The following is a 57183-nucleotide window of genomic DNA, read 5'->3' on the forward strand; positions in this document are numbered from 1 at the left end:
AATCTGCAGTCGCTGATTGGCAAATGCCATCAAAGCGGTAAGAAGGTCCTCGTTCACCTTGAATTACTGGGCGGCTTTAAACCGGATCAGGCGGGGATCAATCTGCTGAAAAATTATTACAAGGTTGATGGTGTTATTTCTTCCAATCTCTCCGCGCTACGCTACGCCAAAAAAGAGGGATTGCTGACCGTATATCGGGTTTTACTTATCGATTCGCGATCGCTTGATCAGTCGCTCGATATTGTTAAACACAGTCCACCGGACGCAATTGAAATCTTACCTGCTGAATATGCCTGCCAGTGTCTGGAGTTGATTAGCCGAAATTTGAAAGGCTTTGATGTGGTATTCATCGCCGGAGGCTTTGTTAAGCGCAAATACCTTGTAGATAAAATATTCCATGCCGGATTTAAAGGGATAACCACCAGCGAGCCCGGCTTATGGTAACCAATAAGGAGTCCACGCGAATGAAAGATGAATACGTCATGGGCATCGACAATGGTGGAACCGTCACCAAGGCAGCCATCTATGACCGTAAAGGACAGGTGCTCGCCATCGCCTCAAAATCCACGCAGATGCTGACACCCCGGGAATTCCACACAGAGCGCAGTATCGATGAGCTGTGGGCCGCGAATGTCGAAGTGATTAAAAAAGCGATTGAGCAATCAGGTATCGACGCCAGCCAGATAAAAGGAGTGGCCGTCACCGGTCATGGTAACGGTCTGTATCTGGTCGACGAAGAAGGTCACCCGGTGCGTAACGGCATTATATCCACCGATAGCCGGGCAAAAGAGTACGTTGAGAGATGGCAACGCTCACCAGAATTCCTTACCGACATTTTGCCAAAAACGATGCAGTCCATCTGGGCCGGACAACCTGTCGCCCTGCTGGCATGGCTGAAGGATTTCGAGCCCGAGACGCTGCAAAAAGCGCGTTATATTTTTATGGTCAAGGACCTGATCCGTTTTTACCTGACCGGAGAGGCTTTTCTTGAGCTGACCGATATCTCAGGGACCAACCTGATCAACGTACGTGACTGCAAGTATGACGATGAACTACTGGCATGGTGGGAACTTGATGAACTGCGGGACAAATTGCCCCCCATCAAACGCTCAACAGAATGCTGCGGAAAAATCACTGACGACGTGGCCCGTCTGACCGGTTTATGCGCAGGTACGCCGGTTTCTGGCGGGGTGTTTGATATCTCGGCCTCTTCCATTGCCTCGGGGATTAACAGTCTCGATAAGATGGCGATCGTCACCGGCACCTGGAGCATAAACGAATACGTTACCGACCACCCGGTTATTGATAAAGATCTGTTTATGACCTCCATTTATCCCATTGAAGGTAAATGGCTCATCACCGAGGCCAGCCCCACCTCCGCGAGCAACCTGGAGTGGTTTATTAACAACTTTATGGAGAGCGATCGGAAAACCTCCGCCGAACAAGGATCGTCGGTCTATGACCTGTGTAATAAGCTGGTTTCATCAACGACGCCGGATGAAAGCCACCTGCTGTTCTTTCCGTTCGTGTTTGGCTCTAACACCATTCCCGATGCCTCGGCCGGCTTTATCGGTGTCAACAGCTTCCATAAAAAAGCCCATTTTCTGCGGGCGATTTATGAGGGCGTGGCCTTCAGCCATCTCTACCACACCGAGCGCTTACGCAATATTAACCCGAAGCTAAGCCACACTATTCGTATTGCTGGCGGCGTCACGAACTCCCCGGTCTGGCTGCAGATATTCGCCGATATCTTCCAGGCCACGCTGGAAATCGTTGACGTCAAAGAGCACGGGACCTTGGGTACCGCGATGACCGCCGCCGTTATGGTGGGCTGGTTTGCGGAGGTATTTGCTGCCTCAAACGATATGGTCCATGTCTCACGCACCGTCTCCCCTAATCCGGAAAACCACCGGGTCTACCAGACCAAATACCAGCTTTATAAAAACCTGTTATCAGAAATGCAGTCGCCGTGGAAAAGCTGCAGTAACTACATCGCGCACTAAGTGAGGAAAAAATGGATCTGAATTTAACGAATCGTACGGCCATCGTGACAGGCGGCGCAACCGGCCTGGGGAGAGAGTTTGTTCTTTCTCTCGCCAAAGAAGGCGTCAATATCTGCTTTACCTATATGCGTGAGGAAGAGCATCCCGAACGGCTGATCGAAACGGTGAAGACCAGCGCGAACGTAGAGATCATCGCGGTCAAAACCGATCTCTCTGACGAGCAGAGCCGGGAAAATCTGTTTGCCACCTGTATCGACAGACTGGGCAAAGCCGACATTCTGGTGAATAACGCCGGGATCTGGCTGAGCGGCTACGTCACCGAGATCAGCCCGCAGGACTGGGATCTGGTGATGAATGTCAATCTGAAAGCCATCTTCCATCTCAGCCAGCTGTTTGTAAATCACTGCCTGCAGCATGACCAGATGGGCAGCATTCTGAATATTACCTCGCAGGCTGCGTTCCACGGCTCCACGACAGGACATGCGCACTACGCGGCAAGTAAGGCCGGCCTGGTCGCCTTTGCTATCTCACTGGCGCGGGAAGTCGCCAAACAAAAAATCAATGTGAACAATATCGCCGTCGGGATCATGGATACTGCGATGATCCGTAAGAACATTGAGCAAAACCCTGACTCTTACGTCAGTCGTATTCCGGTGGGCCGCGTGGCCCAGCCGCAAGAAATTGCCGACATCGGTGTCTTCATGGTTTCTCCTAAGACCAGCTATATGACGGGAGCAACTCTGGACGTTACCGGCGGTATGTTGATGCGTTAATCTAGGGAGAATCATTATGAAATGTCTGGCAATTGCCGATCTGTTTATCAATGCAGCGATGATGGAATCAGGACTGAAAGCGCTCAGGGATAACGGGATTGAAGTAGAAGTACGCGAGTGGTCACATGACTCCGTTGAGAAACTTCAGGAAGATAATCTGCGGGTTGAACAGGAAGGAGCAGAAGCCGTGGCCTTACCGGAAGCGCTGCTTCAGGGAACGGATGATATTGACATCCTGATCACTCAGTTTGCCCCGGTCAATACTGCGGTGTTCGATAAACTACCAAAGCTGAAATATGTAGGCGTGCTCCGCGGTGGCGTGGAAAACGTGAATCTTCAGGTGGCGAACGCCCGGGGCGTTGAGGTGATGAACACCCCGGGGCGTAACGCTCGCAGCGTCGCCGAATTCACGGTCGGCATGATCCTGGCGGAAATGCGCAATATCGCCCGTTCACACGATGCCCTGCGTGACAAATACTGGCGTAAAGACAGTCCGAACCATCAGGCGATCCCGGAGCTTGGCGGAAAAGTCGTGGGGCTGGTTGGCCTCGGTCATATTGCCCAACTGGTCGCGGGATTTCTCAGCGGCTTTGGCACGGAGATTATCTTTTACGATAAGTACGTTGCAGGCCATGAACGTTATGAGAAAGTCGATTCTCTGGACGAACTGGTACAACGCGCCGACGTTATCTCGTTACATGCTCGCCTGACGCCGGAAACCGAAAATCTGATTAACGCACACCATTTCGCGCTTATGAAGCGCAGTGCCATCATTGTTAACACGGCACGCTCCGGGTTAATCAATGAAAAAGAGATGATTGATGCGCTCAGATCCGGGCAAATCATGGGCGCCGCGCTTGATACCTTTGATGACGAGCCGCTTCCAGACGACAGTGCATTCTATACTCTGAATAACGTGACCATTACGCCGCATATTGCCGGGAGTACCATTGACGCATTCAGTAATTCGCCCAAACTCTTCGCTGAGATCCTTTTAAAGAAACTCAGTTAAATATTAAAAGAACCATTAAAGGTATTAACAGGGCCCAATGGGCACGGGTTTACTCGTGCCCAATTCGCCCGCCTTTTAAGGAATCATTATGGATATTATCAACAGCATTATTAGTCTGGGGGCATCAGTAATGATGCCAGTAATATTCTTTATTATCGCGCTTTGCTTTGGCGTTAAAATCGGTACGGCATTTAAAGCAGGGATGCTGGTAGGCATTGGTTTTGAAGGGGTGGGGCTGGTGATTGGCCTGCTGCTGACAAACCTGGGCCCGGCATCGCAGGCGATGGTTGAGCGTATCGGCCTGCAGTTAACGGTCGTTGATACCGGTTGGCCTACCGCATCGACCATTGGCTGGGGTTCGCCGCTGATGCTGCCCGTCGTGGTGGGCTTTATCGTCATCAACCTGGCCATGCTTCTGTTGAAATTAACCAAAACGGTGAATATCGATATTTTTAACTACTGGATTTTCCTGATCATGGGGTCTGTGGTCTATGCCGGAACGGGAAATTACTGGCTTTCGGTCGGTATTACATTCGCTATTTTTGTGTTGACGCTATTGGCGGCAGATTTAACGGCGCCGTATTTACAAAAAAACTATAATCTTAAAGGGATATCATTCCCCCATCTTACCTGTATAGCTTACGTGCCGTTTGGCATTGCCTGTAATTACATCATTGAAAAGACCCCGCTTATCAATAAAATCAATTTCGATCCGGAAAGTATTAATAAAAAATTCGGCGTTTTTGGCGAGCCTCTTACTCTGGGGTTCGTACTGGGACTGCTGTTGGCCTTCCTGGCGGGATATGACGTTTCCGCGGCCGTTTCACTGGCCATTAAGGTTTCAGCCGCCATGCTGCTGCTGCCTAAAATGATTGAAATTCTGGTGCAGGGATTGTTGATTGTCCGTGATGCCGCTGAAGCAAAACTGAAGGCTAAATTCCCGGGGCGCGATTTTTACATCGGGATGGATACGGCGTTACTGATCGGTGAACCTTCGGTACTGGCGACCGGTCTGCTGTTAATCCCTATGGCTGTGGTGCTGTCTATCATTCTGCCCGGCAACCGCGTACTGCCCTTTGTCGATCTGGCTTCCTTAATGTTCCTGCTGGCAATGGTCACGCCGTTCTGTAAACGAAATATGTTCCGCATGTTCATAACCGGAACCCTGATCGTGACCTGCATCCTGTATGTCGGGACGGACATTTCGCAAGAATACACTCAGGCGGCGGTGAACTCGCATATTCCGGTGCCGGAAGGGATGGCCGAGATCACCAATATCGTCGGCGGCGCCACGACGCCTGTCGGCTGGCTGGCCGTCAAATTTGGCGAGTTTTTTAGCGCCACACATTAGTACAAGACCACTCAAGTAAACAGAGGGCAAACTGCTGCCCTCTGCTTCTTCCTCTTATACTGTGCACTGAATAGCTGGCTCAGCTACGCCCCTGGTTTGAACATCTGACCAGCGCGTCCGCCCCCTGCGCGGCGAGGTGGCTCATTTCTTTTGTACCCCCTCCCGTTTTCAACCCAACCTGCTATGCTCCTTCTTTCCCTGTTCTCTGGAGATCCCGATGCTGACCATCTGGGGCCGAAAAACCTCCTCTAACGTGCAGGCGCTGATGTGGTGTGTTGGCGAGCTTGGGTTGGACTATCTCCGGTTCGACGTGGGGCATCGCTATGGCGGTACCGACAGCGAGGCGTTTTATCAGCTCAATCCCAATCGTACGGTACCAGTGCTGCAGGATGACGAAAATCCGCCGCTGTGGGAAACCGGCGCGATCCTTCGCTATTTAGCCAGTCGCTACGCCGACGACGCCTTCTGGCCGGGCGAACTGCTGGCTCGTACTGAGGTTGATCGCTGGGCCGAGTGGTCAAAGCAGAATATCGCCCTCGGCTTTACGACGCCGGTGTTCTGGCGCGTGGTGCGCACGCCTGCCGCCGAGCGGGATCCGCAGGCCATCGCCGCGGCGGTGACGGCCCTGGAGCAAAAGCTGGCGATTGCCGAGGCACGTCTCGCCGGGAGTCGCTATCTGGTGGGCGATACGTTCACCCTGGCCGATATCCAGTTTGGTCATGTGCTGTACCGCTACTTTGCAATCGATATCCCCCGTCGTCCCCTCCCCCACCTTGCGGCGTATTATGCACGGCTAACCTCACGGCCCGCCTTTCGCCAGCACGTCATGGTCAGCTACGACGAACTGAAGGTCTGAAGGTGGTCGGTAGCGCCTCCTGACGCTACCGACATACCGGTTAACGCGCCATCAGGACAAACACGCCCCAGCCGAGATATTCCCGGGTCCAGGTGACGTGGTGTAGCGGCGCAGTGGTCAACTGCTGGCGAACCTCCGGTGCGAAGTCATCGTGCGGATTGGCCTCCAGCCAGCGGCGCATTGTCAGCCATTTCGCCGCTTCATAACGATCCCAGCCCTCCTGGTCGGCCAGCACCATCTCCACCACGTCATAGCCCAGTTCGCCAAAGTGGGCGACCAGCGCCGGTAGCGTCAGGAAGTCATCGGGTGACTGCGCGCCGCAGGCAATCGCCTCTTCTGCCGTGGCCGGACGTTTGCGCCACCATGGCTCGCCGATAAGCAACATGCCGCCTGGGGTAAGGCTCTGCTTCAGCAGCTCGATTGTGCCTGCCACCCCGCCGCCGATCCACGTGGCCCCCACGCAGGCGGCAACATCGCACGGCTGGCTGGCGACATATCCGCTGGCATCCTGGTGCACAAAGGTTACCCGGTCGCTTACCCCGAGCTCCTCTGCCCGGGCGGCCGCCTGCTGACTGAACAGCAGGCTCATGTCTACGCCGGTGCCGACGATCTGATGATCGCGCGCCCAGCTACAGAGCATCTCGCCGGAGCCGCTGCCGAGGTCGAGAATGGTGGTGCCCGGCGCCATTCGCAGCGCCCGTCCCAGCGTGGCGTACTTTTCCGGGGTAAAAGGGTTATGGATACGGTGCTCGCTTTCACTGATGGTAAAAATGCGAGGGATATCGATCATGAGGTTTTCTCCTTGAGAGCCATACGCCCGGGCAGCGACCCTGCCCGGGTCGCTATTTCAGCGGTTGTCCGCTTGCGCGCGAACGTTATTCAAACCGGTCGTGTTGATCCGGTACGGCTGGCCGTTCACCGACTTAATCAGCTTTTTGGTTTTGAGCTTTTTGAAGACCGCAAGGGTGCAGTCGCTCAGCAACAGCCCTTCGCGGGTGTAACATTCAACGGCGGTAATGCGGCCGGAGGTATCGCGGACGTGCGCAATACGGCCACCTTTGGCGAGAACGTGTAAGGTCCGTTGTTCCTGACGGGATAAATTCATACTGAAACCTGTTCATTATCATGTGCGAAAACATGCCTACACCCGCAGGTGTGTGCGTAAGGTTTAAGCGCAGCGATAATCAGTCCGGCCTGGGCAGGTCGGGAAACTGATTATCTGATAATGACATTCTCCAGCATCGAAGCCTCAGTGAGCATTGAAAGGTATTTACCAGCTGAATATTAACACCTTCATCTGGTAAGGATATTGTGCAGATTAAAAACTGTGACCGGTATTACGATTTCCCTCGGCCCTATCCCCATTTTGCGCTATCCGCCACCCGCTCTGTTCCGCAACTTTCACCACCACCTTATCCCCCCTCCCGTATTGTTAAATAATTGTTGTCAGATCACAAAATGGAAACAAAAAGGCCATTTCGTACGCATTTTATAAAAATGTAGATATTTTTAATTTATGGCTACGAAATGAACATCACCCTGACCTTACAGCGAGGAACGATCCTGATGAACGCCCTGACCGCAGTAAAACCGACACCCGCGCCGGTAGCCCAGCAATACCCTGGCTTTTCTTTCACCCCTTCCGCCCAGTCGCCGCGCCTGCTGGAGCTCACCTTTTCCGCCGAAACGACCACGCAATTCCTGCAGCAGGTCGCGCAGTGGCCGGTGCAGGCGCTGGAGTACAAATCTTTCTTACGCTTCCAGGTCGGCAAGATCCTCGACGATCTGTGTGGCAATCAGCTGCAGCCGTTGCTGATCAAAACATTGCTCGATCGCGCGGAAGGCGCGCTGCTTATCAACGGCGAAGGGATCGATCACGTCAGCCAGGCCGAGGAGATGGTCAAGCTGGCCACCGCCGTCGCCCACCTGATTGGTCGTTCCAACTTCGACGCCATGAGCGGTCAGTATTACGCCCGCTTCGTGGTGAAAAATGTCGATAACTCAGACAGCTACCTGCGCCAACCGCACCGGGTGATGGAGCTGCACAACGACGGCACCTACGTCGAAGAGCAAACCGACTACGTATTAATGATGAAGATCGACGAGCAGAACATGCAGGGCGGCAATTCCCTGCTGCTGCATCTCGACGACTGGGAGCATCTCGACGAATTTTTCCGCGACCCGCTGGCTCGCCGCCCAATGCGCTGGGCCGCGCCGCCGAGCAAAAACGTCAGCAAGGATGTTTTCCACCCGGTGTTCGACGTCGATTCGCTGGGCCGCCCGGTAATGCGCTATATCGACCAGTTCGTCCAGCCGAAAGATTTCGAAGAAGGCACCTGGCTGAGCCGCCTCTCCGACGCGCTGGAGACCAGCAAAAACATCCTTTCCATACCGGTGCCGGTGGGCAAATTTCTGCTCATTAACAACCTGTTCTGGCTGCACGGCCGCGACCGCTTTACGCCGCACCCGGACCTGCGCCGCGAGCTGATGCGCCAGCGCGGCTACTTTGCGTATTCCACGAATCATTACCAGACTCATCAATAAGGGTTTTCAGGCGAAGGAATTGAGTGGATGTATGATTTCGTGATTATCGGCGGCGGCATCATCGGCATGTCGACCGCCATGCAGTTAATTGAGATTTACCCGGACGCCCGCATTGCGCTGCTGGAAAAAGAGGCCGGCCCGGCCTGCCATCAGACTGGCCACAACAGCGGCGTGATCCACGCCGGGGTGTATTACACGCCCGGCAGCCTCAAGGCGCAGTTTTGCCTCGCCGGCAACCGCGCCACCAAGGCCTTTTGCGAGCAGAACGGCATCCGCTATGACGTCTGCGGCAAAATGCTGGTCGCCACCTCACCGCTGGAGATGGAGCGGATGCGCGCCCTGTGGGATCGCACCGCCGCCAATGGCCTGCAGCGCGAGTGGCTAAGCGCCGGGGAGCTACGCGAGCGCGAACCGAACATTACCGGGCTCGGCGGGATCTTCGTCCCTTCCAGTGGCATCGTCAGCTACCGCGAAGTGGCGGCGGCAATGGCGAAGAACTTCGAAGCGAAAGGCGGAACGATCGTCTACAACGCCGAAGTCAGCGCCCTGAAAGAACATGCCAGCGGCGTGGTGATCCGCACCCGCCAGGGCGGAGAATATGAGGCCTCGACGCTGATCGCCTGTTCGGGCTTGATGGCCGATCGGCTGGTAAAAATGCTCGGCGTCGACCCCGGATTTATCATTTGTCCGTTCCGCGGCGAGTATTTCCAGCTGGCACCGCAGCACAACCAGATCGTCAACCATTTGATCTATCCGATCCCCGATCCGGCGATGCCGTTCCTCGGCGTCCACCTGACCCGCATGATCGACGGCAGCGTCACCGTCGGCCCCAACGCCGTGCTGGCTCTGAAGCGCGAAGGCTACCGCAAGCGCGATATCTCGCTGGCCGATACCCTGGAGATCCTCACCTCGCCCGGCATCCGCCGGGTACTGCAAAACAACCTGCGCTCCGGACTGGGCGAAATGAAGAATTCGCTGTGCAGAAGCGGCTATCTGCGGCTGGTGCAAAAATACTGCCCGAGCCTGACGCTGAGCGATTTACGCCCGTGGCCGGCCGGCGTGCGGGCGCAGGCCGTGTCGCCGCAGGGCAAGCTGATCGACGATTTTCTCTTCGTTACCACCGCGCGTTCGATACATACCTGCAATGCGCCATCGCCAGCGGCCACCTCCGCTATCCCGATCGGCGCGCATATCGTCAGCAAGGTGCAGAGCCTGCTGGCCAGCCAGAGCAATCCCGGACGCACGCTGCGTGCGGCACGTAGCGTGGAGACACTACACGCCGCTTTTACCCGTTAACCCCCCCTGAAGACAGGAAGCAATTATGCAACTCAACGATATGACACTGTTTCGCCAGCAGGCGCTGATCGATGGCCAGTGGCGCGATGCGCCCAACGGCGACGTGATTGCGGTCACCAACCCGGCCAACGGCGAGCAGCTCGGCAGCGTGCCGAAAATGGGCGCCGATGAAACCCGCGAAGCGATTGAAGCCGCCAATCGCGCCCTACCCGCCTGGCGCGCCCTGACCGCCAAAGAGCGGGCGAACATTCTGCGCCGCTGGTTCGATCTTATGATGGAGAATCAGGACGATCTCGCTCGCCTGATGACCCTCGAGCAGGGAAAACCGTTGGCGGAAGCCAAAGGCGAAATCAGCTACGCCGCCTCCTTTATTGAGTGGTTCGCCGAAGAAGGTAAGCGCATCTACGGCGACACCATTCCCGGCCACCAGGCCGACAAGCGCCTGCTGGTGATTAAGCAGCCCATCGGCGTTACCGCCGCCATCACGCCGTGGAACTTCCCGGCGGCGATGATCACCCGCAAAGCGGGCCCGGCGCTGGCCGCCGGCTGCACCATGGTCCTGAAACCGGCCAGCCAGACGCCGTTTTCCGCGCTGGCGCTGGCCGAACTGGCGAATCGCGCCGGGATCCCCGCCGGAGTGTTCAACGTGGTCACCGGCTCCGCCGGCGCGGTCGGCGGCGAACTGACCAGCAACCCGCTGGTGCGCAAGCTCTCCTTTACCGGCTCTACCGAGATTGGCCGCCAGCTGATGGAGCAGTGCGCGAAAGACATCAAAAAAGTCTCCCTGGAGCTGGGCGGCAACGCGCCGTTTATCGTCTTTGACGATGCCGACCTCGATAAAGCCGTCGAGGGGGCGCTGGCGTCGAAGTTCCGCAACGCCGGGCAGACCTGCGTCTGCGCCAACCGCCTGTACGTCCAGGACGGGGTGTATGACCGTTTCGCCGAGAAGCTGCAGCAGGCGGTGGAAAAACTGCGCATTGGCGACGGCCTGCAGGACGGCGTCACCACCGGCCCGCTGATCGACGAGAAAGCCGTGGCCAAAGTTGAAGAACACATTGCCGATGCCATCGCCAAAGGCGCGAAGGTGGTCACCGGCGGCAAACCGCACGCCCTGGGTGGCAACTTCTTCCAGCCGACCATCCTGGTCAACGTTCCCGACAGCGCCAAAGTGGCGAAAGAGGAGACCTTCGGCCCGCTGGCCCCGCTGTTCCGCTTTAAAGATGAAGCCGACGTCATTGCCCAGGCCAACGATACCGAGTTCGGTCTCGCCGCCTATTTCTACGCCCGCGATCTGAGCCGCGTCTTCCGCGTCGGCGAAGCGCTGGAGTACGGCATCATCGGCATCAATACCGGCATTATCTCCACCGAAGTCGCGCCGTTCGGCGGCGTTAAGGCCTCCGGCCTCGGCCGCGAAGGGTCGAAGTACGGCATCGAAGATTACTTAGAAATCAAATATATGTGCATTGGCCTTTAACAGGAGCGACGGATGAACAGCAATAAAGCAATGATGGCGCGTCGCAGCGACGCGGTCCCGCGCGGCGTCGGCCAGATCCACCCTATCTTCGCCGAACGCGCGGAGAACTGCCGGGTGTGGGACGTGGAAGGCCGGGAATATCTCGATTTTGCCGGCGGTATCGCGGTGCTCAATACCGGCCACCTGCATCCGCAGGTTGTCGCCGCCGTCGAAGACCAGCTGAAAAAGCTGTCGCATACCTGCTTCCAGGTGCTGGCCTATGAGCCTTATCTGGCGCTGTGCGAAAAGATGAATCAAAAGGTGCCCGGTGATTTCGCCAAGAAAACCCTGCTGGTCACCACCGGGTCGGAAGCGGTGGAGAACGCGGTGAAGATCGCCCGCGCGGCAACCGGGCGCAGCGGCGCTATCGCCTTCACCGGCGCCTATCACGGCCGCACCCATTACACCCTGTCGCTGACCGGCAAAGTGAATCCTTACTCCGCCGGTATGGGCTTAATGCCGGGCCATGTCTATCGCGCCCTCTACCCATGCGCGCTGCACGGCGTCAGTGATGACGAGGCGATCGCCAGCATCCATCGCATCTTCAAAAACGATGCCGCGCCGGAAGATATCGCCGCCATCATTATTGAGCCGGTGCAGGGTGAAGGCGGGTTCTATGCCGCCTCCCCGGCCTTTATGCAGCGCCTGCGCGCCCTGTGCGACGAGCACGGCATTATGCTCATCGCCGATGAGGTCCAGAGCGGCGCGGGCCGCACCGGTACCCTGTTCGCCATGGAGCAGATGGGCGTCGCGGCGGATATCACCACCTTCGCCAAATCCATCGCCGGCGGTTTCCCGCTGGCGGGCGTCACCGGCCGCGCGGAGGTGATGGACGCCATCGCCCCCGGCGGACTGGGCGGCACCTACGCCGGCAACCCCATCGCCTGCGCCGCCGCCCTGGCGGTATTACAGATTTTCGAGCAGGAGAATCTGCTGGAAAAAGCCAACCAGCTCGGCGACACCCTGCGCCAGGGCCTGCTGGCGATCGCTGAAGATCATCCGGAGATCGGCGACGTGCGCGGTCTGGGGGCGATGATCGCCATTGAGCTGTTTGAAGAGGGCGACCGCAGCAGGCCGAACGCCAGGCTGACGGCGGATATCGTCGCCCGCGCCCGCGACAAAGGCCTGATCCTGCTCTCCTGCGGGCCGTACTACAACGTGCTGCGCATCCTGGTGCCGCTGACCATCGAAGAGGCGCAGATCGAGCAGGGGCTCAAGATCATCGCCGACTGCTTTAGCGAGGCGAAACAGGCATAGAACAGAACACATGCGGAAGCGAAGTACGTTCGTAAGGGAATGAAGACGAGACCTGCAAAACAACAATAATACGCGTGCCCCGGCGCGGGAACGTCGGGGCGCTCTCCCAGGTGACACACTTCGAGAGGGTAAATGATGGGGCAACTGTCGCAATCACAGGATTTAGGGGCGGGGCTGAAGTCGCGCCACGTCACGATGTTATCTATCGCCGGGGTGATCGGCGCGAGTTTATTAGTCGGATCCAGCGTCGCCATTGCCGAGGCAGGCCCGGCGGTGCTGCTGGCCTATCTGTTTGCCGGGCTGCTGGTGGTGATGATTATGCGTATGCTGGCCGAAATGGCGGTCGCCACGCCGGATACCGGCTCCTTTTCCACCTACGCCGATAAAGCCATCGGCCGCTGGGCGGGGTATACCATCGGCTGGCTGTACTGGTGGTTCTGGGTCCTGGTTATTCCGCTGGAAGCCAATATCGCGGCGATTATTCTGCATTCGTGGGTGCCGGGCGTCCCGGTGTGGTTGTTCTCCCTGGTCATCACTCTCGCCCTCACCGGCAGTAACCTGCTGAGCGTCAAGAACTACGGCGAATTCGAGTTCTGGCTGGCGCTGTGCAAAGTGATCGCTATTCTGGCGTTTATCGTACTGGGCGCGGTCGCCATTACCGGCTTTTATCCCTATGCCGAAGTGAGCGGCATTTCGCGTCTGTGGGATCACGGCGGCTTTATGCCTAACGGCTTCGGCGCGGTGCTGAGCGCGATGCTGATCACCATGTTCTCGTTTATGGGCGCGGAGATCGTCACCATTGCCGCCGCCGAATCGGATACCCCGGATAAACATATCGTGCGCGCCACCAACTCGGTGATCTGGCGTATCTCTATTTTTTATCTGTGCTCGATCTTTATCGTCGTCGCCCTCATCCCATGGAATATGCCGGGGCTGAAGAGCATCGGCTCCTACCGCTCGGTGCTCGAGCTGCTGCATATTCCCTATGCCAAGCTGATTATGGACGGCGTGATCCTCCTGTCGGTCACCAGCTGTCTGAACTCGGCGCTGTATACCGCCTCGCGGATGCTCTACTCCCTGAGCCGTCGCGGCGATGCGCCGGCCATTATGGGCCGGACCAACCGCAGCAAAACGCCATACGTGGCGGTGCTGCTCTCTACCGGCGCGGCGTTCCTCACCGTAGTGGTGAACTACTATGCCCCCGCCAAGGTGTTTAAATTTCTCATCGACAGCTCCGGCGCCATCGCCCTGCTGGTCTATCTGGTGATTGCCGTTTCACAACTGCGGATGCGCAAAATCCTTCAGGCGCAAGGCGGCGAAATCCGTCTGAGAATGTGGCTCTATCCGTACCTGACCTGGCTGGTGATCGCCTTTATCACCTTCGTGCTGGTGGTGATGCTGTTCCGTCCGGCACAGCAGCTGGAGGTGATCTCTACCGGCCTGTTAGCTCTGGGAATTATTTGTACGGTACCGATTATGTCACGCTGGAAAAAGCTGGTATTGTGGCAAAAACTGCCGCTGCAAAATACGCGTTAACCCTGTTCCCGGCGCCCGCCGGGAAGAGTATTCAGGAGTAAGAACATGACCGCCATTCCCCAGGCGACGGCCATTGACGGGTACCGTTGGTTAAAAAACGACATCATCTGCGGGGTTTACCACCCCGATGAGAAGCTGCGGATGAGCCTGCTGACGTCGCGCTATGGCCTGGGGGTCGGTCCGCTGCGCGAGGCGCTTTCGCAACTGGTGGCCGAGCGGCTGGTAACGGTGGTCAATCAGAAAGGCTATCGGGTGGCGCCCATGTCGGAACAGGAGCTTCTCGATATCTTCGACGCGCGCGCCAACATGGAGGCCATGCTGGTGCGTCTCGCCATTGAACGCGGCGGCGACGAGTGGGAAGCCGAGCTGCTGGCCCGCGCCCATCTGCTCAACAAGCTGGAGTCGTGCGAAGCGAGTGAGCACCTACTCGATGAATGGGACCAGCGCCATCAGGCGTTTCACACCGCCATCGTCGCCGGCTGCGGTTCGCAGTATCTGCTGCAGATGCGCGAACGGCTGTTCGATCTGGCGGCGCGCTACCGCTTCATCTGGCTGCGCACCACCGTGCTGTCGGTGGAGATGCTGGAAGATAAGCATGTCCAGCATCAGACCCTGGTGGACGCTATTCTGGCGCGCGACGCCGAACAGGCCAGCGCGCTGATGCGTGAGCACTTACTGACTCCGATCCCGATTATTCAACAGGCGATGGCTGGCAAGCTGTCGCCGCAGGCAGGGTGAGTCAGATGGAGGGGTGGAAATTACGGGTATGGCGGCACGCATCTCCACGCCGCACGGGCGTGGAGAAATCGTATCCGTAGATCAATCAGGCTCGCAGGCGAACCGGCTCGCTGAAATCGTCGGCCGGTTCCAGCTTCAGATTAAAGGTGGTCAGCAGCGCTGCTGCGCGCTCGTGAAACTCGCGCAGCGTTTTTTCCAGCCTGTCGCTCACTTCCGGGTCGTCAATGTCGACCGCCTGCCATGATCCTTCCTTATTGAACAGGCCAAACTGGTAGCTATAGGTGAAACGTGACTCCTGTGCTTCCATTTCCATCCACCAGCCCCAGAATTCACGCTTCTCCGGTGCGGGCTTAACATTGACGCAAACTGCCAGGCAATCGAAAAAGAAACGGTTGTCATGGCACTGCTCTTCGCGAATGTAAGGCCCCAGCGCCGTGAATTTCTTGATCAACTTACTTTTCAGGTGTCCACTCGGTAACGTCATTGCGATCTCCTTTAGTGATGCAACTGTTTTACCAAACCAATAGAATTTAGCAATAAATTAACCAAATCTATGATTGATCCAGCGGGCGATCTGTCGCAATGCGTGATCAAAATTGCGATACACCGGGTTAAACGGGATCTCCAGCAGTTTGCCATCGGCAGATGACGAGGTGATTAACCGCGACTCCTCTTCGGGGCTGAACGGATCGTCCTTCCAGAAGCCGGAGAGCATCGGCGTCGGGCAACGGCGCCCCAGCAGTCCCTGGGTTTTTAACGAATAGCGGTTGAGCTCCACGCGTAGCGCTTCATCGGAGGCGTCATGCATGCCCAGCCGCGAAGCCAGCACGTCAAGATACATCTCCGGCACGCGCCCCTGATGCAGGGGATCCACCAGCAGACCATGAACGACCGGGCCCAGACAGGCTACAGCCTTCAGCCGCTGCGGCTCCAGATAGCCCAGACGCACCGCGATATTGGCGCCAAAGCGGAAGCCGAAAGCGGCGACCCGGGTATGGTCAATCCACGGCACATTTTCCAGATGGCGCAGCGCGTGCTGATGCAGCAGGCTGGTGTCCTGATTTAGCGTCCATTTTGACGAGAAGCCGATGGAGGGCATATCAATGGTCAGCATGGCAATGCCGAGCGGTGAGAAGTAGTTCTCATACAGGTTGTAATAATCGGTCTGCAGCGAGTCCAGCCCCCCGCACATCAGCACCGTCGGAAACGGCCCCTCGCCTTTCGGCATATGCAAAAACCCGGTTATCGGCGAGCCGCCAGGGATGGTGAACTCCAGCTCGCGCAGCGAGCCCGGCAGCCGCTGGGCGGCTTCTTCATACGCCCGGTTGGCTAAAGCCTGCGCCTGTTCCGCCAGCTCATCGCCTTTAATATGCGGATAAGCGGCAATGCTATACAGGTTCGAGGCATGCAGCCAGTGGCGGCCGCTCAGCAAAGGATCGGCTTCCTGCCCGGCCTTTTGCTGCCACTGCATGGCTTCTTTCGCCCACTCGAAGATCCAGTTGCCGCCGCGATAGCCGATGACGGTATCGAACAGCTCAGGATCGGTTCGTTCGGCCTCGCTCATCACAATGCGCGCTTGCACATCGAGGATCTCCTGCGGAGTTACGCCGCGCCAGATCCACATCAAACGGTTGATCAGACGGTACCAGTGATCGACGTGATTGCCGCTCAGCGCCGACTGCATCGCCTGGGGTTTTCCGGCAGAAAACCGACGCACCAGCGTAGAAGTTTCGGGATGTTTGAAGCGAGGTTTAAACAGCGTTTCGCTGAGGTTAGCCTGTGACATGTGCAGTCTCCGTCGTAGTGCCACTCCGGATATTGTAACCTGCTAAAGGATAAAAAAAACCACGCCCGGCAAGCCGGGCGTGGTAAATAGCACTGTCCTGAAGAATTAACGACCTGCGATAGGCGGTACAAACACCACGCCCATATCCCACGGCTGTTCAATCCAGGTATCCTGCGGAATATCCACAACGTAATCGTCCACCAGCGGGCGGCCTGCCGGCTTGGCGAAAATGGTGACAAAGTGCGCTTTGGGATACATTTCGCGGATCGCCACGGCGGTACCGCCGGTATCCACCAGATCGTCGATGACGATAAAGCCTTCGCCATCGCCTTCCGCACGTTTCAGCACTTTCAGCTCGCGCTGGTTATCATGGTCGTAGCTGGAGATGCATACGGTATCAACATGACGAATGCCCAGTTCACGCGCCAGTAAGGCTCCCGGTACCAGTCCGCCGCGGCTAACGGCAATAATGCCTTTCCATTGCTCAACCGGCAGCAGACGGCTGGCCAGTTTGCGGGCGTGAATCTGCAACATGTCCCAGGTGACGACGTATTTTTCGCTCATGTGAAGTGTCCCAGCCTGTGTAATACGGCTTAAATAATGTTCGAGGGGGAAAATGGTTGCGCGAGATTATAGAGATCTGACGCACTAAAAACCAGTGTTAAGCGGTTTGCGCAACGCTTTTTGCGTTGTTTACACTACCTGCGGCGGTGGAAAGTGGTATTCTCAACCCCATCGCGCAAGCCCGGGCTTGTTGTGTATTTTAACGCTAACCCTCGTCCTGCAACCGCTGTATGCAGGAGTCTGTAAGGAGACTTACCGTGTCTGAACTGTCTCAACTATCCCCGCAGCCGCTTTGGGATATTTTTGCCAAGATTTGCTCCATCCCGCACCCGTCCTATCACGAAGAACAGCTCGCCGAGCATATTATGGGTTGGGCAAAAGAAAAAGGCTTACATGCGGAACGCGACCAGGTTGGCAACATTCTGATTCGTAAAGGCGCGACTGCCGGTATGGAAAACCGTAAGCCGGTAGCGCTGCAGGCGCACCTCGATATGGTGCCGCAGAAAAATAACGACACCGTCCACGACTTCGTTAAAGATCCGATCCAGCCGTACATTGACGGCGAATGGGTGAAAGCGCGCGGCACCACGCTGGGCGCGGACAACGGTATCGGAATGGCGTCCGCACTGGCGGTACTGGCCGATGATAGCGTCGCTCACGGCCCGCTGGAAGTGCTGCTGACCATGACCGAAGAAGCCGGTATGGACGGCGCGTTCGGTCTGCAGGCCAACTGGCTACAGGCCGATATCCTGATCAACACCGACTCCGAAGAAGAAGGCGAAATCTATATGGGTTGCGCCGGCGGGATCGATTTCACCTCTAACCTGGCGCTGACCCGCGAAGCGATTCCCGCCGGGTTCCAGAGCTTTAAAGTCACCTTAAAAGGGCTGAAAGGCGGCCACTCCGGCGGTGATATCCACCTTGGTCTGGGTAATGCCAACAAGCTGCTGTCGCGCTTCCTCGCCGGCCACGCCGATGAGCTGGATCTGCGTCTGGTCGATTTCAACGGCGGCACGTTGCGCAACGCCATCCCGCGTGAAGCTTACGCTACTGTCGCCGTCGCCGCGGATAAAGCCGATGCGCTGAAAGCGCTGGTGAATACTTACCAGGCGCTGCTGAAAAACGAGCTGGAGGCCAAAGAGAAGAACCTGGTGGTGCTCGTGGAAGCGGTCGATAACGACAAAGCGGCGCTGACTCAGGCTTCCCGCGACACTTTCATCCGTCTGCTGAACGCCACGCCGAACGGGGTTATCCGCAACTCTGACGTGGCGAAAGGCGTAGTGGAAACTTCGCTGAACGTCGGCGTCGTCACCATGACCGATGACAACGTACAGATCCACTGCCTGATCCGCTCGCTGATCGACAGCGGCAAAGACTACGTGGTCAGCATGCTGGATTCTCTGGGTAAGCTGGCGGGGGCGAAAACCGAAGCCAAAGGCGCTTACCCTGGCTGGCAACCGGACGCCAATTCGCCGGTGATGCACCTGGTACGCGAGACTTACCAGCGTCTGTTCAACAAGACGCCGAACATCCAGATCATTCACGCCGGTCTGGAATGCGGTCTGTTCAAAAAACCGTATCCGGAGATGGACATGGTCTCCATCGGGCCAACCATTACCGGTCCGCACTCCCCGGATGAGCAGGTCCATATCGAGAGCGTCGGTCAATACTGGACGCTGCTGACCGAGCTGCTGAAAGCCATTCCGGCTAAATAAGCCCCACAACCGGCGGCGGCCCGCCGCCGGTTTTACCCCGCATCACCTTAGCGCCACGCGTTTTTCCATCCGGTAATTAATAAACCACTCCCCGCGCGCCGCCACCCGTTGCTCAGCCACCACCTTAAAACCATGAGCCGTAAAACAGGGCTTTGCGGTAATGCTGGCGTCCACCGTCAGGATTTGCGCTGGATACTGAACGCAGAGCGCCTCGATAAGCGCGCCGCCGATACCCTGGCGGGCACGATCCGGCGAGACGAACAGCAAATCGATATGCGTCCCGATGGCGGTGATAAAGCCAACCGGCTGGCTGTTGACCACGGCCACCAGGCCGATTGAGTCGGCCAGCTTTTGTCGCCAGCGCGTCTCATCCACCTGCGCCCAGGCCGCGATCTGCCCCGGGGTATAGTCCCGACTGGCGGTTTCCCGCACCGCGCGCAGAAAGATCTGGCAGAGCAGTGGCAAATCGCTGTCGCGGTAAGCACGAATATGCATGGCTAAATCCCTAATAAAAGCTGCCTTTCCAGCTGCGGATCGAGCAACGTCACGTGGAGCCCAACCAGGCGCACGCCCCGTCCGCCGCGGCGCTCATCCCAGGCTTTGTGCGCGGTGGCGATCAGATCCTCTTTGTTCAGCCGCGGCCAGACGTGCTCCTGGGTGGTCAGCTGGAAATCATTGAATTTCAGTTTAATGCCCTGGCGGGCGATCAGCAGATCAGGTTTGACCTTCGCCAGTCGCCTCTCCAGCTCGGGATAGAGGTTTTCGATAATCGCTTCGCACTCCGGCCATTCATGTATATCTTCCGCTAAGGTGCGCTCCACGCCCACCGATTTACGCTGCCGATCGTTATGAATTTCCCGCTCATCAATCCCGTGGCTGCGCTCCCACAGAATACGCCCGAATTTACCGAAGCGCTTAAGCAGCATGGCCAGATCGCTGTTCTGCACATCGCCACAGGTTCGCAGGCCCATATTTTCCAGCTTCGCTGCCGATACCTTCCCGACGCCGGGTATTTTCGCCAGCGGCAGCGCCCGCACAAACTCTGCCACCTGATGGGGAGCGATAACGAACTGGCCGTTGGGTTTATTCATATCTGAAGCGATTTTAGCGAGAAACTTCACCGGCGCCACCCCCGCCGAGGCGGTGAGGCGCAGCTCCCGTTCGATGGTCTGGCGGATCTCCTGGGCTATCAGGGTGGCTGACCCGTGACAATGCTCGCTGTCGCTGACGTCAAGATAGGCTTCATCCAGCGACAGCGGCTCAATGCGCGAGGTATAGCGGGAGAAAATTTCGCGGATATGGTTCGAGGCTTCTTTGTAGGCATCAAAGCGGCCAGGAAGCAGCGTGAGGTGCGGGCACAGCTTGAGCGCCGTCGCCGTCGGCATGGCGCTGCGCACGCCAAACTTACGCGCAGGATAGTTCGCGGTACTAATCACGCCACGTTGTACCCGACTGCCGCCTATCGCGAGGGGAATATCGCGCAACGCTGGGTTGTCGCGCATCTCCACCGCCGCAAAGAAACAGTCCATATCGACATGGATAATTTTACGCATCGTCAGACTCAACACTGTATACCCATACAGCATAGCAAAATCAGATGCGAATTTTATGCTTTTTTTATTTCATTGGCTAAAAAAGCGGTTAAAACATAAAACTGCAATAAATTATGTTTATTTTCATTGAGTTAAAAGATAAATCAGGAAGATGTAATCATGAAGAAAATACTTACCGCGCTTTGCCTGCTGGCCACCGCCGGCGCCTGGGCCGCTCCACAGCTGATAGCCCACCGCGGCGGCACCGGCGATGCGCCGGAAAATACCCTGCCGGCCATTAAGCTGGCGCTGGAGAATAACGCCGAAGCCATCTGGGTCACGGTGCAGTTAAGCCGCGACGGCGTACCGGTGCTCTACCGGTCAAGCGATCTTTCCGCATTGACCAATAGCGAGGGCAAAGTTTCCAGTTTGACCGCCGCCGAGCTGGCGAAAGTCGACGCCGGCTGGAAATGGGGGGATGACAGCCACCCGTGGCGCGGTAAGCAGGCCACCATTCCGACCTTGCAAAGCGTTTTACAGCAATGGCCGCACACTTTTTTCTATATCGATATCAAATCTCCGGATGCCGATCCCACCGTGATGGGCCAGCGCCTGCTTGAAGTGTTAAAAACCACCGATAGCCTCGATCGCGTGCGGGTCTATTCCACCGAAGACCGCTATATCGCCGCCCTGCCGCCAGCCATCCCTCGCTTTGTCACTCGCAGTGAAACCCGCACCAGGCTTGCCAATATTTCGCTCAGTCATCAGTGCCAGCCAGCGAGTCAACGCGATGGTGAGCAGTGGTATGGCCTGGAGCTGAAGCGCAAAGTCGAGGTGGTGGAGAAATTCACCCTTGGCGAAGGGATCTCCCCGGCGACGCTCACCTGGGATAAAGAGGCAATGGATTGCTTCCGCTCGCAGGATAAAGCGCACATTATCTTCTTCGGCATCAACAGTGCGGAAGACTACCGCACGGCGATAGAACTGGGCGCCGACGGGGTGATGGTGGATTCTCCGGCGCAGGCGAAAAGCTGGCAGTAAGGGAGTCAACGGCTAAAAAGGCCGCGAAAGCGGCCTCACATTGCTGGCATGTTGTTGCCGAGTGGCGGCTGGCGCCTTACCCGGCCTACAAAACCGAAGCAGCAGCCCCGGCCAGCGCAGCGCCGCCGGGCACGGAGCCGCTTTATGCCGGGTGGCGGCTGGCGCCTTACCCGGCCTACAAAACCGAAGCAGCAGCCCCGGCATGCGCAGCGCCGCCGGGCACGGAGCCGCTTTATGCCGGGTGGCGGCTGGCGCCTTACCCGGCCTACAAAACTGAAGCAGCAGGTCCGGCATGCGCAGCGCCGCCGGGCATTACAAAATACGCCGCTGCTGACGCTGCGCCTCGCGGGCGAGGCGCTTTTTACGCGCGTCGCACGGTTCCGGACAATCGCAGACTTTCTCCAGCCCCAGCGCGGAGATCCCACCGCAGCTGCCCTGGATGCTCTTGCGCTTCACCAGGTAGCCCAGCGACATGCCGAGGATCACCAGCGCAAAAATCACAAAGGTCGCGATAAATACCGTCAGCATCGTCAGCCTCCAAAGTCGTCGAGGAGAATATTCTCGTCCTCGACGCCCAGATCTTTGAGCATCTTAATTACCGCGGCGTTCATTACCGGCGGCCCACACATGTAAAACTCGCAGTCTTCCGGCGCCGGGTGATCGCGTAGATAGTTCTCGTACAGAACGTTATGGATAAAGCCGGTATGCCCGGTCCAGTTATCTTCCGGCAGCGGATCGGAGAGCGCGACGTGGAAGGTAAAGTTTGGATTGTCGCGCGCCAGCTGTTCAAACTCCTCATCGTAGAACATTTCGCGCAGCGAACGGGCGCCGTACCAGAAGCTGATTTTGCGCGTGCTGTGCAGGCGCTTGAGCTGGTCGAAAATATGCGAACGCATCGGCGCCATCCCGGCGCCGCCGCCGATAAACACCATCTCGGCGTCGGTTTCTTTAGCAAAGAACTCGCCAAACGGCCCGGAAATCGTCACCTTATCGCCCGGCTTCAGCGACCAGATATAGGATGACATGATCCCCGGCGGCGCATCCGGGACCTTCGGCGGCGGCGTCGCGATGCGCACGTTGAGCATAATGATGCCCTTCTCTTCCGGATAGTTAGCCATTGAGTAGGCGCGCAGGGTCGGCTCTTTCACCTCAGAGACATAGCGAAACAGGTTGAACTTATCCCAGTCTGAACGGTATTCATCGGGAACATCAAAATCTGCATAGGCCACTTTATGCGGCGGGCATTCAATCTGAATATAGCCCCCGGCGCGAAACGGCACCACCTCCCCCTCCGGGATCCGCAGCTTGAGCTCTTTAATGAAAGTGGCTTTGTTATCGTTAGAGATAACTTCACACTCCCATTTTTTGACGCCGAAAATCTCTTCCGGCAGTTCAATCTTCATGTTCTGCTTCACCGCCACCTGACAGGCCAGACGGCAACCGGCTTTGGCATCCCGCTTGGTAATATGCGAAAGCTCGGTCGGCAGGATATCCCCGCCGCCCTCTTTAACAGTTACCCGACACTGGCCGCAGGAGCCGCCGCCGCCGCAGGCGGAGGAGACGAAGATCCCGTTGCTGGACAGCGTGTTCAGCAGTTTGTCACCCGCCGGGGTGCGGATCTGTTTATCCGCTTCGTTATTGATCTCAATAACCACGTCGCCCGCGTTCACCAGCTTTGAGCGCGCTGCCAGGATAAGCCCCGACAGCACCAGCACAATCAGCGTGAACATCACGACGCCAAGAATAATTTCCATACTTATTCGCCCTTATAGCTGCACGCCGGAGAAGGACATAAAGCCCAGCGCCATTAGTCCGGTGGTGATAAAGGTGATCCCTAACCCGCGCAAACCGGCGGGCACGTTGGCGTACTTCATTTTTTCGCGGATCCCCGCCATCGCCACGATCGCCAGCATCCAGCCAATGCCGGAGCCGAAGCCGTAGACGATGGACTCCGGGAAGTTGTAATCGCGCTGCACCATGAACGACACGCCGCCGAAAATCGCACAGTTAACCGCAATCAGCGGCAGGAAGATGCCCAGCGCGTTGTACAGTGCCGGAAAATACTTATCGAGGATCATCTCGAGGATCTGCACCAGCGCGGCGATCACTCCGATAAAGGTGATGAAGTTAAGAAAGCTGAGATCCACCCCCTCAACCAGCGCGCTGTCGCGCAGCACCAGGTTATAGACCAGGTTATTGATTGGCACGGCAAGCCCCAGCACTACCGTCACCGCGACGCCGAGGCCGAAGGCGGTGGAGACCTTTTTCGACACCGCAAGAAAGGTGCACATCCCGAGGAAGAAGGCCAGCGCCATGTTCTCAACGAACACCGCGCGGACAAACAGGCTGATGTAATGAGCCATCACCGATTACTCCTTTTCCTGCTGCTCAGGCTTCCAGCTACGCAGGGCCCAGATCAGCAAACCGATAATGAAGAACGCGCTCGGCGCCAGCAGGAACAGGCCGTTCGGCTGATACCAGCCGCCGTTCTGCACCGTTTCCAGCACCGTGATACCGAACAGCTTGCCGCTACCGATAAGCTCGCGCAGGAAGCCGACGATAATCAGGATCGCGCCATAGCCGAGACCGTTGCCAATACCATCCATAAAGCTCGCCAGCGGCGGCGACTTCATGGCGTAGGCTTCGGCGCGGCCCATCACGATGCAGTTGGTGATGATAAGCCCGACGAATACCGACAGCTGTTTGGAGGTCTCATAGGCGAAAGCCCGCAGCAGCTGATCCACCACGATCACCAGCGAGGCGATGATCGCCATCTGCACGATGATGCGCACGCTATTGGGAATATGGTGGCGGATCATCGAGATAAACATGCTGGAGAACGCCGTCACCAGGGTCACCGCAATGGTCATCACGAAGGCGGTTTCCAGTTTGGTGGTTACCGCCAGTGCGGAGCAGACGCCCAGCACCTGCAGGGCGATGGGGTTATTGGCGATGAGCGGCCCCACCAGCACGCGCTTCACCTCTTTCATATCGCTCTGTTCAGCCATTATTCAGCTCTCCCTCACGAACCTTTTTCAGGAACGGACCAAAGCCCAGTTCGCCCATCCAGAAATCAAAGCTATGCTGCACGCCATTGGACGTCAGCGTGGCGCCGGATAAACCGTCAACCGCGTGGAGATCGCCCGCGCGCGCGCCGCCTTTCACCACCTTCAGCGCCGGCATACCGTTGTCATCCAGCACCTGCTTGCCGACAAACTGCTGGCGCCAGTTGGGGTTTTCCACCTCGCCGCCCAGCCCCGGCGTTTCGCCCTGATCGTAGTAAGTAATGCCTTTTACCGTGCGGCCATCGACGTCCAGCGCCACAAAGGCATACATCATCGACCACAGGCCGTTGCCATAAATGGGCAGCACCACCTGCTCAATCTTCTGCTGCGCGTCGCGCACCAGGTAAATTTCCGCCAGATTACTGCGTCGCTTTATACCAGCCGGATCCTGACTGGCATCCAGGGCCATACTCTGCTGCGGATCCTTCAGCGCCTGGGCCTGATTAAATTTACCCGGGTCTTTCTCCAGCAGTTCGCCGGTGGCCAGATTCACCAGTCGCGGGGTAATGCGCGCCGCGAAGGTGTCCGCTACCGCATCCGCATCCATACCGGGGTGCATCAGCCCTGACACTGCCAGGATATTGCGCTGCTTATCCAACGCCTGCTGCGCCTGCTGGCGGGATTTCAGCCCCACGGCCGAGCCCGCCACCACGATGGAGCAGACCAGACAAAGCACCAGCACCACCAGCAGCGTTTTGCCGATGCTATCGTTACTTTTCTTCTCAGCCACGCGACTTCCTCCGCTTAATATTGGCCTGCACCACCAGATAATCGAACAGCGGTGCGAAGAGGTTGGCGAAGAGGATCGCCAGCATCATCCCTTCCGGATAAGCCGGGTTCACCACGCGGATCAGCACGCACATCACGCCGATCAGCACGCCGTAACTCCATTTCCCTTTATCGGTAAACGAGGCGGATACCGGGTCCGTCGCCATAAACATCATCCCGAAGGCGAAACCGCCGAGCACCAGATGCCAGTACCATGGCATAGCGAACATCGGGTTGGTGTCGGAGCCGATAACGTTAAACAGGGTGGCGGTGGCGATCATGCCGATCATTACCCCGGCGACGATGCGCCAGGACGCGACGCGGCCAAAGAGGATGATCGCCCCGCCGATGAAGATCATCAGCGTTGACACTTCGCCTATTGAGCCGGGAATATTGCCGAGGAAGGCGTCCATCCAGCTCACCGGCACGCCAGTCGCCACGTTCACCAGCGCTTCACCGCCGCCGCTGGCCCACTGGGAGAGCGGCGTGGCGCCGGAGAAACCGTCCGCCGCGGTCCATACGAGGTCGCCGGAAATCTGCGCCGGATAGGCGAAGAACAGGAACGCGCGCCCCGCCAGCGCCGGGTTGAGGAAGTTGCGCCCGGTGCCGCCGAAAATCTCTTTGGCGATCACCACGCCGAAGGAGATCCCCAGCGCCGCCTGCCACAGCGGCAGCGTGGGCGGCACAATCAGCGCGAAGAGAATAGAGGTAACGAAAAAACCTTCGTTAATCTCATGCTTGCGCACAATCGCGAACAGCACCTCCCAGAAACCGCCGACGATAAAGACGGTGAGGTAGATAGGCAGGAAAAATACCGCGCCCAGGGTCATCATGCTCAGCCAGCCGGCGTCGGCACTGAAGCTCACCCCTAACCACTGGGCGACGCTGTAGTGCCAGTTGTTGGCGATCGCCTGCTGCAGCTGTTCGGCGCCGTATAGCTTGTGCAGCGCCGGAATGGTCTGCAGCCCAACGTTGTACATGCCCCAGAACATCGCCGGGAATACGGCAAACCACACGAGGATCATCATCCGCTTCAGGTCGATGGCGTCGCGCACGTGCGCCGCGCCGCGGGTTACCTGGCCCGGCGTGTAGAAGATGGTCGCCGCCGCCTCATACAGCGGGTAATATTTTTCCAGCTTGCCGCCATGCGTGAAATGCGGCTCAAGTTTCTCAATCAGGTGCTTTAAGCCCATCTCTTATCCTTCCTGCTCAATCCGGGTTAACACGCTGCGCAGCGCCGGGCCATATTCATACTTTCCAGGGCAAACATAGGTGCACAGCGCCAGATCTTCTTCATCCAGCTCCAGACAGCCCAGCGCCTGAGCGCTGTCGGTGTCTCCGGCCAGCAGATCGCGCAGCAGTATGGTCGGCAGGATATCCAGAGGCATCACCCGCTCGTAGTTGCCGATCGGCACCATCGCCCGCTCGCCGCCGTTGGTATCGGTGGAAAAATGAAAGCGCTTGCGCTTGAAGAAATGGCCCAGCGTGGTGCGGGTAATCGAGAATTTCTCTTTGCCCGGCATCACCCAGCCGAAGAGCTCTTTTTCCCGCCCTTCTTTGACCACGCTCACCTGCAGATGGAAGCGCCCCAGGAAGGCGTGAGGGCCATGGGCGCGGGCGCCGCTAAGCACCGAGCCGGAAATGACCCTGTTTTCCCCCTCCTGCAACTCACCTGCCAGCAGATCCTCCAGGCTGGCGCCGAGCGTCGTTTTGACCAGCCGCGGAGATGTTACCTGCGGGCCGCCGAGCGCAATTATCCGTTCGCAGTAGAGCTCCCCGTCGAGGAAAAGCTTACCAATGGCGATCGCGTCCTGATAATTGAGGTGCCAGACCTGCTTATTCAGGCTCACCGGCTCCAGAAAGTGAATATGCGTTCCCGGCAGCCCCGCCGGGTGCGGCCCGCTGAACTGATTGAAACAGACCTGGCCGAGAGGATGACCGCCCAGCTTGCCGCCGCTGGGCTGGCAGACGTGCACTTTCCCGTCGGTCAAGCGCGTGAGCACGGTAAGACCGGCGTCGAAGGCGGCACGTTCGGCCAGAATAATCGGCTGCGGCTCCGCCGCCAGCGGATTGGTGTCCATGGCGTTAACAAAGATAGCGGCGGGCGTGCTCCCCGGGAGCGGCGTTTTGCTGAACGGTCGGGTACGCAGCGCCGTCCATTGGCCCGACGCCAGCAGCTGCTGCTGTACGGTGTCGCGCGGCAGTTCGGCCAGCGCGTCCGCGGCGTAACGGGTAAACGCCACCGCGTCATTGCCCTCGATATCAATCACCACCGACTGCAACACGCGCCGTTCGCCGCGGTGGATCGCGCTGACGATCCCGCTCGCCGGGGCGGTAAAGCAGACGCCAGGGATCTTTTTATCTTCGAACAGGATCTGACCTTTTTTGACCCGATCGCCTTCTTTAACCGCCATCGCGGGGCGCATGCCAACGTACTCTTCGCCGAGTAGCGCGACGCGCTTCACCGCTGGCGCGGGAGAAATCTGCTGTAATGGCATGCCAGCTATGGGCAAATCCAGCCCTTTCGTGATTTTAATCATATCGTTAGCAGGTATCCGTAACCTCAACCCCGACGCAGGTCAGGGCCAGCTTATTGACAGAATGGCAGAGAAGAAAGGGCGAAACGGCGCCAGTAGCACTCAGGACGGAAGAGAAGCATCCTTTCTTACTCTGATGATGAACCGGCGCAAGTGTAACATTTCGTGAGCGGCGGCTGTAGCGCAAGGGGCGATAAGTGCTTCTAAAATGCGAGCTATTGCGCAAAGTTCTCACTGTGTTTTCGTCGCTGGCAGGGTATAAAGTGAGGCTGATTTGTAAACGCCGCCACGTCGCCCTTGCGAAAAAATGCCGTGATGCTAATGTGAGCGCTCTAAATCCAGAAAACTCTGATTTCGGGTCTCTCTTGCCGTCCTGGCAATGTGGCTATTTTGTTTTATCAAGGAACAAGCAGTATGCGCAAAATCGCATTATTTATTGCGATGCTTCTGTTGCCGTGCGTGTCATTTGCCGGGCTGCTCAGCAGCAACAGCCCGACAACGCCGGTAAGCAAAGAATATAAGCAGCAATTAATGGGTTCACCGGTTTACATTGAGATCTTTAAAGAAGAGCGCATGCTCGACCTTTACGTCAAAATGGGTGAGACCTACCAGCTCCTCGACAGCTACCGGATCTGCAACTACTCCGGTGGCCTCGGTCCGAAACAGCGCCAGGGCGATTTCAAGAGTCCGGAAGGGTTCTATAACGTCACCCGCAGCCAGCTCAAACCCGACAGCCGCTTCTATAAAGCGATTAACATCGGCTTCCCGAACGCCTACGATCGCGCCCATGGTTATGAAGGGAAATACCTGATGATCCACGGCGACTGCGTCTCAGTCGGCTGCTACGCCATGACCGACAGCGGTATCGATGAGATCTTCCAGTTCGTGACCGGCGCCTTAGTCTTCGGCCAGCCAAGCGTGCAGGTGAGTATCTATCCGTTCCGCATGACCAACGCCAACATGGAACGCCACAAATACTCCTACTACGCGGATTTCTGGAAACAGCTCAAGCCAGGCTATGACTATTTCCAGCAGACCCACAAACCGCCGGTCGTATCAGTGACCGACGGCCGCTATGTGGTGAGCAAGCCGCTCAGCCACGAGGTTGTCCAGCCGCAGCTGGCCTCAAACTACACGCTCCCCGAGACAAAATAACGCCCACTCGCCTGGCATGATCTTATGCCAGGTTTCATTGGCCGTCAGCGGCTGCGTGGCGATAACCGTGACCACATCGTTGGGTGTGGTCTCGCGTTGAAAGTCGATCTCCACATCCTGGTCCAGCAGTTTTGCCACGCCGAACGGCGCTCGCCGGGTGATCCAGTGCAGATTGGTCGAGCAGAACGCCATTACGTAGCGCCCGTCCGACAGCAGCATGTTGAACACCCCTTTCTCACGTAGTTCACCCGCGAGGGTGGCGATATACTTGAAAACGCCCAGCATATTGCCCGGCGTGCGCGGATAGCGCTCGGTTAAACGGTGCAGCAGCCAGCAAAACGCTTTTTCACTGTCGGTTTCACCTACCGGATGAAAATTACCGGTTTTCAGCGACTTATAGCCTTTTAGCTGCCCATTGTGCGCATAGGTCCAGTTGCGCCCCCACAGTTCGCGGGTGAAGGGATGGGTGTTCTCCAGGGCCACCCTCCCGCGGTTGGCCTGACGAATATGGGCGACGACGGAACAGGACTTAATGGGGTAATCCTGAACCAGTTTCGCGATCGGCGACTGAAAGCTCGGCTGGGGATCCTTGAATGTGCGACAGCCTTTACCTTCATAGAAGGTGATGCCCCAGCCGTCTTTATGCGGCCCCGTCCCGCCGCCGCGCTGCACCAGCCCGGTAAAGCTAAAACAGATATCGGTTGGCACATTGGCGCTCATCCCGAGCAGTTCGCACATAGATCACCTCACCCTCACAAATCACGACGGCGCCGGAGCGAGGCCACCGTCAACAGTACACACTCACCTGCCTGTTAGCCTTTCGCCATCTCTTTTTCGATCAGCATAATCAGAATGTGGATCACTTTGATATGGATCTCCTGGATGCGGTCGGCGTAGCCAAAGTGCGGCACGCGAATTTCCACATCAGCGCTACCGGCCATTTTACCGCCGTCTTTACCGGTCAGGGTGATCACTTTCATCCCCTGCGCCCGCGCGGCCTCAATGGCCTTAATCACGTTGCCGGAGTTGCCAGACGTGGAGATACCGAGCAGCACATCGCCTGCGCGGCCAACGGATTCAACGTAGCGGGAGAACACATACTCATAGCCAAAATCATTGCTCACGCAGGAGAGGTGGCTGACGTCGGAGATCGCGATGGCCGGGTAACCCGGGCGGTTTTCGCGATAACGTCCGGTCAGCTCTTCCGCAAAATGCATCGCATCGCAATGGGAACCGCCGTTACCGCAGGACAGCACTTTCCCACCCGCCTTAAAGCTATCCGCCAGCAGGACAGCGGCACGCTGGATAGCATGGATATTGGCTTCGTCCTGCAGAAAGTTAGCCAGCGTTTCCGCGGCTTCGTTCAGTTCGTTACGAATAAGATCCTGGTACATGAGGATAATCCTTCAGTATGAGTGGAATAACCCCGGCAGTGTACCGGATAGCCGTCGAAGCGAGAAGCAGCAGGCAGCGTTATCCCTCGCTCTTTTGATTTTATGTGCCGCTTTTGCATACAACAATGTGAGCAAGGTTGTAATTATTTTGTAAACACATTGCTAAATAAAAACGCATGCACTACAACCAATACATCACAAGTGGTCAGACCTCCTACAAGCTCAGGGAGCATTTCTCTATGATGATTTTGAGTATTGTTGCAACCGTCGTTTTACTCGGCGCGCTCTTCTATCACCGGGTCAGCCTGCTGCTCAGCAGCGTGATTTTGCTCGCCTGGACCGCGGCGCTCGGCGCGGCCGGAGTGTGGAATATCTGGCTGCTGCTGCCGCTGGCGATCATACTGTTGCCGTTTAACTTTGCGCCTATGCGTAAATCCATGATTTCCGCACCGGCGTTTCGCACATTCCGCAAGGTGATGCCGCCGATGTCGCGCACGGAAAAAGAAGCCATCGACGCCGGCACCACCTGGTGGGAAGGCGATCTGTTTCGCGGCAATCCTGACTGGCAAAAGTTACATAACTATCCGCAGCCGCGGCTGACCGCCGAAGAGCAAGCTTTCCTCGACGGCCCAGTTGAAGAAGCCTGCCGGATGGCTAACGACTTCGCCATCACCCACGAAATGGCCGATTTGCCGCCGGAGCTGTGGGCCTATCTGAAAGAGCACCGCTTCTTCGCGATGATCATTAAGAAAGAGTATGGCGGACTTGAGTTCTCCGCTTACGCTCAGGCACGAGTACTGCAGAAACTCTCTGGCGTCTCCGGCATCCTGGCGATCACCGTCGGCGTCCCGAACTCGCTGGGTCCGGGCGAACTGCTGCAGCATTACGGTACCGAAGAACAGAAGAATCATTATCTGCCGCGTCTGGCACGCGGCCTGGAAATCCCTTGCTTCGCTCTCACCAGCCCGGAAGCGGGCTCTGATGCCGGCGCCATCCCGGATACCGGCGTGGTGTGCATGGGCGACTGGCAGGGTCAACAGGTGCTGGGGATGCGCCTGACCTGGAACAAACGTTATATCACGCTGGCGCCTATCGCCACCGTGCTGGGGCTGGCTTTCAAACTCTCTGACCCGGATCGTTTGCTGGGCGGAGAAGAAGAGCTGGGTATCACCTGCGCGCTGATCCCCACCTCCACCCCGGGCGTGGAAATCGGCCGTCGCCACTTCCCGCTGAATGTGCCGTTCCAGAACGGTCCAACCCGCGGCAAAGATATCTTCGTGCCTATCGATTACATCATCGGCGGCCCAAGCATGGCCGGTCAGGGCTGGCGCATGTTGGTTGAATGTCTATCGGTCGGCCGCGGTATTACTCTGCCGTCCAACGCCACCGGTGGTCTGAAATCCGTTGCCATGGCGACTGGCGCTTACGCCCATATTCGCCGCCAGTTCAAAATCTCCATCGGCAAAATGGAAGGGATTGAAGAGGCGCTGGCGCGTATCGCCGGTAACGCCTATGTGATGGACGCTGCGGCGTCGCTGATCACCTACGGCATCATGCTCGGCGAGAAACCTGCAGTGCTGTCCGCTATCGTGAAATATCACTGCACCCACCGCGGCCAGCGCTCCATTATCGACGCGATGGATATTACCGGCGGGAAAGGCATTATGCTGGGCGAAGGCAACTTCCTCGCCCGGGCCTATCAGGGCGCGCCTATCGCCATCACCGTGGAAGGCGCAAACATTTTGACCCGCAGCATGATGATCTTCGGTCAGGGGGCGATTCGCTGCCATCCGTACGTACTGGAGGAGATGGCCGCCGCGCAGAATAATGACCTGAACGCCTATGACAAGCTGCTGTTCAAACATATCGGCCATGTCGGCAGTAATAAAGTGCGGAGTTTCTGGCTGGGCCTGACCGGCGGGCGCACCAGCAGCGCGCCGACTCGTGACGCCACCCGTCGCTACTATCAGCAAATGAATCGTCTGAGCGCCAACCTGGCACTGCTGTCAGACGTCTCAATGGCGGTGCTCGGCGGCAGCCTCAAGCGACGCGAACGTATCTCCGCCCGTCTGGGGGATGTGTTAAGCCAGCTGTACCTGGCCTCGGCGGTGCTGAAACGCTATGACGATGAAGGACGCAATGAAGCCGATCTGCCGCTGGTTCACTGGGGGGTACAGGACGCGCTGCACCAGGCCGAGCAAGCCATTGACGATCTGTTGGACAATTTCCCGAACCGTCTGGTGGCAGGCGTAATGCGCCTGGTCATCTTCCCGACCGGCCGTCATCATCATGCGCCATCGGATAGGCTGGACCACCAGGTCGCCAAAATTCTGCAGGTGCCCAGCGCCACGCGCTCCCGCATCGGCCGCGGTCAGTATCTGACGCCGAGCGAGCATAACCCGGTAGGCCTGCTGGAAGAGGCCCTGCTGGAAGTGATGGCGGCCGATCCTATCCACCAGCGGATCTGCAAAGAGTTGGGTAAAAATCTGCCGTTCACCCGTCTGGATGAGCTGGCCCACAACGCGCTGGCCAAAGGATTAATCAGTCAGGATGAGGCCGCCATTCTTACCCGTGCAGAGCATAGCCGTCTGCGCAGCATTAACGTCGACGACTTTGCGCCAGAGGAGCTGGCGACAAAGCCGGTAAAGCTGCCGGAAAAAGTTCGTAAAGTTGAAGCTGCATAATAAAACCACTACCACATCACACGCCGGGCGGGGAACTTTCCCCGCCTTTTTTTCGCCCTCTCCTCCCCTTTCGTTTCCATCAGTAGCATTTTTTTAACAAAATATTCCGCGGACCGCCGCGCGGCTGATATGGTGTTACAGTTAACCTAACCCCCTCATGAGAATGGAGTTGACCATTGTGCCTGGCCTGAAAATTTCGCTGTTGCAACAACCGCTGGTCTGGATGGACGGCCCTGCCAACCTGCGCCATTTTGATCGCCAACTGGAAGGAATCACCGGGCGCGATGTGATTGTTTTACCAGAGATGTTTACCACCGGCTTTGCCATGGAAGCGGCAAAACAGTCTTTACCCGAGGCCGACGTGGTGGAGTGGATGCATGCCCGGGCCGCGCAATCCCAGGCGCTGATTGCCGGCAGCGCTGCGCTGCAAACTGAACACGGCGCTGTTAACCGCTTCCTGCTGGTCGAGCCTGACGGTACGGTGCACCATTATGATAAACGGCACCTGTTCCGTATGGCCGATGAACATCATCACTATGAGGCCGGAAACCAGCGCGTGGTCTTTGAATGGCGTGGATGGCGGATCCTGCCGCTGGTCTGTTACGACCTGCGCTTTCCGGTATGGTCGCGTAATCAGAACGACTATGATTTGGCGCTGTATGTCGCCAACTGGCCGGCGCCGCGCTCGCTGCACTGGCAGTCGCTGCTGATCGCCCGCGCGATTGAAAACCAGGCCTATGTCGCCGGCTGTAACCGGGTTGGCACTGACGGCAACGGCCATCATTACCGCGGCGATAGTCGGATTATCAATCCCCAGGGGGAGATTATCGCCACCGCCGATCCGCATCAGGCCACTCGTCTTGATGCCGAGCTGTCGCTGAGCGCCCTTCAGGAATATCGTGAAAAATTCCCCGCCTGGCGCGATGCCGATCCTTTCACGATCGGCTAATCACCCTTCGGGAGCCGCTGCGCTCCCTTTTTATTCCACCACGATCCGCACAGCACAGTAGACCAATAACGCTGCCAGCATCCAGTTCAGTTGCCGCCCGTACAGCAAAAACAGGCGCTGAAACAGATGCCCCGCCAGCGCCCAGCACAGATTTCCCAGCGCGCCAATCGCCGCCAGCAGCAGACTCACGCTGATAAGCCAAACAGGCTCGCGAGTAACGGGCAGAACAAAGGTAGAAAGCGCGGTGATGCCATACAGAATAATTTTAACGTTGACGAACTGCAGCCCCAGACTTGCCCAAAAGCCTACCGGTTCTACACTCGGCATCCCTGTCGCCGGTTTGCTTTTGGCAATCTGCCAGGCCAGCCACAGGATGTACGCCGCGCCAATCCATCCCAATACCAGGGTAAAGCGTGAGTCGAGTTCAACCAGCGAAAAGGTTAAAGCCGCGCAAATCAACATAGTGATAATAAACCCGACGCTCATCCCGGCCAGCACCCGCAGGCTGCGGCGTAGACCATGGGAAGTGACGCTGCTCAGCGCCAGGATATTGTTGGGCCCGGGTGTCAGGGCGGTGATCAAAGTGTAAGTTAAAAAGGCGCTAATCAGGGTAGGTGTCACGGGTTTTCTCCTCTTGTCTGGCAGACACTACCCGAAGCTGATAATTTAAAAAAATGAATATTTTTTCATTCTCGCTTCGATAGTATCGATACAAAGAGGAAATATGGATCTGCGACGCTTCATCACCTTCAAAACTGTTGTCGAAGAAGGTTCCTTTCTGCGCGCAGCGCAGAAACTATGCTGCACTCAGTCCACCGTGACTTTTCATATCCAGCAGCTGGAGCAGGAGCTTGCCATCCCGCTGTTTGAGAAAATCGGCCGGCGGATGTGTCTCACCGCCGCCGGTAAGAAGGTCCTGCCGCATGTCTACGACCTGACTAAAGTGATGGCCTCGATTCGTCAGGCGGCACGCCAGGACGATGAGCCCGGCGGCGAACTTCGCGTCGCCACTGGCGAAACGCTGCTGGCGTATAAAATGCCGCGGGTGCTGCAGCGTTTTAAGCAACGCGCTCCGAAAGTGCGCCTGTCGCTGCAGTCGCTCAACTGCTACAGCATCCCCGATGCGCTGCTTGCCGACGAGGTCGATTTGGGGGTGTTTTACCGGGTGGGTAACGATGACGCGCTCACGATAATGGAGCTTGGCCAGCAGTCGCTGACGCTGGTCGCATCGGTCGAGCAGGCGCCGGTAGACTTCATGCGCCCGCGGCAGCATATCCCGCTGAGCTTTATCATCAACGAACCCCAGTGCGTGTTCCGGCAGATTTTTGAAAGCACCCTGCGCCAACGCGAAATTACTCTGGAGAACACCATTGAGCTGTGGAGTATTGAGAGTATCAAGCAGTGCGTGGCGGGAAATCTGGGAGTGAGTTTTCTGCCACGCTTTGCGGTGGAGGACGAGCTCAAGCGCGGGACGCTGGTTGAGCTGCCATTCAGCGAGACGCCGTTGACGATCCATGCGCTCTGCGCCCACCATGCCGGGAAGGCTATCAGTCCGGCGATGCGGGTATTTATGCAGTGCATGCAGGAGGAACAAGAGGTGCGCTGAAATTCGGCGACGAAAACGACGAAAGCCTGAATCATTGCTGACTCAGGCTTTCTGAATAGTGGCGGAACGGACGGGACTCGAACCCGCGACCCCCTGCGTGACAGGCAGGTATTCTAACCGACTGAACTACCGCTCCGCGTTGTTGTTCCGTTGGGAACGAGGCGAATATTACGGATTCCCCTCTACCCCGTCAACGCTTTTTCTACCATTTTGAATCGTTTGCTGCAAAAATCACCCAACCGCCTATTTTTAATTCATTTTAGTGGCTATCAGGCACGCCACAGGCAGCTTCCGCCTTTCTTTTGTACCAGGTCGAGGCGGGATTCATGGTTCGCCAGTTCTTCATCTGAGGCATAAACCACGCGTAACTGACTGCCGGCGCGGACGACGCGCTGAATTCCCATCTCTCCCGCCTGCTGCTGGCTTTCGCCTTCCATAGAGAACGCCATCGAAGTCTGGCCGCCGGTCATCATCAAATAGACATCGGCAAGGATCTGGGCATCGAGCAACGCCCCGTGCAGCGTACGCTTGCTGTTGTCTATTTCGTAACGCGAACATAGCGCATCGAGGCTGTTGCGCTTGCCTGGAAACATTTTCCGCGCCAGCGCCAAACTGTCGGTGATTTTACAAAAGGTCTCGGTTTTTCCGATGCCGCGGTTTAGCTTACTGAATTCATAATCCATAAAGCCGATATCGAACGAGGCGTTATGGATCACCAGCTCCGCGCCGCGGATGTAATCCATAAACTCATCAGCCACGTCGGCAAAGGTAGGTTTATCCAGCAGGAACTCATCGGCGATCCCGTGTACGCCGAATGCTTCAGGATCCACCAGCCGATCGGGCTTCAGATAGACGTGAAAATTGTTACCGGTCAGGCGGCGGTTGATCACCTCCACGGCGCCGATCTCAATGATCTTGTGTCCTTCGTAGTGTGCCCCGATCTGGTTCATACCGGTGGTTTCGGTATCGAGAACAATCTGGCGCGTAATTGCAGTGCTCATAGCGGTCATTTATGTCAGACTTATCGTTTACAAATCGATTTCAATTACAGGAAGTCTACCAGAGATGCTCAAACAGGTAGAAATTTTCACCGACGGCTCTTGCCTGGGTAATCCAGGACCTGGCGGCTACGGCGCCATCATGCGCTACCGCCAGCACGAAAAAACCTTCAGCGCTGGCTACCGTCTGACCACCAATAACCGCATGGAACTGATGGCGGCAATTGTTGCCCTGGAAGCGTTAAAAGAGCATTGCGAAGTGGTGCTCAGCACTGACAGCCAGTATGTTCGTCAGGGGATCACCCAGTGGATCCACAACTGGAAAAAGCGCGGCTGGAAAACGGCAGAGAAAAAGCCGGTGAAAAATGTCGACCTCTGGCAGCGGCTGGACGCCGCGCTTGGCCAGCATAAAATTAAATGGGAATGGGTAAAGGGCCATGCCGGCCATCCTGAAAATGAACGCTGCGACGAGCTGGCGCGCGCGGCGGCCTCCCACCCCACACTGGACGATGTCGGCTACCTGCCTGAGAGTTAATTCTGCCCTTTGCGCCACTGCCGGGTGGCGCCCACCGCCGGCCGCAGCTGAGTTTTCGCTTTGCCGGATTTCATCGGATTGAGCGTCAGCGGAATGGTCCGTTTGCGGGCGACAATCAATTGCAAACAGCCCAGCGCCGGCAGATGGGTGCTCAACAATTTGCCGCCATGGCGCGACCAGGGCAAAACCTGGTAACGTCCATAGTGCAGCACTTCAAAGTTGAGCAGCGCCAGCCAGTCCAGCTGGCGCATCAGCGTAAACATACGGCTATTATAAGGCGTTCCTTTGCGCAGGACCGGCACCAGCTTACGCAACCCCATCAGGCTGACCGGATTAAACCCGGTCAGGATCATCCAGCCATCATCGATCAGTACACGATCGGCTTCCCGCAGCAGACGATGCGGATCGCTACACCACGGCAGGGTGTGCGCCAGCAGGCAGGCGTCAACGGACTTTTCGGCAAAGGGTAAATGCAGCGGGTCAGCCCGGACCTGCATTGGATTTCCCGCCAGCGAGACATTCACCTGGTGCGAGATGGCGCAAGCTTCGGTATTGATTTCCGCGCTCAGATTGCCAATCTTAAGCAGATGAAAGCCATATAATTTAGCCAGCCACGGTTTTATCTGCTGCTCCAGCGTTTCGCGATAGTATTCGCCCCACGGCATACTGGACCAATGCTCAGGCGCTGTCACTGTGTGAGGTATCCTTGCCGGCTTCATTGCCACCTTCCGCTACGCTTTAGAGGTAATTTATGAATCTTATCAGTATTCCCGCGTTTCAGGACAACTACATCTGGGTTCTCAGTGAGAATAACGGCCGCTGCATCATCGTAGATCCAGGCGAAGCCGCGCCGGTTCTGGCGGCCATCAAGGAAAACCAGTGGCAGCCCGAGGCTATTTTATTGACCCATCATCATCAGGATCACGTCGGCGGCGTAAAACAATTACGTGAAAAATTCCCTTCTATAGTGGTTTACGGGCCGGCGGAAACCCAGGATAAAGGCGTCATTCAGGTGGTAGGCGATGGCGATCGGCTGTCAATTCTCGGGCACGATTTTTCCATTTTCTCTACGCCAGGTCACACATTAGGACATATCTGTTACTACAGCGAACCTTATCTGTTCTGTGGCGATACGATGTTTTCCGGCGGCTGCGGAAGGCTGTTCGAAGGTACAGCAGAGCAGATGTATCAATCATTTATGAAAATTAATGCCCTTCCTGAAGAAACCCTCATATGTTGCGCACATGAATATACGTTAGCGAATATGAAGTTTGCATTGAGTATCCTGCCAGATGATAGGGACATAAACGATTACTATCATAAAGTTAATGAGTTACGTGCAAAAAAACAAAAAACACTACCCGTAACTCTGAAAAATGAGCGGCGTATAAATTTATTTTTACGCGTAAATGATATTGATTTAATTGACAAAATTAACAAAGAAACAAATTTGCAACACTCTGTGGCGCGATTTGCATGGTTAAGGTCAAAGAAAGATGACTTCTGATATTTAATTCTTGTCATCGGCCAACTTCGCCGTTATCCTTGGTCGTCTTTTAAGCAACTATTGACACACACATGAAGGCACGAGCGATATTACTCGCCTCTGTCCTGCTGGTGGGGTGCCAGGCGTCTAAGCACGATGGCACCGTCGAACAGCGAGCACAGAGCCTTTCTGCGGCTGGTCAAGGGGAAGCAGGCAAGTTCACAAGTCAAGCGCGCTGGTTAGATGATGGAACCTTCTACGCGCAAGACCAGGATCTGTGGACTTCCATAGGCGACGAGCTAAAGATGGGAATACCGGATAATCCCCGGATTCGCGAACAGAAACAGAAGTACTTAAGAAATAAGAGCTATCTCCACGATGTAACTTTACGGGCAGAGCCGTATATGTACTGGATAGCCGGGCAGGTTAAGAAACGTAACATGCCAATGGAACTGGTATTACTACCCATAGTGGAGAGCGCTTTTGACCCACACGCGACGTCTGGCGCCAATGCCGCAGGCATTTGGCAGATCATTCCGAGCACAGGGCGCAATTATGGTTTAAAACAGACCCGCAGTTACGATGCGCGTCGTGATGTCGTCGCGTCTACTACCGCGGCGCTGGACATGATGCAACGTCTGAACAAAATGTTCGACGGCGACTGGTTGTTAACGGTCGCAGCCTATAACAGCGGCGAAGGCCGGGTCATGAAGGCAGTAAAAGCGAACCGTTCGCGTGGCAAACCCACCGATTTCTGGTCGCTGTCTCTGCCGCATGAAACGAAAATCTACGTCCCGAAAATGCTGGCATTGAGCGACATTCTCAAAAACAGCAAACGTTACGGCGTAAAGCTGCCTACGGCTGATGAAAGCCGTGCGCTGGCGCGCGTTCGCCTCGACAGTCCGGTTGATATTTCTCAGCTCGCGGACATGGCCGGTATGCCGGTCAGCAAGCTGAAGACGTTCAATGCGGGCGTAAAAGGGTCAACGCTGGGCGCGAGCGGGCCAAAGTACGTCATGGTGCCGCAGAAGCACGCCGCACAGCTGCGTGAATCGCTGGCCTCTGGCGACATTGCCGCCGTGCAGCCGACGCAGCTCGCGGACAATACGCCGCTGACCAGCCGTAGCTATAAGGTGCGTTCTGGCGACACCATTTCCGGGATAGCTTCCCGTCTTGGTGTGACGACCCGCGATCTGCAGCAGTGGAATAACCTGCGCGGCTCTGGATTAAAGGTTGGGCAGAATCTGGTTATTGGCGCAGGCAGCAGCGCCCAGCGTCTGGCGAACAACAGCGATAGCATCACCTATCGCGTTCGTAAAGGCGATTCGCTGTCGAGCATCGCCAAACGTCACGGCGTTAATATTCGCGACGTGATGCGCTGGAACAGCGATACCGACAACCTGCGCCCTGGCGATCAGCTAACGTTGTTTGTGAAAAACAGCGATCGACCAGAGTCCTGATACCTCTGGTTCGACAAAAAGGCACCGACTTCCCCGGTGCCTTTTTTATTGCCTAAATTAAACCGCTTTATGCGCTTCGAACAGAATGGTATCGCTGGTAAACGATCCGTCCTCCTGTAACTCGAAGTACGCTTTGACCTCCGCCGAAGCGCTCTGCTGATATAAGCGAATCGCCTCCACCAGCGGCTCAGGAGTGCGCATCCGCGCCACCCATGAACTGAACTCCAGCGGCAGGCGATCGGTCAACAACTGGTTAACCACCAGCCCCGCTTCAGTCGCCAGCGTCAACCACTCGCCGCTGGAATAATTACGCACATGCGAGGTGTCGCGCAGGGCTTCCACCGTCTGCAGCCAGACATCACGTACCGGATGACCCGGCGACATCACGTCCATCACGATAATCACCCCGCCCGGCTTGAGAACACGTTTCACCTCACGCAGCGCCTGGCCAACGTCATGCCAGTGGTGAGCAGAGTAGCGGCTAATCACCACATCAAAGCTGGCATCAGCGAACGGCAGCGTTTCGGCGTACCCCTGCTGGGTCACGATATTGCTAAAACCTTTCTCCTTTGCCGCGGCGGCAACGACCTCCAGCATCTGGCTCGATAAATCATAGGCGGTCACCTCGGCAACCTGTCCCGCCGCGGTAAAGCTGGCGTGCCCTGCCCCGCAGCCCATATCCAGCACTTTCGCCTGAGGAAAATCAGCCAGCCGTTCCGCCAGCCGCTGCAGATCGCGACCAGAGGCGTGTACGGCGCTGGTCAGATAGGCGCTGGCCTGGGAGCCGAACTGCTTTTCGACGTTGTCATGGTGAGAGCGTGTTGTCATGTTGTCTTGTCCTTACGGTTTTTTTTGAGTAATAAAAGGCAGCACCATGCATGCGCAGGCCTGCCCCATGGCAGGCCTGACCAACCTTAAATTAATCAGGCTTGCCGGGACTGAATTCGACTAGTAGCGGGTTGTGGTCGGAGGCGCGGGTCACCAGCACGGAAGCATCGTGCACGCTTAACCCACGGTAGAACACAAAATCGAGGGGACGACCAAACGCGCGGCGGCGCTGATCGTCTGAGAAACGAACTTCGCGTAACGACATCTCACGCGCAAAGCGGTACAGCGCATTCATCCGCGGCCGGCTCCAGGCATTGAAGTCGCCGGCCATGATCACCGGCCCGCTGTGATGGGCGATCTGATCGCCAATTGGCAGCAGCTGTTTGCTGTAGACGTCGACGCCAAGGCTAAAGTTGACGGCATGGATATTGACTACCATCAACAACCGCGCATCCGGCAGCGGATAAACGGTCACTAACGCCGATTTCGGCAATCGCAAAATAGGCTCGCGCTCGCGCAGCGGACAGCAATAGATGGGGTGCGCGGAGGCCAGCGTCATTACGCCGGAAGGATGCTGCGGCAATACCAGCGCCGGCACCTGATCGGCGGCCAGATAGTTTGAAGTCGCGAACCGGACCAGTTCTGGGGTGGTTTGCGCCTCCTGCAACAGGACCAAATGCGCATCTTTGCCGAAATTTTTGAGGACCGACTGCCACTCTGCGCGCTGCTGCTTGAAGATATTCCATACCAGCACGCGGATCTTCTCATCGCTGCTTAACGGCGTGCCGGCGGGATAAACCGGACTTACGCCCGCAAACGCCCCCGGAGGCAATATTCTCTCCGCAGGTTGTCCGGCGACATAGCGCATGGCGTAGGTGTTCTTTCGCAATTTGGGCATTAATCCTCGATAACAGAAACCAGCCCGACGACGACTGGTTATTCTGTTATAGGGATTTTCCCATACACTTTCAATGCAAATTGCGAGAAACCCTTAGCCTTCGGGAGAAAGCGCTGCCGAACGGCGTGGCAATTTATCTAAACGTCCGCTCAGGACCACCAACAGCAAAGCGACCAGCACAATCATCGCGCCAATCCACGGCGTCTGCGCCAGACCGTACCGCTCGACCGTCTGTCCGCCGACGATGGACCCCAGAGCAATGCCGACGTTAAAGGCGGCAATATTCAGGCCGGAAGCGACGTCGACGGCGCCAGGCGTGTACTGCTCTGCTTTTTGCACCACATACACCTGCAAACCCGGCACGTTGCCGAAGGCGAAGATGCCCATCACCAGTACCGTTGCCAGCGCGGCATAGTGAACGCTGGCGGTCAACTGGAAGACCAGCAGCAGCACCACCAGCGCGGCGAAGATAAACTTCAGCGCGGAGACGGCGCCATGCTTATCGGCCAGTTTGCCGCCCCACACGTTACCTATAGCCACCGAGACACCATAGCCCAGCAGGATCCAGCTCACCGCTGACGGACTGAAACCGGCCAGCTCCTGCATCATCGGCGCAAGGAAGGTAAAGGCGGTAAACACGCCGCCGTAGCCCAGCGCGGTAATGGTGTAGATCATCAGCAGGCGAGGATGAGTTAATACTTTCATCTGATCGCGCAGGCTGGCGCTGGCGCGGCCCGGAATATTATTCGGTACCAGAATCAGGCTGCTGATAAGGGCAATGACGCCCAGAATCGATACCGCGAGGAAGGTTTCCCGCCAGCCAAAATGCTGGCCGATGAAAGTCCCGAACGGTACCCCGGTTACCAGCGCGACCGTCAGGCCGCCGAACATAATGGCAATGGCCGAGGCCGCTTTCTCTTTTGCCACCAGGCTGGTAGCAATTGTCGAGCCAATAGAGAAGAACACGCCGTGTGCCAGGCCGGTCAGCAGTCGCGCCAGGATCAGCGTTTCATAGCCCGGGGCCTGCCAGGCCAGCACATTACCCGCCGTAAACAGGACCATCAACGCCAGCAGCAGCTGTTTACGCGGCATACGCCCGGTCAACGCCGTCAGTACCGGGGCGCCGATCGCCACGCCCAGCGCGTAGATAGAGACCAGCAGTCCCGCCGAAGGCAGGGAGATAGAGAGTTGCTGAGCAATGGTCGGGACCAGGCCGACAATCACAAATTCAGTGGTGCCAATTGCGAAGGCACCGATGGTTAAGGCAAATAGCGCCAGTGGCATAATTTACTCCGTAGCATCAGGATTAAGATGACACGTAGTATGAAGGGTTGTATAAATAACAAAAACTATCAAAGTATCAATAGAATTTTGCTATAGGTGCAATAATGAGAGCCACATCAGAGGAGATCGCCATCTTTGTGGCGGTGGTGGAAAGCGGGAGTTTCAGCCGGGCGGCCGAGCAGCTCGGACAGGCCAACTCCGCCGTCAGCCGGGCGGTCAAAAAGCTGGAATCAAAGCTAGGCGTAAGCCTGCTCAATCGGACCACCCGCCAGCTCAGCCTGACAGAAGAAGGCGAGCGCTATTTTCGCCGTATGCAGGTGGTCTTGCAGGAAATGGCGGCGGCAGAGAACGATCTGCTGGAGACGCGCACGACGCCGCGGGGCCTGCTGCGGGTAGATGCCGCGACGCCGGTGATGCTGCATTTTCTCATGCCGCTGGTGAAGCCATTTCGCGAGCGCTACCCGGAAATGACGCTGTCGCTCGTCTCGTCTGAGACGTTTATCAATCTGATTGAACGGAAAGTGGATGTGGCCATTCGGGCCGGGACCTTAACGGATTCCAGCCTGCGCGCCCGACCGCTGTTTACCAGCTATCGTAAGATCGTCGCCTCGCCCGACTATGTCGCGCGCTACGGTATGCCGCAGCATCCATCCGATCTGAAACAGCATCACTGCCTCGGCTTCACCGAGCCGGTATCGCTGAATACCTGGCCGGTCTCCTGTTGCGATGGCCAGCTGTTAGAGATCGAAGCGGCGGTGTCATCCAATAGCGGCGAAACGCTCAAGCAGCTGTGCCTGACCGGCAACGGTATTGCCTGCCTGTCGGATTACATGGTGGATAAAGAGATTGCCAGCGGAGAGTTTGTCGAGCTACTGGCGGATAAGCGCTTACCGGTGGAAATGCCTTTCAGTGCCGTCTATTACAGCGACCGGGCGGTCAGCACTCGCATCAGGGCATTTATTGATTTTCTGAGCGACCACGTAAAACAGCTCCCGAAGGAGCTGTCGTAATACCATCTCGGTCTGCAAGGCGAACGGCATACCGGTAGCGAGTGATTAATCCCACTGCGGCGCCAGACCTTCCGGGCTCACCAGCCGATCGTTGCAATCCAGCGCAGCGATCGCCTGTCGATCTTCATCATCCAACTGCAGATCCAGCGCCTTCAGGTTGCTGGCCAGGTTATCACGCTTCGTCGAGGACGGGATCACCGCGTACCCCTCGCCCATCGCCCATGCCAGGATAACCTGCGCCGGAGTCGCATTATGTTTCGCCGCGATACGGGCAATCACTTCATCTTTCAGCGCCTTACCATAAGCCAGCGTCATGTAAGAGGTGATGTGGATGCCGTGCTCACGTGCCCAGTCGACGACTTTACGGTTTTGCAGATACGGCGAGAGTTCAATCTGGTTGGTCGCAATGTTTTCAGCGCCAACGGCGGCAATCGCGCGCTCCATCAGTGGAATAGTGAAGTTGGAGATACCAATCTGACGGGTCAGACCCAGCTTCTTCGCTTCCATCAAGGCTGCCATAAACTCTTCAACGGCAACCGCATCGTTCGGTGCCGGCCAGTGGATGAGCGTCAGGTCAACATAGTCCGTGCGCAGCTTCTGCAGACTTTCTTGCAGGCTGGCGATGAGTTTGTCTTTGCTCAGGTTCTCGATCCAGATTTTGGTAGTGATGAACAGCTCATCACGCGGCACGCCGCTTTCGGCGATAGCCTGACCCACCGCGGCTTCGTTGTCATAGATTTGCGCGGTGTCGATAGCACGATAGCCCAGCTCCAGCGCGGTTTTTACGGATGCGATAACAACATCATCTTTCAGACGGAAGGTGCCAAGACCAAATGCAGGGATTGCCATGATTTTCCTCGTTATTTATTCATTTCGGTTAACGGATGAAATTATGGCTGATGGTGTGGAGGGGAAAAAGAGCGATTAATGCAGAGGATTTTTGCTGAATTAGCAATAATAGAGAACAGATCAAACAAAAAAGCCCTGAGCAAATGCTCAGGGCTCTTAATAAGTGGCGGAACGGACGGGACTCGAACCCGCGACCCCCTGCGTGACAGGCAGGTATTCTAACCGACTGAACTACCGCTCCACCGAATTTCTTCGCTTTATTACCACCGGTTGTCACCCCGGCTTACTGCAATTTGATGCCTGGCAGTTCCCTACTCTCACATGGGGAGACCCCACACTACCATCGGCGCTACGGCGTTTCACTTCTGAGTTCGGCATGGGGTCAGGTGGGACCACCGCGCTAGTGCCGCCAGGCAAATTCTGTTTTATCAACACGTTTCACCAACGTATCGATTAATCTGTATCAGAGCTGAAAATTCTCTCAAATCGCCAAAACATCTTCGGCGTTGTAAGGTTAAGCCTCACGGTTCATTAGTACCGGTTAGCTCAACGCATCGCTGCGCTTACACACCCGGCCTATCAACGTCATCGTCTTTAACGTTCCTTCAGGAGACTTAAAGTCTCAGGGAGAACTCATCTCGGGGCAAGTTTCGTGCTTAGATGCTTTCAGCACTTATCTCTTCCGCATTTAGCTACCGGGCAGTGCCATTGGCATGACAACCCGAACACCAGTGATGCGTCCACTCCGGTCCTCTCGTACTAGGAGCAGCCCCCCTCAATTCTCCAGCGCCCACGGCAGATAGGGACCGAACTGTCTCACGACGTTCTAAACCCAGCTCGCGTACCACTTTAAATGGCGAACAGCCATACCCTTGGGACCTACTTCAGCCCCAGGATGTGATGAGCCGACATCGAGGTGCCAAACACCGCCGTCGATATGAACTCTTGGGCGGTATCAGCCTGTTATCCCCGGAGTACCTTTTATCCGTTGAGCGATGGCCCTTCCATTCAGAACCACCGGATCACTATGACCTGCTTTCGCACCTGCTCGCGCCGTCACGCTCGCAGTCAAGCTAGCTTATGCCATTGCACTAACCTCCTGATGTCCGACCAGGATTAGCTAACCTTCGTGCTCCTCCGTTACGCTTTGGGAGGAGACCGCCCCAGTCAAACTACCCACCAGACACTGTCCGCAACCCCGGTCAGGGGCCAACGTTAGAACATCAAACATTAAAGGGTGGTATTTCAAGGTTGGCTCCACGCAGACTGGCGTCCACGCTTCAAAGCCTCCCACCTATCCTACACATCAAGGCTCAATGTTCAGTGTCAAGCTATAGTAAAGGTTCACGGGGTCTTTCCGTCTTGCCGCGGGTACACTGCATCTTCACAGCGAGTTCAATTTCACTGAGTCTCGGGTGGAGACAGCCTGGCCATCATTACGCCATTCGTGCAGGTCGGAACTTACCCGACAAGGAATTTCGCTACCTTAGGACCGTTATAGTTACGGCCGCCGTTTACCGGGGCTTCGATCAAGAGCTTCTCCTTACGGATAACCCCATCAATTAACCTTCCGGCACCGGGCAGGCGTCACACCGTATACGTCCACTTTCGTGTTTGCACAGTGCTGTGTTTTTAATAAACAGTTGCAGCCAGCTGGTATCTTCGACTGGTCTCAGCTCCATCCGCAGGGACTTCACCTACACACCAGCGTGCCTTCTCCCGAAGTTACGGCACCATTTTGCCTAGTTCCTTCACCCGAGTTCTCTCAAGCGCCTTGGTATTCTCTACCTGACCACCTGTGTCGGTTTGGGGTACGATTTAATGTTACCTGATGCTTAGAGGCTTTTCCTGGAAGCAGGGCATTTGTTACTTCAGCACCGTAGTGCCTCGTCATCACACCTCAGCCTTGATTATCCGGATTTGCCTGGACAATCAGCCTACATGCTTAAACCGGGACAACCGTCGCCCGGCTAACATAGCCTTCTCCGTCCCCCCTTCGCAGTAACACCAAGTACAGGAATATTAACCTGTTTCCCATCGACTACGCCTTTCGGCCTCGCCTTAGGGGTCGACTCACCCTGCCCCGATTAACGTTGGACAGGAACCCTTGGTCTTCCGGCGAGCGGGCTTTTCACCCGCTTTATCGTTACTTATGTCAGCATTCGCACTTCTGATACCTCCAGCATGCCTCACAGCACACCTTCGCAGGCTTACAGAACGCTCCCCTACCCAACAACACATAGTGTCGCTGCCGCAGCTTCGGTGCATGGTTTAGCCCCGTTACATCTTCCGCGCAGGCCGACTCGACCAGTGAGCTATTACGCTTTCTTTAAATGATGGCTGCTTCTAAGCCAACATCCTGGCTGTCTGTGCCTTCCCACATCGTTTCCCACTTAACCATGACTTTGGGACCTTAGCTGGCGGTCTGGGTTGTTTCCCTCTTCACGACGGACGTTAGCACCCGCCGTGTGTCTCCCGTGATAACATTCTTCGGTATTCGTAGTTTGCATCGGGTTGGTAAGTCGGGATGACCCCCTAGCCGAAACAGTGCTCTACCCCCGAAGATGAGTTCACGAGGCGCTACCTAAATAGCTTTCGGGGAGAACCAGCTATCTCCCGGTTTGATTGGCCTTTCACCCCCAGCCACAAGTCATCCGCTAATTTTTCAACATTAGTCGGTTCGGTCCTCCAGTTAGTGTTACCCAACCTTCAACCTGCCCATGGCTAGATCACCGGGTTTCGGGTCTATACCCTGCAACTTAACGCCCAGTTAAGACTCGGTTTCCCTGCGGCTCCCCTATACGGTTAACCTTGCTACAGAATATAAGTCGCTGACCCATTATACAAAAGGTACGCAGTCACACCCGAAGGTGCTCCCACTGCTTGTACGTACACGGTTTCAGGTTCTTTTTCACTCCCCTCGCCGGGGTTCTTTTCGCCTTTCCCTCACGGTACTGGTTCACTATCGGTCAGTCAGGAGTATTTAGCCTTGGAGGATGGTCCCCCCATATTCAGACAGGATACCACGTGTCCCGCCCTACTCTTCGAGTTCACAGCCTGTGCATTTTGGTGTACGGGACTATCACCCTGTACCGTCGGACTTTCCAGACCGTTCCACTAACACACAAGCTGATTCAGACTCTGGGCTGCTCCCCGTTCGCTCGCCGCTACTGGGGGAATCTCGGTTGATTTCTTTTCCTCGGGGTACTTAGATGTTTCAGTTCCCCCGGTTCGCCTCGTTAACCTATGTATTCAGTTAACGATAGTGCAACGAATTGCACTGGGTTTCCCCATTCGGACATCGCCGGTTATAACGGTTCATATCACCTTACCGACGCTTTTCGCAGATTAGCACGTCCTTCATCGCCTCTGACTGCCAGGGCATCCACCGTGTACGCTTAGTCGCTTAACCTCACAACCCGAAGATGTTTCGTAAAACATCATCGTGTCGCGAAAATTTGAGAGACTCGAACACACTTAAACAGTGTGTCGTTTCAATTTTCAGCTTGATCCAGATTTTTAAAGAGCAAAACTTCGCAGTGCACCTTTTCAGGTTCACTCTGAAGTTTTCTTGTGTTCGCAGTAAAGATGGTGGAGCTATGCGGGATCGAACCGCAGACCTCCTGCGTGCAAAGCAGGCGCTCTCCCAGCTGAGCTATAGCCCCATCGTTTGCAACCTCTTCAAATTTGCTTCGCAAATTTGGTAGGCCTGAGTGGACTTGAACCACCGACCTCACCCTTATCAGGGGTGCGCTCTAACCACCTGAGCTACAAGCCTGCAGAGATTACTTACTGCTCTATTTTCATCAGACAATCTGTGTGAGCACTGCAAAGGCAGGTTCTTTAAGGTAAGGAGGTGATCCAACCGCAGGTTCCCCTACGGTTACCTTGTTACGACTTCACCCCAGTCATGAATCACAAAGTGGTAAGCGCCCTCCCGAAGGTTAAGCTACCTACTTCTTTTGCAACCCACTCCCATGGTGTGACGGGCGGTGTGTACAAGGCCCGGGAACGTATTCACCGTAGCATTCTGATCTACGATTACTAGCGATTCCGACTTCATGGAGTCGAGTTGCAGACTCCAATCCGGACTACGACATACTTTATGAGGTCCGCTTGCTCTCGCGAGGTCGCTTCTCTTTGTATATGCCATTGTAGCACGTGTGTAGCCCTGGTCGTAAGGGCCATGATGACTTGACGTCATCCCCACCTTCCTCCAGTTTATCACTGGCAGTCTCCTTTGAGTTCCCGGCCGGACCGCTGGCAACAAAGGATAAGGGTTGCGCTCGTTGCGGGACTTAACCCAACATTTCACAACACGAGCTGACGACAGCCATGCAGCACCTGTCTCACAGTTCCCGAAGGCACCAATCCATCTCTGGAAAGTTCTGTGGATGTCAAGACCAGGTAAGGTTCTTCGCGTTGCATCGAATTAAACCACATGCTCCACCGCTTGTGCGGGCCCCCGTCAATTCATTTGAGTTTTAACCTTGCGGCCGTACTCCCCAGGCGGTCGATTTAACGCGTTAGCTCCGGAAGCCACGCCTCAAGGGCACAACCTCCAAATCGACATCGTTTACGGCGTGGACTACCAGGGTATCTAATCCTGTTTGCTCCCCACGCTTTCGCACCTGAGCGTCAGTCTTTGTCCAGGGGGCCGCCTTCGCCACCGGTATTCCTCCAGATCTCTACGCATTTCACCGCTACACCTGGAATTCTACCCCCCTCTACAAGACTCTAGCCTGCCAGTTTCGAATGCAGTTCCCAGGTTAAGCCCGGGGATTTCACATCCGACTTGACAGACCGCCTGCGTGCGCTTTACGCCCAGTAATTCCGATTAACGCTTGCACCCTCCGTATTACCGCGGCTGCTGGCACGGAGTTAGCCGGTGCTTCTTCTGCGGGTAACGTCAATCGATGAGGTTATTAACCTCACCGCCTTCCTCCCCGCTGAAAGTGCTTTACAACCCGAAGGCCTTCTTCACACACGCGGCATGGCTGCATCAGGCTTGCGCCCATTGTGCAATATTCCCCACTGCTGCCTCCCGTAGGAGTCTGGACCGTGTCTCAGTTCCAGTGTGGCTGGTCATCCTCTCAGACCAGCTAGGGATCGTCGCCTAGGTGAGCCGTTACCCCACCTACTAGCTAATCCCATCTGGGCACATCTGATGGCATGAGGCCCGAAGGTCCCCCACTTTGGTCTTGCGACGTTATGCGGTATTAGCTACCGTTTCCAGTAGTTATCCCCCTCCATCAGGCAGTTTCCCAGACATTACTCACCCGTCCGCCGCTCGTCACCCGAGAGCAAGCTCTCTGTGCTACCGCTCGACTTGCATGTGTTAGGCCTGCCGCCAGCGTTCAATCTGAGCCATGATCAAACTCTTCAATTTAAGTTTGATGCTCAAAGAATTAAACTTTGTAATGAATTACGTGTTCACTCTTGAGACTTGGTATTCATTTTTCGTCCTAGGACGTTAAGAATCCATGTCACTTTGAGTGCCCACACAGATTGTCTGATAAATTGTTAAAGAGCAGTTGCGACGCGCTTTAGCGCTCTGTCGCGAGGTGGCGTATATTACGCTTTCCTCTTTCAGAGTCAACCCGTTTTTCAGGATTTTTCTCTGCAACCGAACCGGCTGTTTGTGTGAAGTGATTCACATCTGCCGTGTCGATGGAGGCGCATTATAGGGAGCTCTCCGGGAATGACAAGCGGAAAAATACAATTTTATTTCAACCGCTCATCTTTTAAACGCAACGCTTATTTTTGCTGCTTTTTAATCGCCGCCGGCAGCTCTGCCAGGCTATTTAGCACCCAATCCGCCGCTTTTTCCGCTTCTTCAGTCAGGGGCTTACCGGTGCGCACCAGTACTTTAGTCCCGACATCCGCAGCCGCTGCCGCCTGCATATCTTCCAGTTTGTCCCCTACCATATAAGAAGCAGCCATATCGATATGCAGATAGTCGCGGGCGGAAATCAGCATCCCCGGATGCGGTTTACGACAATCACAGGTCTGGCGGTACTCCTCAACCGCACCCTGCGGGTGATGCGGGCAATAGTAGATACCGTCGAGGTCGACGCCGCGGTCTGCCAGAGACCAGTCCATCCATTCGGTCAGCGTTTCAAACTGGGCTTCGGTAAATTTACCGCGGGCAATACCGGACTGGTTAGTGACCAGCACCAGCGCGTAGCCCATCTCTTTTAGTTCGCGCATCGCGTCAATGACGCCATCGATAAATTCAAAATTGTCGATTTCGTGGACGTAGCCATGATCGACATTAATAGTGCCGTCACGGTCGAGAAAAATTGCGGGTACTGACTTTGCCACCGGTTTGCTCCTGAAAAAGACTAGTGCCGCTAGTATCGCATGTTTCCGCATGCAAGAAAGTGCTCATTATAAAGAGTCAGATTGATTTAGACGTCTGGATGCCTTAACATCCATTTCATTGCCAGGCATCGCCTGGATACGGCAGAAGAAAATGCCACGGCAAACGGCTAAACGATAATAAATAACTGATGATTAAACTTTCCAATATCACCAAAGTATTCCAGCAGGGGAATCGCAGCATTCAGGCGCTGAATAACGTCAGCCTGCATGTCCCTGCCGGACAGATTTACGGCGTCATCGGTGCCTCCGGCGCCGGTAAAAGTACGCTGATTCGCTGCGTGAACCTGCTGGAGCGCCCGACCGAGGGCAGCGTACAGGTTGACGGTCAGGAACTGACTGCCCTGTCGGAGAAAGAGCTAACCCGCGCTCGCCGTCAAATTGGCATGATTTTCCAGCATTTTAACCTGTTGGCCTCGCGGACCGTTTTCGGCAACGTGGCATTACCCCTGGAGCTGGATAACACGCCGCAGGCTGAAATCAAACGCCGTGTCACGGAGCTGCTGGATCTTGTCGGCCTGGGTGATAAGCACGACAGCTACCCGGCCAACCTCTCCGGCGGCCAGAAACAGCGCGTGGCGATTGCCCGCGCGCTGGCCAGCAATCCTAAAGTATTGCTGTGCGATGAAGCCACCAGCGCCCTGGATCCGGCCACTACCCGTTCCATTCTCGAACTGCTGAAAGACATTAACCGTCGCCTGGGACTGACCATCCTGTTGATCACCCATGAAATGGACGTGGTTAAACGTATCTGCGACTGCGTGGCGGTCATTAGTAATGGTCAACTGATCGAGCAGGACACCGTGAGCGAAGTCTTCTCCCATCCGAAGACGCCGCTGGCTCAGCAGTTTATTCAGTCCACTCTGCACCTCGATATTCCGGATGACTATCAGGCGCGCCTGAAACCTACCGCCACAGCGGATAGCGTACCGATGCTGCGCATGGAATTTACCGGCCACTCCGTCGATGCGCCGCTGCTCTCTGAAACCGCGCGTCGCTTCAACGTGAATAACAACATTATCAGCGCGCAGATGGATTATGCCGGCGGGGTGAAGTTCGGCATCATGCTCACCGAAATGCACGGTACACAGGAAGACACTCAGGCGGCCATCGCCTGGCTGCAGGAACATCATGTAAAAGTAGAGGTATTGGGTTATGTCTGAGGCAATGATGTGGCTGCTGTTGCGCGGCGTATGGGAAACGCTGGCAATGACTTTTGTCTCTGGCTTCTTCGGTTTTGTCCTCGGCCTGCCGGTGGGCGTGCTGCTGTACGTGACCCGTCCGGGGCAAATCGTCGCCAATGCCAAACTGTACCGCACGCTGTCGGCGCTGGTGAATATTTTCCGCTCCATCCCGTTCATTATCCTGCTGGTCTGGATGATTCCGTTTACCCGCGTGATCGTCGGTACCTCTATCGGCCTGCAGGCAGCGATTGTGCCATTAACAGTTGGCGCCGCGCCGTTTATCGCCCGCATGGTGGAGAACGCCCTGCTGGAAATCCCCACCGGCCTTATTGAAGCCTCCCGCGCGATGGGTGCCACGCCGCTGCAGATCGTGCGCAAAGTCCTGCTACCTGAAGCACTGCCGGGTCTAGTCAACGCCGCCACCATCACGCTCATCACGCTGGTGGGTTATTCCGCAATGGGCGGCGCGGTGGGCGCCGGTGGCCTGGGTCAGATTGGTTATCAGTATGGCTATATTGGATATAACGCCACCGTGATGAATACCGTACTGGTATTGCTGGTTGTTCTGGTTTATTTAATTCAATTCTCTGGCGATCGCATCGTCCGGGCTGTGACTCACAAATAACGTTATTGGCAGACAACACTCATTCTTACAGGAAGGAAATAACATGGCCTTTAATTTCAAAACTTTTGCGGCAGTCGGCGCGTTAATCGGTTCTCTGGCGCTGGTGGGTTGCGGTCAGGATGAAAAAGATCCGAATCATATTAAAGTCGGCGTTATCGTCGGGGCGGAACAGCAGGTCGCTGAAGTTGCGCAGAAAGTAGCAAAAGAGAAGTATGGCCTTGACGTAGAACTGGTGACCTTCAACGATTACGTTCTGCCGAACGAAGCGCTGAGCAAAGGCGATATCGACGTGAACGCCTTCCAGCATAAACCGTATCTCGATCAGCAGATTAAAGACCGCGGCTATAAGCTGGTGGCTGTCGGTAACACCTTCGTCTACCCGATCGCGGGTTATTCGAAGAAAATCAAATCGCTGGACGAACTGCAGCCGGGCTCGCAGATCGCCGTCCCTAACGATCCGACCAACCTCGGTCGTTCTCTGCTGCTGCTGCAGCAGGTAGGTCTGATTAAACTGAAAGACGGCGTGGGCCTGCTGCCGACCTCGCTGGACATCGTCGAGAACCCGAAAAACCTGAAGATTGTTGAACTGGAGGCGCCGCAGCTGCCGCGTTCCCTGGACGATGCGCAGATTGCGCTGGCCGTTATCAACACCACTTACGCCAGCCAGATTGGCCTGACCCCGGCGAAAGACGGCATCTTTGTTGAAGGTAAAGAGTCTCCTTACGTGAACCTGATTGTGGCGCGTGAAGACAATAAAGATGCTGAGAATGTGAAAAAATTCGTTCAGGCTTACCAGAGCGATGAAGTTTACGAAGCAGCAAACAAGATCTTTAACGGCGGTGCCGTGAAAGGCTGGTAATCTTTTCTCACCGTAATATCATTCAGGACGGGCTTCACGCCCGTCTTGTCATTTATGCAAGCACCTGATTCAATAACGCCCTGTTTTTTATTCATTGAGGAAATACTATGCGTGCTTTACCGATCTGTTTGTTAGCACTCATGTTAAGCGGTTGTTCCATGCTAAGCAGATCTCCCGTTGAGCCTGCTCAAAGCACTGCAACCCCGCCGGTTAAATCTGAGCCGAGCAAACCGCGCGCCACCCGCCCGGCCCCAGTACGTATTTACACCGATGCGTCAGAGCTGGTTGGTAAACCGTTCCGCGATCTGGGTGAAGTATCTGGCGAGTCCTGCCAGGCTTCGAATCAGGATTCTCCGCCGAATATCCCCACCGCGCGCAAGCGCCTGCAAATTAATGCCGCGCGTATGAAAGCTAATGCCGTCCTGCTTCACCGCTGCGAAGTGACCAGCGGTACGCCAGGCTGCTACCGTCAGGCCGTTTGCCTGGGTTCAGCGCTTAACGTCTCGGCGCAATGAGCGCATTTCAGTTCGCGCAAATAGGCGTCATCCGTTCGCCGTATAAAGAGAAGTTTGCCGTTCCTCGCCAGCCAGGCCTGGTGAAACACGGCGGCGGAGAACTCCATCTGGTCGCGCCCTATAACCAGGCCGACGCCGTGCGTGGCCTGGAGAGCTTCAGCCATCTGTGGATCCTGTTTGTGTTTCATCAGACAATGGAAGGCGGTTGGCGTCCGACGGTGCGACCTCCCCGACTGGGCGGCAATGCGCGGATGGGCGTCTTCGCCACCCGTTCAACGTTTCGCCCTAATCCCATCGGCATGTCGCTCGTTGAGCTCAAGGGCATTCGCTGTCAGAAAGATCAGGTAATACTGGAACTCGGCAGCCTCGATCTCGTCGACGGGACGCCGGTGGTTGATATCAAACCGTATCTTCCTTTCGCCGAAGCCCTGCCGGACGCCAGCGCCAGCTATGCACAGCAGGCGCCGCTGGCGGGTATGAACGTCAGCTTTACGCCGGAAATAGACGCACAGTTACTCACGCTGGAAAAACGCTACCCACATATCAAAGCGTTTATCCGCGAGGTGCTGGCGCAGGATCCGCGTCCGGCCTACCGAAAAGAGGAACAAGCGGGAAAAACGTATGCCGTCTGGCTGCTGGATTTCAACGTCCGCTGGCGGGTGACTGCCTCCGGTTTTGAAGTCTTTGCCCTCGAAGCGCGCTAATTTTATTTTCCTCTCTTTTGGCATCTTTGCCACACTGGTAAACTAAACCACTTTTTTTGTTTCAGGCTGGGCAACCAGCCTGTTCCGCTCGTTTAACTGGAACCGTTACAACATGCGTACTAGCCAATATCTGCTCTCCACTCTGAAGGAGACACCTGCCGACGCCGAGGTAATCAGCCATCAGCTGATGCTGCGCGCCGGGATGATCCGCAAGCTGGCCTCCGGGTTATACACCTGGCTGCCGACCGGCGTGCGCGTCCTGAAAAAAGTCGAAAACATCGTGCGTGAAGAAATGAACAACGCCGGTGCGATCGAGGTGTTAATGCCGGTCGTTCAGCCATCTGAACTGTGGCAGGAGAGCGGGCGCTGGGAGCAGTACGGCCCGGAACTGTTGCGCATTGCCGATCGCGGCGATCGTCCGTTCGTCCTCGGCCCAACCCACGAAGAGGTCATTACCGATCTGATCCGCAACGAGCTGAACTCCTATAAACAGCTGCCGCTGAACTTCTATCAGATCCAGACCAAATTCCGCGACGAAGTACGCCCGCGTTTCGGGGTGATGCGCTCCCGTGAATTCCTGATGAAAGATGCCTACTCTTTCCATACTTCGCAGGAATCGCTGCAGGAAACCTACGACGCGATGTATGCCGCTTACAGTAAAATCTTCAGCCGTATGGGGCTGGATTTCCGCGCGGTACAGGCTGACACCGGTTCTATCGGCGGCAGCGCCTCTCATGAATTCCAGGTGCTGGCGCAGAGCGGCGAAGACGATGTGATCTTCTCCGACAGCTCCGACTACGCGGCAAACATCGAGTTTGCGGAAGCCGTTGCGCCGAAAGAGCCGCGCGCAGCCGCCACCCAGGAGATGACCCTGGTCGATACGCCGAACGCCAAAACCATCGCTGAGCTGGTGGAGCAGTTCAACCTGCCGATCGAAAAAACCGTGAAAACTCTGCTGGTGAAAGCGGTTGAAGATAGCGCTTCCCCGCTGGTTGCCCTGCTGGTGCGCGGCGATCACGAGCTGAACGAAGTGAAAGCGGAAAAACTGCCGCAGGTCGCCAGCCCCCTGACCTTCGCCACCGAAGAAGAGATCCGCGCCCTGGTGAACGCCGGTCCGGGCTCCCTGGGCCCGGTGAACATGCCGGTTCCGGTGATTATCGACCGTACTGTAGCGGTGATGAGCGATTTCGCCGCTGGCGCCAATATCGATGGCAAACACTACTTCGGCATCAACTGGGACCGCGATGTCGCGACGCCGGAAGTGGCCGACATCCGTAACGTCGTCGCCGGCGACCCGAGCCCGGACGGTAAAGGTACCCTGCTTATTAAGCGCGGTATCGAAGTGGGTCATATCTTCCAGCTGGGGACGAAGTACTCCGAGGCGATGAAAGCCGCGGTCCAGGGCGAAGATGGGCGTAACCAGATCCTGACCATGGGCTGCTATGGTATCGGGGTGACTCGCGTGGTAGCGGCGGCGATTGAGCAGAACTTTGACGATCGCGGTATCGTCTGGCCGGATGCGATTGCGCCGTTCCAGGTGGCGATCCTGCCGATGAACATGCACAAGTCTTACCGTGTGCAGGAGCTGGCGGAGAAACTGTACGCCGAGCTGAGCGCCCAGGGTATTGAAGTGCTGATGGACGATCGTAAAGAGCGTCCGGGCGTGATGTTCGCCGATATGGAGCTGATCGGTATCCCGCACACCATCGTGCTGGGAGATCGTAACCTCGACAACGATGATATCGAATACAAGTATCGTCGCAACGGTGAGAAGCAGCTGATTAAGACCGGGGATATTGTGGAATATCTGGTTAAAGCGATAAAAGGCTAACACCCACCTCAGGGCCCTGAACGGATGTCAGGGCCTTTTTTTTTACAAGGACAGTACCAAT

General features: G+C 56.3%; 53 protein-coding genes, 4 tRNA genes and 3 rRNA genes (2 of these 60 cut by a window edge). 29 read left to right on the forward strand and 31 right to left on the reverse strand.

What is annotated here, in order from left to right; translation table 11 throughout:
• From KB892_RS20500 to KB892_RS20525, 6 genes are all read left to right on the forward strand, one after another.
• Positions 1-444, forward strand: partial view of a glycerol-3-phosphate responsive antiterminator gene (locus KB892_RS20500; RefSeq protein WP_002889866.1) — the 3' portion only. 108 nt of this gene lie to the left of the window's left edge; 444 of the gene's 552 nt are visible here — the last part of the coding sequence; its start codon lies beyond the left edge, outside the window; the stop codon is at positions 442-444.
• 20 nt (positions 445-464) lie between these two features.
• Entirely contained in the window at positions 465-2003 is a 1539-nt protein-coding gene (locus KB892_RS20505; protein WP_002889863.1) for an FGGY-family carbohydrate kinase, read from the forward strand.
• 11 nt (positions 2004-2014) lie between these two features.
• The gene (locus KB892_RS20510; RefSeq protein ID WP_002889859.1) at positions 2015-2776 is read left to right on the forward strand and encodes an SDR family NAD(P)-dependent oxidoreductase; all 762 of its coding nucleotides are present in this window, start codon (positions 2015-2017) and stop codon (positions 2774-2776) included.
• Between the two features lie 16 nt (positions 2777-2792).
• A complete protein-coding gene (locus tag KB892_RS20515) occupies positions 2793-3788 on the forward strand; it encodes a 2-hydroxyacid dehydrogenase (RefSeq protein ID WP_002889854.1) in 996 nt (331 codons plus the stop codon).
• Positions 3789-3876: 88 nt separating this feature from the next.
• Entirely contained in the window at positions 3877-5139 is a 1263-nt protein-coding gene (locus tag KB892_RS20520; RefSeq protein ID WP_002889852.1) for a PTS galactitol transporter subunit IIC, read from the forward strand.
• Positions 5140-5356: 217 nt separating this feature from the next.
• Entirely contained in the window at positions 5357-5995 is a 639-nt protein-coding gene (locus KB892_RS20525; RefSeq protein ID WP_002889850.1) for a glutathione S-transferase family protein, read from the forward strand.
• Positions 5996-6035: 40 nt separating this feature from the next.
• Here KB892_RS20525 and KB892_RS20530 read toward each other — a convergent pair whose 3' ends face one another.
• Together KB892_RS20530 and KB892_RS20535 are read right to left on the reverse strand one after the other, a co-directional pair.
• Positions 6036-6785 (reverse strand): SAM-dependent methyltransferase, encoded by a 750-nt coding sequence (locus tag KB892_RS20530; RefSeq protein WP_002889849.1) that lies wholly within the window; start codon positions 6783-6785, stop codon positions 6036-6038.
• 57 nt (positions 6786-6842) lie between these two features.
• Positions 6843-7100 carry a YjhX family toxin gene (locus KB892_RS20535; protein WP_002889848.1) on the reverse strand — a complete coding sequence of 86 codons (258 nt, stop codon included), beginning with the start codon at positions 7098-7100 and terminating at the stop codon, positions 6843-6845.
• A gap of 461 nt (positions 7101-7561) precedes the next feature.
• Between KB892_RS20535 and glaH the strand changes: the two genes are divergently transcribed.
• The 6 genes from glaH (at position 7562) to csiR (ending at position 14879) form a co-directional block, all read left to right on the forward strand.
• The gene (gene glaH / locus KB892_RS20540) at positions 7562-8539 is read left to right on the forward strand and encodes a glutarate dioxygenase GlaH (protein ID WP_002889847.1); all 978 of its coding nucleotides are present in this window, start codon (positions 7562-7564) and stop codon (positions 8537-8539) included.
• Between the two features lie 27 nt (positions 8540-8566).
• Positions 8567-9835 carry an L-2-hydroxyglutarate oxidase gene (lhgO, locus tag KB892_RS20545; protein ID WP_002889846.1) on the forward strand — a complete coding sequence of 423 codons (1269 nt, stop codon included), beginning with the start codon at positions 8567-8569 and terminating at the stop codon, positions 9833-9835.
• 25 nt (positions 9836-9860) lie between these two features.
• Positions 9861-11309, forward strand: coding sequence for an NADP-dependent succinate-semialdehyde dehydrogenase (gabD, locus tag KB892_RS20550; RefSeq protein WP_002889845.1), 1449 nt, complete (start codon positions 9861-9863; stop codon positions 11307-11309).
• Between the two features lie 12 nt (positions 11310-11321).
• On the forward strand, positions 11322-12605 hold the full coding sequence (gabT, locus tag KB892_RS20555) for a 4-aminobutyrate--2-oxoglutarate transaminase (RefSeq protein ID WP_004147193.1): 1284 nt from the start codon (positions 11322-11324) through the stop codon (positions 12603-12605).
• A gap of 135 nt (positions 12606-12740) precedes the next feature.
• Positions 12741-14141: a GABA permease gene (gabP, locus tag KB892_RS20560; RefSeq protein ID WP_062955115.1), complete on the forward strand. Its 1401-nt coding sequence runs from the start codon at positions 12741-12743 to the stop codon at positions 14139-14141.
• Between the two features lie 45 nt (positions 14142-14186).
• A complete protein-coding gene (gene csiR, locus KB892_RS20565) occupies positions 14187-14879 on the forward strand; it encodes a DNA-binding transcriptional regulator CsiR (protein ID WP_002889794.1) in 693 nt (230 codons plus the stop codon).
• An 85-nt stretch (positions 14880-14964) separates the two neighbouring features.
• Here csiR and crl read toward each other — a convergent pair whose 3' ends face one another.
• From crl to gpt, 3 genes are all read right to left on the reverse strand, one after another.
• Complete coding sequence (gene crl / locus KB892_RS20570; protein WP_002889793.1) at positions 14965-15363, reverse strand: sigma factor-binding protein Crl; 399 nt, start codon at positions 15361-15363, stop codon at positions 14965-14967.
• A 57-nt stretch (positions 15364-15420) separates the two neighbouring features.
• Positions 15421-16665 carry an esterase FrsA gene (gene frsA / locus KB892_RS20575; RefSeq protein ID WP_002889742.1) on the reverse strand — a complete coding sequence of 415 codons (1245 nt, stop codon included), beginning with the start codon at positions 16663-16665 and terminating at the stop codon, positions 15421-15423.
• A gap of 105 nt (positions 16666-16770) precedes the next feature.
• A complete protein-coding gene (gene gpt / locus KB892_RS20580; protein ID WP_002889733.1) occupies positions 16771-17229 on the reverse strand; it encodes a xanthine phosphoribosyltransferase in 459 nt (152 codons plus the stop codon).
• A gap of 257 nt (positions 17230-17486) precedes the next feature.
• On the opposite strand from gpt, the gene pepD reads away from it, so the two are divergent.
• Entirely contained in the window at positions 17487-18944 is a 1458-nt protein-coding gene (pepD, locus tag KB892_RS20585; RefSeq protein ID WP_004152033.1) for a cytosol nonspecific dipeptidase, read from the forward strand.
• Positions 18945-18986: 42 nt separating this feature from the next.
• On the opposite strand, the gene KB892_RS20590 is transcribed toward pepD, so the two are convergent.
• Both KB892_RS20590 and dinB read right to left on the reverse strand, forming a co-directional pair.
• Positions 18987-19439, reverse strand: coding sequence for a GNAT family N-acetyltransferase (locus tag KB892_RS20590; protein ID WP_002889727.1), 453 nt, complete (start codon positions 19437-19439; stop codon positions 18987-18989).
• 2 nt (positions 19440-19441) lie between these two features.
• Positions 19442-20497, reverse strand: a complete 1056-nt coding sequence (dinB, locus tag KB892_RS20595) for a DNA polymerase IV (protein ID WP_002889726.1) — start codon at positions 20495-20497, stop codon at positions 19442-19444.
• A gap of 159 nt (positions 20498-20656) precedes the next feature.
• Between dinB and KB892_RS20600 the strand changes: the two genes are divergently transcribed.
• Positions 20657-21517, forward strand: coding sequence for a glycerophosphodiester phosphodiesterase family protein (locus KB892_RS20600; RefSeq protein ID WP_002889724.1), 861 nt, complete (start codon positions 20657-20659; stop codon positions 21515-21517).
• Positions 21518-21829: 312 nt separating this feature from the next.
• Here the strand turns inward: KB892_RS20600 and nqrM are convergent, their stop codons facing one another.
• Genes nqrM through KB892_RS20635 form a run of 7 tightly spaced genes read right to left on the reverse strand, consistent with a single transcriptional unit; the run spans position 21830 to position 27890 of the window.
• The gene (gene nqrM / locus KB892_RS20605) at positions 21830-22045 is read right to left on the reverse strand and encodes a (Na+)-NQR maturation NqrM (RefSeq protein ID WP_002889722.1); all 216 of its coding nucleotides are present in this window, start codon (positions 22043-22045) and stop codon (positions 21830-21832) included.
• Between the two features lie 2 nt (positions 22046-22047).
• Complete coding sequence (gene nqrF / locus KB892_RS20610) at positions 22048-23271, reverse strand: NADH:ubiquinone reductase (Na(+)-transporting) subunit F (protein WP_002889720.1); 1224 nt, start codon at positions 23269-23271, stop codon at positions 22048-22050.
• Between the two features lie 12 nt (positions 23272-23283).
• A complete protein-coding gene (gene nqrE, locus KB892_RS20615) occupies positions 23284-23880 on the reverse strand; it encodes an NADH:ubiquinone reductase (Na(+)-transporting) subunit E (protein WP_002889718.1) in 597 nt (198 codons plus the stop codon).
• A gap of 6 nt (positions 23881-23886) precedes the next feature.
• Positions 23887-24525 carry an NADH:ubiquinone reductase (Na(+)-transporting) subunit D gene (locus KB892_RS20620; protein WP_002889716.1) on the reverse strand — a complete coding sequence of 213 codons (639 nt, stop codon included), beginning with the start codon at positions 24523-24525 and terminating at the stop codon, positions 23887-23889.
• Positions 24518-25312 (reverse strand): Na(+)-translocating NADH-quinone reductase subunit C, encoded by a 795-nt coding sequence (locus tag KB892_RS20625; RefSeq protein WP_002889705.1) that lies wholly within the window; start codon positions 25310-25312, stop codon positions 24518-24520. The genes KB892_RS20620 and KB892_RS20625 overlap by 8 nt, the downstream gene beginning before the upstream one ends.
• The gene (locus KB892_RS20630; RefSeq protein WP_002889703.1) at positions 25305-26543 is read right to left on the reverse strand and encodes an NADH:ubiquinone reductase (Na(+)-transporting) subunit B; all 1239 of its coding nucleotides are present in this window, start codon (positions 26541-26543) and stop codon (positions 25305-25307) included. The genes KB892_RS20625 and KB892_RS20630 overlap by 8 nt, the downstream gene beginning before the upstream one ends.
• 3 nt (positions 26544-26546) lie before the next feature.
• Positions 26547-27890, reverse strand: a complete 1344-nt coding sequence (locus KB892_RS20635) for a Na(+)-translocating NADH-quinone reductase subunit A (protein ID WP_002889702.1) — start codon at positions 27888-27890, stop codon at positions 26547-26549.
• Positions 27891-28301: 411 nt separating this feature from the next.
• Here KB892_RS20635 and dpaA point away from each other — a divergent pair, with 411 nt between their 5' ends.
• Entirely contained in the window at positions 28302-29042 is a 741-nt protein-coding gene (gene dpaA, locus KB892_RS20640; RefSeq protein WP_002889699.1) for a peptidoglycan meso-diaminopimelic acid protein amidase, read from the forward strand.
• On the opposite strand, the gene KB892_RS20645 is transcribed toward dpaA, so the two are convergent.
• Together KB892_RS20645 and lpcA are read right to left on the reverse strand one after the other, a co-directional pair.
• The gene (locus KB892_RS20645) at positions 29013-29780 is read right to left on the reverse strand and encodes a class II glutamine amidotransferase (RefSeq protein WP_002889696.1); all 768 of its coding nucleotides are present in this window, start codon (positions 29778-29780) and stop codon (positions 29013-29015) included. The two genes, dpaA and KB892_RS20645, sit on opposite strands and share 30 nt — an antisense overlap.
• A gap of 74 nt (positions 29781-29854) precedes the next feature.
• Positions 29855-30436, reverse strand: a complete 582-nt coding sequence (gene lpcA, locus KB892_RS20650) for a D-sedoheptulose 7-phosphate isomerase (protein WP_004145825.1) — start codon at positions 30434-30436, stop codon at positions 29855-29857.
• Between the two features lie 239 nt (positions 30437-30675).
• Between lpcA and fadE the strand changes: the two genes are divergently transcribed.
• Positions 30676-33120, forward strand: coding sequence for an acyl-CoA dehydrogenase FadE (gene fadE, locus KB892_RS20655; protein ID WP_002889690.1), 2445 nt, complete (start codon positions 30676-30678; stop codon positions 33118-33120).
• Positions 33121-33298: 178 nt separating this feature from the next.
• Positions 33299-34069, forward strand: a complete 771-nt coding sequence (locus tag KB892_RS20660; RefSeq protein WP_002889689.1) for an amidohydrolase — start codon at positions 33299-33301, stop codon at positions 34067-34069.
• A 30-nt stretch (positions 34070-34099) separates the two neighbouring features.
• On the opposite strand, the gene eamB is transcribed toward KB892_RS20660, so the two are convergent.
• On the reverse strand, positions 34100-34690 hold the full coding sequence (gene eamB / locus KB892_RS20665) for a cysteine/O-acetylserine transporter (protein WP_002889688.1): 591 nt from the start codon (positions 34688-34690) through the stop codon (positions 34100-34102).
• 103 nt (positions 34691-34793) lie between these two features.
• Between eamB and KB892_RS20670 the strand changes: the two genes are divergently transcribed.
• The gene (locus KB892_RS20670; RefSeq protein ID WP_062955116.1) at positions 34794-35675 is read left to right on the forward strand and encodes a LysR family transcriptional regulator; all 882 of its coding nucleotides are present in this window, start codon (positions 34794-34796) and stop codon (positions 35673-35675) included.
• 59 nt (positions 35676-35734) lie between these two features.
• On the opposite strand, the gene KB892_RS20675 is transcribed toward KB892_RS20670, so the two are convergent.
• Both KB892_RS20675 and dnaQ read right to left on the reverse strand, forming a co-directional pair.
• Positions 35735-35811: transfer RNA gene (locus KB892_RS20675), tRNA-Asp, on the reverse strand.
• A 133-nt stretch (positions 35812-35944) separates the two neighbouring features.
• Positions 35945-36676, reverse strand: a complete 732-nt coding sequence (gene dnaQ / locus KB892_RS20680; RefSeq protein WP_004152034.1) for a DNA polymerase III subunit epsilon — start codon at positions 36674-36676, stop codon at positions 35945-35947.
• Positions 36677-36740: 64 nt separating this feature from the next.
• On the opposite strand from dnaQ, the gene rnhA reads away from it, so the two are divergent.
• Positions 36741-37208, forward strand: coding sequence for a ribonuclease HI (gene rnhA, locus KB892_RS20685; RefSeq protein ID WP_002889686.1), 468 nt, complete (start codon positions 36741-36743; stop codon positions 37206-37208).
• On the opposite strand, the gene KB892_RS20690 is transcribed toward rnhA, so the two are convergent.
• Positions 37205-37927, reverse strand: a complete 723-nt coding sequence (locus tag KB892_RS20690) for a class I SAM-dependent methyltransferase (protein ID WP_062955117.1) — start codon at positions 37925-37927, stop codon at positions 37205-37207. The two genes, rnhA and KB892_RS20690, sit on opposite strands and share 4 nt — an antisense overlap.
• Before the next feature lie 32 nt (positions 37928-37959).
• On the opposite strand from KB892_RS20690, the gene gloB reads away from it, so the two are divergent.
• Positions 37960-38715: a hydroxyacylglutathione hydrolase gene (gene gloB / locus KB892_RS20695; RefSeq protein WP_004152035.1), complete on the forward strand. Its 756-nt coding sequence runs from the start codon at positions 37960-37962 to the stop codon at positions 38713-38715.
• 71 nt (positions 38716-38786) lie between these two features.
• Positions 38787-40154 (forward strand): murein transglycosylase D, encoded by a 1368-nt coding sequence (mltD, locus tag KB892_RS20700; RefSeq protein ID WP_002889632.1) that lies wholly within the window; start codon positions 38787-38789, stop codon positions 40152-40154.
• A gap of 57 nt (positions 40155-40211) precedes the next feature.
• On the opposite strand, the gene KB892_RS20705 is transcribed toward mltD, so the two are convergent.
• The 3 genes from KB892_RS20705 to KB892_RS20715 all read right to left on the reverse strand — a co-directional run bounded on the left by KB892_RS20705 (position 40212) and on the right by KB892_RS20715 (position 43164).
• Complete coding sequence (locus tag KB892_RS20705; protein ID WP_002889630.1) at positions 40212-40982, reverse strand: class I SAM-dependent methyltransferase; 771 nt, start codon at positions 40980-40982, stop codon at positions 40212-40214.
• 91 nt (positions 40983-41073) lie between these two features.
• A complete protein-coding gene (locus KB892_RS20710) occupies positions 41074-41871 on the reverse strand; it encodes an endonuclease/exonuclease/phosphatase family protein (RefSeq protein WP_002889629.1) in 798 nt (265 codons plus the stop codon).
• Between the two features lie 102 nt (positions 41872-41973).
• Positions 41974-43164, reverse strand: coding sequence for an MFS transporter (locus KB892_RS20715; RefSeq protein WP_002889624.1), 1191 nt, complete (start codon positions 43162-43164; stop codon positions 41974-41976).
• 104 nt (positions 43165-43268) lie between these two features.
• Here KB892_RS20715 and yafC point away from each other — a divergent pair, with 104 nt between their 5' ends.
• Complete coding sequence (yafC, locus tag KB892_RS20720; RefSeq protein ID WP_002889616.1) at positions 43269-44174, forward strand: DNA-binding transcriptional regulator YafC; 906 nt, start codon at positions 43269-43271, stop codon at positions 44172-44174.
• 45 nt (positions 44175-44219) lie between these two features.
• Here yafC and dkgB read toward each other — a convergent pair whose 3' ends face one another.
• The 8 genes from dkgB to gmhB form a co-directional block, all read right to left on the reverse strand.
• Positions 44220-45023, reverse strand: coding sequence for a 2,5-didehydrogluconate reductase DkgB (gene dkgB, locus KB892_RS20725; RefSeq protein WP_002889598.1), 804 nt, complete (start codon positions 45021-45023; stop codon positions 44220-44222).
• Between the two features lie 164 nt (positions 45024-45187).
• Positions 45188-45264 (reverse strand) — tRNA-Asp (locus KB892_RS20730).
• Positions 45265-45321: 57 nt separating this feature from the next.
• Positions 45322-45437 (reverse strand): 5S ribosomal RNA (gene rrf / locus KB892_RS20735).
• Positions 45438-45533: 96 nt separating this feature from the next.
• A 23S ribosomal RNA gene (locus tag KB892_RS20740) occupies positions 45534-48435 on the reverse strand.
• 177 nt (positions 48436-48612) lie between these two features.
• Positions 48613-48688: transfer RNA gene (locus KB892_RS20745), tRNA-Ala, on the reverse strand.
• 36 nt (positions 48689-48724) lie between these two features.
• A tRNA-Ile gene (locus KB892_RS20750) sits at positions 48725-48801 on the reverse strand.
• A 71-nt stretch (positions 48802-48872) separates the two neighbouring features.
• Positions 48873-50412, reverse strand: a 16S ribosomal RNA gene (locus tag KB892_RS20755).
• The 16S, 23S and 5S rRNA genes sit together here with 3 tRNA genes alongside, the layout of an rRNA operon.
• 368 nt (positions 50413-50780) lie before the next feature.
• Positions 50781-51347 (reverse strand): D-glycero-beta-D-manno-heptose 1,7-bisphosphate 7-phosphatase, encoded by a 567-nt coding sequence (gene gmhB / locus KB892_RS20760; protein ID WP_002889452.1) that lies wholly within the window; start codon positions 51345-51347, stop codon positions 50781-50783.
• A 188-nt stretch (positions 51348-51535) separates the two neighbouring features.
• On the opposite strand from gmhB, the gene metN reads away from it, so the two are divergent.
• The 7 genes from metN to KB892_RS20795 form a co-directional block, all read left to right on the forward strand.
• On the forward strand, positions 51536-52567 hold the full coding sequence (gene metN / locus KB892_RS20765; RefSeq protein WP_002889450.1) for a methionine ABC transporter ATP-binding protein MetN: 1032 nt from the start codon (positions 51536-51538) through the stop codon (positions 52565-52567).
• Positions 52560-53213 (forward strand): methionine ABC transporter permease MetI, encoded by a 654-nt coding sequence (locus tag KB892_RS20770; protein WP_002889448.1) that lies wholly within the window; start codon positions 52560-52562, stop codon positions 53211-53213. The genes metN and KB892_RS20770 overlap by 8 nt, the downstream gene beginning before the upstream one ends.
• Before the next feature lie 43 nt (positions 53214-53256).
• Positions 53257-54072, forward strand: coding sequence for a methionine ABC transporter substrate-binding lipoprotein MetQ (gene metQ, locus KB892_RS20775; RefSeq protein WP_002889445.1), 816 nt, complete (start codon positions 53257-53259; stop codon positions 54070-54072).
• A 107-nt stretch (positions 54073-54179) separates the two neighbouring features.
• Positions 54180-54587: an Rcs stress response system protein RcsF gene (gene rcsF / locus KB892_RS20780; protein WP_002889443.1), complete on the forward strand. Its 408-nt coding sequence runs from the start codon at positions 54180-54182 to the stop codon at positions 54585-54587.
• Positions 54584-55291, forward strand: a complete 708-nt coding sequence (gene tsaA, locus KB892_RS20785) for a tRNA (N6-threonylcarbamoyladenosine(37)-N6)-methyltransferase TrmO (protein WP_002889441.1) — start codon at positions 54584-54586, stop codon at positions 55289-55291. The genes rcsF and tsaA overlap by 4 nt, the downstream gene beginning before the upstream one ends.
• Before the next feature lie 112 nt (positions 55292-55403).
• Positions 55404-57122, forward strand: coding sequence for a proline--tRNA ligase (gene proS, locus KB892_RS20790; RefSeq protein ID WP_004151928.1), 1719 nt, complete (start codon positions 55404-55406; stop codon positions 57120-57122).
• 59 nt (positions 57123-57181) lie between these two features.
• Positions 57182-57183, forward strand: a 2-nt sliver of a protein-coding gene (locus tag KB892_RS20795; protein ID WP_002889437.1) for a YaeF family permuted papain-like enzyme. The gene runs 841 nt beyond the window's last position; just 2 of its 843 coding nucleotides fall inside the window; the start codon is cut by the window's right edge — 2 of its three bases fall inside, at positions 57182-57183; its stop codon lies beyond the right edge, outside the window.

The organism is Klebsiella sp. P1927, from assembly GCF_018204675.1.
Taxonomy (GTDB): domain Bacteria; phylum Pseudomonadota; class Gammaproteobacteria; order Enterobacterales; family Enterobacteriaceae; genus Klebsiella; species Klebsiella pneumoniae.

Bases quoted from the DNA above. Each gene is read 5' to 3' on its own strand.
- KB892_RS20505 (WP_002889863.1), top strand. From the start codon at position 465: ATGAAAGATGAATACGTCATGGGCATCGACAATGGTGGAACCGTCACC.
- KB892_RS20510 (WP_002889859.1), top strand. From the start codon at position 2,015: ATGGATCTGAATTTAACGAATCGTACGGCCATCGTGACAGGCGGCGCA.
- KB892_RS20515 (WP_002889854.1), top strand. From the start codon at position 2,793: ATGAAATGTCTGGCAATTGCCGATCTGTTTATCAATGCAGCGATGATG.
- KB892_RS20520 (WP_002889852.1), top strand. From the start codon at position 3,877: ATGGATATTATCAACAGCATTATTAGTCTGGGGGCATCAGTAATGATG.
- KB892_RS20525 (WP_002889850.1), top strand. From the start codon at position 5,357: ATGCTGACCATCTGGGGCCGAAAAACCTCCTCTAACGTGCAGGCGCTG.
- KB892_RS20530 (WP_002889849.1), bottom strand. From the start codon at position 6,785: ATGATCGATATCCCTCGCATTTTTACCATCAGTGAAAGCGAGCACCGT.
- KB892_RS20535 (WP_002889848.1), bottom strand. From the start codon at position 7,100: ATGAATTTATCCCGTCAGGAACAACGGACCTTACACGTTCTCGCCAAA.
- glaH (WP_002889847.1), top strand. From the start codon at position 7,562: ATGAACGCCCTGACCGCAGTAAAACCGACACCCGCGCCGGTAGCCCAG.
- lhgO (WP_002889846.1), top strand. From the start codon at position 8,567: ATGTATGATTTCGTGATTATCGGCGGCGGCATCATCGGCATGTCGACC.
- gabD (WP_002889845.1), top strand. From the start codon at position 9,861: ATGCAACTCAACGATATGACACTGTTTCGCCAGCAGGCGCTGATCGAT.
- gabT (WP_004147193.1), top strand. From the start codon at position 11,322: ATGAACAGCAATAAAGCAATGATGGCGCGTCGCAGCGACGCGGTCCCG.
- gabP (WP_062955115.1), top strand. From the start codon at position 12,741: ATGGGGCAACTGTCGCAATCACAGGATTTAGGGGCGGGGCTGAAGTCG.
- csiR (WP_002889794.1), top strand. From the start codon at position 14,187: ATGACCGCCATTCCCCAGGCGACGGCCATTGACGGGTACCGTTGGTTA.
- crl (WP_002889793.1), bottom strand. From the start codon at position 15,363: ATGACGTTACCGAGTGGACACCTGAAAAGTAAGTTGATCAAGAAATTC.
- frsA (WP_002889742.1), bottom strand. From the start codon at position 16,665: ATGTCACAGGCTAACCTCAGCGAAACGCTGTTTAAACCTCGCTTCAAA.
- gpt (WP_002889733.1), bottom strand. From the start codon at position 17,229: ATGAGCGAAAAATACGTCGTCACCTGGGACATGTTGCAGATTCACGCC.
- KB892_RS20590 (WP_002889727.1), bottom strand. From the start codon at position 19,439: ATGCATATTCGTGCTTACCGCGACAGCGATTTGCCACTGCTCTGCCAG.
- dinB (WP_002889726.1), bottom strand. From the start codon at position 20,497: ATGCGTAAAATTATCCATGTCGATATGGACTGTTTCTTTGCGGCGGTG.
- KB892_RS20600 (WP_002889724.1), top strand. From the start codon at position 20,657: ATGAAGAAAATACTTACCGCGCTTTGCCTGCTGGCCACCGCCGGCGCC.
- nqrM (WP_002889722.1), bottom strand. From the start codon at position 22,045: ATGCTGACGGTATTTATCGCGACCTTTGTGATTTTTGCGCTGGTGATC.
- nqrF (WP_002889720.1), bottom strand. From the start codon at position 23,271: ATGGAAATTATTCTTGGCGTCGTGATGTTCACGCTGATTGTGCTGGTG.
- nqrE (WP_002889718.1), bottom strand. From the start codon at position 23,880: ATGGCTCATTACATCAGCCTGTTTGTCCGCGCGGTGTTCGTTGAGAAC.
- KB892_RS20620 (WP_002889716.1), bottom strand. From the start codon at position 24,525: ATGGCTGAACAGAGCGATATGAAAGAGGTGAAGCGCGTGCTGGTGGGG.
- KB892_RS20630 (WP_002889703.1), bottom strand. From the start codon at position 26,543: ATGGGCTTAAAGCACCTGATTGAGAAACTTGAGCCGCATTTCACGCAT.
- KB892_RS20635 (WP_002889702.1), bottom strand. From the start codon at position 27,890: ATGATTAAAATCACGAAAGGGCTGGATTTGCCCATAGCTGGCATGCCA.
- dpaA (WP_002889699.1), top strand. From the start codon at position 28,302: ATGCGCAAAATCGCATTATTTATTGCGATGCTTCTGTTGCCGTGCGTG.
- KB892_RS20645 (WP_002889696.1), bottom strand. From the start codon at position 29,780: ATGTGCGAACTGCTCGGGATGAGCGCCAATGTGCCAACCGATATCTGT.
- lpcA (WP_004145825.1), bottom strand. From the start codon at position 30,436: ATGTACCAGGATCTTATTCGTAACGAACTGAACGAAGCCGCGGAAACG.
- fadE (WP_002889690.1), top strand. From the start codon at position 30,676: ATGATGATTTTGAGTATTGTTGCAACCGTCGTTTTACTCGGCGCGCTC.
- KB892_RS20670 (WP_062955116.1), top strand. From the start codon at position 34,794: ATGGATCTGCGACGCTTCATCACCTTCAAAACTGTTGTCGAAGAAGGT.
- dnaQ (WP_004152034.1), bottom strand. From the start codon at position 36,676: ATGAGCACTGCAATTACGCGCCAGATTGTTCTCGATACCGAAACCACC.
- rnhA (WP_002889686.1), top strand. From the start codon at position 36,741: ATGCTCAAACAGGTAGAAATTTTCACCGACGGCTCTTGCCTGGGTAAT.
- KB892_RS20690 (WP_062955117.1), bottom strand. From the start codon at position 37,927: ATGAAGCCGGCAAGGATACCTCACACAGTGACAGCGCCTGAGCATTGG.
- gloB (WP_004152035.1), top strand. From the start codon at position 37,960: ATGAATCTTATCAGTATTCCCGCGTTTCAGGACAACTACATCTGGGTT.
- mltD (WP_002889632.1), top strand. From the start codon at position 38,787: ATGAAGGCACGAGCGATATTACTCGCCTCTGTCCTGCTGGTGGGGTGC.
- KB892_RS20705 (WP_002889630.1), bottom strand. From the start codon at position 40,982: ATGACAACACGCTCTCACCATGACAACGTCGAAAAGCAGTTCGGCTCC.
- KB892_RS20715 (WP_002889624.1), bottom strand. From the start codon at position 43,164: ATGCCACTGGCGCTATTTGCCTTAACCATCGGTGCCTTCGCAATTGGC.
- yafC (WP_002889616.1), top strand. From the start codon at position 43,269: ATGAGAGCCACATCAGAGGAGATCGCCATCTTTGTGGCGGTGGTGGAA.
- dkgB (WP_002889598.1), bottom strand. From the start codon at position 45,023: ATGGCAATCCCTGCATTTGGTCTTGGCACCTTCCGTCTGAAAGATGAT.
- metN (WP_002889450.1), top strand. From the start codon at position 51,536: ATGATTAAACTTTCCAATATCACCAAAGTATTCCAGCAGGGGAATCGC.
- KB892_RS20770 (WP_002889448.1), top strand. From the start codon at position 52,560: ATGTCTGAGGCAATGATGTGGCTGCTGTTGCGCGGCGTATGGGAAACG.
- metQ (WP_002889445.1), top strand. From the start codon at position 53,257: ATGGCCTTTAATTTCAAAACTTTTGCGGCAGTCGGCGCGTTAATCGGT.
- rcsF (WP_002889443.1), top strand. From the start codon at position 54,180: ATGCGTGCTTTACCGATCTGTTTGTTAGCACTCATGTTAAGCGGTTGT.
- tsaA (WP_002889441.1), top strand. From the start codon at position 54,584: ATGAGCGCATTTCAGTTCGCGCAAATAGGCGTCATCCGTTCGCCGTAT.
- proS (WP_004151928.1), top strand. From the start codon at position 55,404: ATGCGTACTAGCCAATATCTGCTCTCCACTCTGAAGGAGACACCTGCC.